This is a genomic window from Burkholderia sp. Bp8984 (genome assembly GCF_003853755.1).
Taxonomy (GTDB): Bacteria; Pseudomonadota; Gammaproteobacteria; order Burkholderiales; family Burkholderiaceae; genus Burkholderia.
Window position 1 is genome coordinate 1 of sequence record NZ_QTQN01000004.1, and the last position, 56,223, is coordinate 56,223.

The window sequence follows — 56,223 nt, forward strand, 5'->3', positions numbered from 1 at the left end:
CGGCGCGGCACGCCGTCGCGCCATTCGCCCCAGTGCGTGACGATGTCCTGAACGAGCGGATTGCCCGCGCGGTACAGGTTTTCGGTCGCCGGGGCGAAGCGTCGGCCACTACGGCATATTTGTGCCGTAGTCACTGCACCAGTGTAGCGACACAATTGGTGACGTTATCCAAGGTCAATCCAGCGACCAAGTCGCATCCATGCCCGATACAGCGATTGACACGAGCTGATTAGTCTGCCGGTCGCGCTTGCCATCGTAGTCGATGGTCGATCGGCTGTATATTGCATGTCCAGCGGGCTCAATCCAGATCATCACGCCGGTTGAGCCAGCGAAAGGTTGCTTGTTCGCCGCAAGAACCCGCCGTCTTTCCCACCTTCCATTCACACTTCCCAATACTCATTCGTTGCATCGACCGAAATCTGGTACACCTTCGGTCCTACTTCAGGCACTTAGCATCAGCACTCCAAATGATATCCATATGGAGAGTGCCTATGACAACATCGCCACTGCCTGGTGTATCTCTCGATGGACCACCCATCTGTCCGAACATGACGGACGCGGCGTTCAGGAAACGGATGCTCGAATTGCGGGACGAAGCAGTCGAGATCACACTGCGACGGCGCAGGGAACTGATGCTCTGGAACCCGGCCACGGAAGCACGAGTGATCGAGTGGTTCGGCTCGGCAAATAGCGATACAAGACGCAGACTTACTTCAGGGCTCGACGCCCTCGCCAGGGTGATGGCCACGCTCGGGCCAGAAAATTTCGTCCGCATCGGTTCCGATGCCGACCGCGCAACAGGATGTCTTCCAAACATGAAACATCTCGACGCCGAGGTCGCGCATGTCTGTCGCTCCGACACCGCAACTCATACAATCGCCATCAATCTCCCGTTCTGCTCGCTACCCGAGCGATCAGCCGGGAACCTCTCCTCGCAGCAATTGACCATCGTTCACGAATGCGCGCATTTTGCAGACACTTTCGACGCGGGCGACCATCCAGCGGCATACGGTCGACGGGCCAGCGCCCAGTTCGCGAAACGCTACCCGGGCATGGCGATCGGTAATGCAGACAACATCGCGTGGTTCATTCTGGCACGTTGAATCGGAGCAACTCATGCGACGTGCCCTCTCTGTCATATTCGGCGCCCTCCTGTCACTCCCGATACAGGCCAATGCGTGCAAGGTCCTGTTGACCGACAGCATGGAACTGCCGCTGAATTCGGCCGAAATCGCCAACAGCGACAGACTCTCCGTCGTCAGACACTACCTGACCGCCAGGGAATGGACGCGCGAAGGGGCGGCGGTCTCGATCGACGCGACGGCCTACGATTGGGAAAGCCGCCCTAATCAACTCGCGCGGCAACGCGGTGCGCAGATGAAATCGTTTCTCGTGCAACTCGGAATGTCGCCCGACGACATTTACATCGACGAGCGAATCGTGTCGCGCAGGAACGGCAAGCTCGATCCCGATGACAGGAAGCAGCTTTGGGTCCAGTTCGTCCCGAAATGCCCGCCTGCGGGCTGTCAGAGTCTTTGCAACTCGGCAGGTACGCCCGGTGTCGCCAGTCATGCACCGACACCCGAAATGCCGGGGCCCGAGCCCGACTCGAGCCGCTTTTCATGCGGCGACAGTCGTGAACCCACGTCGGCACGTTTCGTGACAACGGAGCGCTGGACCGCACGCACGCGCAACCAGACCTTGCTTTTGCGAAATCAAGACCACCGGCTGCTAACGCATACCTGCTACCGGATCAGCACCAGTGCCACGCAATACATCGGCATGACGGACGAGCACGGTGAGACTGCGCCCATGCAGCTATTGGGGCCGGAATATACGCGCATCGAACTCAAACTCGCGCGCCCCGGCCCGTGATCCTCCGCAGCCGGTCCCGCGGGCCCCAATCCGGTCGCTCCAGGCGATATCGACTCGCCCGGAGCCCGGCCACGCGTGAATGATCGAGTGACTCCAGCGCGGCGCTACCCCCTCACCGGCGCGGCACGCCGTCGCGCCATTCGCCCCAGTGCGTGACGATGTCCTGAACGAGCGGATTGCCCGCGCGGTACAGGTTTTCGGTCGCCGGGGCGAAACCACCCTGGTCCGCATAGTTCAGCAGATTGTCCGCGCTCGTCTGCCCTGCATACGGCCGGTCGAAATCGGAACCCGTGCGCAGCACCGCGACGCGCGACAGGTCGACCCGCTTCACGCTCGCCGCGCGCTTGAGCGCTTCATACGTCGCGTTGTCTTCCTGCGCGGTCATGCAGTAGGTGCCCTTGCCGTCGGTGAGGATCTTGGTCCACTGGCGCGCGCGCTCGCCGATCAGCGTGCCCGAGAACCACGTATTGCCCGATGACGTGTCGCACTGGATCACCGTCGGCGGCCGATTCGCCGGCGCATACGTGAACTTCGCGCGCGCGGCCTGGGCCTGCGCGCTGTCGGCGAGCACGACGTTGCGCGACAGCGCATACGCGGCATCGGTCAGCTGCGGGTTGAGCTGGAATACTTCGGTGCGGTAGTCGAGCGGCGGCTTGTCGTTCGGGCTCTTCGTATTGATGCCGAGAAAGCCGGTATTCCAGCCTGCTGGAATCTCGCGCGCATCGAGTTCCCACTGCAGGCTGAAGTCGACCAGGTATTTCGACCAGGCGGCGGAACCGACCGTGCCTTGCGCGGGGTCGACGCCCGCGATGCCCGACACGAGGAAGTACGTGCGGCGCAGGTCGAAACGCTGCGAGAACGTGAGCGCCATGATCGTCGCGGACGCGTTCGCGTAGCCCATGCCGGTCGTCACCACGCACACGTCCTGCTTGTTGCAGTGAACGGCCGGATAGTCGGGCGACAGGCCGGGCACGGTGATGTCGCGCCACGGGCCGAGCCGGTCGAGCCATGCCTGGCCTTCCGGACCGAACATCGTGATGATCATGACCTTGACCGGGCGGCCCTGTGCACCGGTCTCGGCGAATGCGGCGTTGCCCCCATCGTTGCCCTGGTTGTTCTGCGCAATCGACGGCGCGGTCGCACAGGCGGCAAGCGAGAATGCAGCTGCGGAAAGGATGGAGCGAGTCAGCATCGGCGTTCCTTGTTTCGGTGATGTTGGGTGAGAACGGCTCTCGGAGACTGCGCGAGGGAGTATAGAACGCGCGTGTGCGATGCGGAACCCGACTACGAAACGGCGGGCGGTGTGCGCGGCTCCAGGATTCGCATGAAACGCGGCCGGGATCGACATGCGCGCCGCGCAATAACATCAGGAATACTATCTGATCGACCGACGCACGAGTCGACGTCGATGCGAATGACTGGATGCAAACCACGACGAGCCTTGCGTGGCTCTCGATCCACGGCCCGAACAGGAAATCGTTCATCGGTCGTCGATGCCTTCGAGGGAAGGCATCGATTCTAGCGACCGACAGCGATCCAGCGTGAAAAAAACCGCGTCAGGCGACGTCGACGCGCGCGGGCCCGTCCACCATCTCGCCGATCACGGCCGCACGGTCGAAGCCGTCGGCGCGGAAGCACGCGAGCACGTCGTCGACGGCATCCGGCGCGCACGCGACCAGCAGGCCGCCGGACGTCTGCGGATCGGTCAGCAGCGCCTGCGCGACGGGCGGCAGCCCGTCGGCGAGCCGCACGTCGGCGCCATATGCGGCCCAGTTGCGGCCCGATGCGCCGGTGAACACGCCGTCGGCGACGAACGCCTCGACGCCCGCCAGCCACGGCAGCGATGCGTAATGCACGCGTGCGGTCAGCTTCGCGCCGCGCGCCAGTTCGAGCGTATGGCCGAGCAGCCCGAAGCCCGTGACGTCGGTCAGCGCATGCACGCCCGGCAGCGCGGCGAGTTCGGCGCCCGGCCGGTTCAGCTTGGTGGTCGTCGCCACCATCTGCGCATAGCCCGCGTCGTCGAGCTGGTTCTTCTTCAGCGCGGCCGACAGCACGCCGACGCCGAGCGGCTTGCCGAGCACGAGCACGTCACCCGCGCGCGCGGCCGCGTTGCGCTTCACGCGCGACGGATGCACGACGCCAATCGCCGCGAGCCCGTAGATCGGCTCGACCGAATCGATCGAATGGCCGCCCGCGACCGGAATGCCGGCATCCGCGCACACCGATTCGCCACCGCGCAGCACGGCCGCGATCGTCTCGTGCGGCAGCACGTTGATCGGCATCCCGACCAGCGCGAGCGCGAGAATCGGCTTGCCGCCCATCGCGTAGACGTCGGACAGCGCGTTGGTGGCAGCGATACGGCCGAAGTCGAACGGATCGTCGACGATCGGCATGAAGAAGTCGGTCGTCGCGACGATCGCCTGCTCGTCGTTCAGCCGGTAGACGGCCGCGTCGTCGGAGGTCTCGGTGCCGACCAGCAGGTCCGGGAACAGCGCGGGCGGCGTCGCCCGCTTCAGCAGTTCGGACAGCACGCCCGGCGCGATCTTGCAGCCGCAGCCGCCGCCATGCGACAGGCTCGTGAGGCGCGGAACGGCGGGCGGGGTGAGGGGGGCTTCGGTCATCGTCGGCATCCGGTGAATAACAATGTTCTATTATCGACAATTCCGCGCGAGCGCGCCCGGCACCCACATAATTGACGGCGCCCGCCCTCGTCCGCTCGCTCATTCATGGATCACCTGTTCATCGGCCTCGTGCTGTGCTCCGCCCTCTTGCACGCGATCTGGAATGCATTCCTCCACGTGAGCGAAGACCGTCTCGTCCAGCTCGGCACGATGTCGCTGCCGTATCTCGCGTTCGGCATCGCGGGCGTTGTACTGCTGCCCGCGCCAGCGCCCGCCGCGTGGCCGTATGTCGCGGCGTCGGCCGTGCTCGAGGTCGCGTACTGCTTCACGCTGGCGCGTGCATACCGCAACGGCGAATTCGGGCAGATCTACCCGATCGCGCGCGGGATCTCGCCGCTGCTCGTATCGGTGCTGGCGCTCGCGATGCTGCACGAGCGACCGACGCCGTTCGGCTTCGCGGGCATTGCGCTCGTGTCGTTCGGCATCATGTCGCTCGCGTTGCGGCGCGGCTTCCGGTTCTCCGGCGAAGGCGTGCCGTACGCACTGCTCACGGGCGTGTTCATCGCCGCGTATTCGATCTGCGACGGCATCGGCTCGCGTGTGTCGGGCAGCGCACTCGGCTATATCGCGTGGGTTTATCTGCTGTGGAGCGTGCCGCAGCTCGTGCTGGTGTGCGCGATGCGCGGCGGCCCGCGCGTGGTGTTCGGTTCGCGCGCGTCGCTGCGGCAAGGCGCGATCGCCGGCACGATCTCGCTCGCCGCCTATGGAATCGTGATTCTCGCGTACCGGCATCTGCCGGTCGCGACGGTATCGGCGCTGCGCGAGACAAGCTCGATCTTCGCGGTCGCGATCGGCTGGTTCGTGATGCGCGAGCGGCCCGGCGCGCAGCGGCTCGCCGCATGCGCGCTGGTGGTCGCGGGCGCGGCGTTGATCCGGCTTTGACGCGCGTGCGTACGCCCTCAGGAAGGACCGGCAGTCACGGCAGGTCCGGTGCACTCGGCAGTCGGGCCGTTGTGTGCTTGCAGCCGAGGTTTTTCCAGGCGAGGCAATTGTCTCCGCACCGCGGAGACAATTGCCCTGGACCTGCTTGAAAACGCTGATCCATATCGACTCCCTCTCATACGTGACTTTCGCATCGCGCTCTGCCGTCTCGAGCGTGGGTCGTCACCTCAACTGCCGCACACGTCAAGCCGCCGCAATCATCCCGTCGAACGCCCGCTCGTCGATCGCCTCGGCCAGCGTCGCGAACGCCGTCGCGATCTCGTCCTCCGGCACGCACGCATAGCCGAGCAGCAACCCCGACGCCGCGCGCTCGCGCTCCGCGTAGTAACCGGACAGCGGCCGCACGACGATGTTGCGTTCGAGCGCGGCCTGCGCGACCGCGCGATCGTCGACCCCGTCCGGCAGCCGCGTGACGAGATGCAGCCCCGCATCGCTGCCGAGTGCCTGCAGCGTGTCGCCGTAGCGGCGCGCGACCGCATCGAGCAGCACCTCGCGGCGCTGCCCGTACAGCGTGCGCATCTTGCGGATATGCGACACGAAGTGCCCTTCCGCGATGAACTCGGCGAGCACCGCCTGCTGCAGCAGCTGCCCTTCGCGATACAGCTCGGCGCTCGCGGTCGCGAAGCTCTCGGCGAGCGGCTCCGGCGCGACCAGATACCCGACCCGCAGCCCCGGGAACAGCGTCTTGCCGAAACTGCCGACGTAGATCACCTGCCCGGCCGTATCGAGCCCCTGCAGCGACGCGAGCGGCCGGCTGCCGTAGCGGAATTCGCTGTCGTAGTCGTCCTCGATGATCCAGCAGCCGTGCTGGCGCGCGTATTCGAGCAGCATGCGGCGCCGCGCGAGGCTCATCACCATCCCGAGCGGATACTGGTGCGACGGCGTGACGAGCATCAGCTTCGGCGGCTCGGCGAGATCGGCGGCCGACGGCGCGATCCCTTCGTCGTCGACCGGAATCGGCCGCGTGGTCAGCCCCGACACGTTCAGCACGCTGCGCACGCCCCAGTAGCACGGATCCTCGGTCCAGATCGCGTCGCCCGGATCGGTCAGGAGCCGCACCGCGAGGTCGATCGACTGGTGGATCCCGGTCGTGATCACGATCTGCTCGGGCGTGCAACGCACCGAACGCGACGTGCGCAGGTAGTCGGCCAGCGCCTCGCGCAGCAGCGCGAGCCCGCCGCCCGGCGCGTAGGTGAGCAAATCGGGGCGCAATCTCCGCCAGTACTTGTTGTGCAGCCGCGTCCACACGCGCGCCGGAAAGCGCGACACATCGGGCACGCCGGGCATGAACGCGCCACCCTGGCGCTTCGACACGCCCGCGCCCTCCACGAGCCGCGTGCCGCGCGCCGACAGCCGCCGCGCGGACGATGGTGCCACCGCCGCGCCGGCGGCCGGGTCGGGCGACGCGCCGACGATCTCGTCCGGCGCGCTGTCGGCGACGAACGTGCCGCGCCCCGTCGCCGAGTTCACATAACCTTCGAGCGCAAGCTGTTCGTAAACCTGCGTGACCGTGTTGCGGGCGATCCCGAGCTCAGCCGCCAGCAGCCGCGACGACGGCACGCGCGTGCCGGCCGGCAGTTCGCGCGACAGGATCGCCTGCTGCAGCAGCCGGTGCAGCTGCCGGTAGATCGGCTGTTCGCCGCCGCGCACGAGGCGCTGCGCCAGCCAGTCCGACAACACGCTTGCGCGCATGATTGGCTCCTGAATATTTATTGAAATGGCTCTGATTGCCAGAGCCAAATGTGATTATAGTCGCCTCCATGGGCTGCCAATGCGGCCGATTTTTATCCCACCGGACAGAACATCAAGGAGATGACCGTGAAGAATGCCGACCTGCAGGCCCGCAAGAACGCCGCCACCCCGCGCGGCGTCGGCGTGATGTGCGATTTCTACGCAGCCCGCGCCGAGAACGCGGAGCTGTGGGATGTCGAAGGCCGCCGCTTCATCGATTTCGCCGCCGGCATCGCGGTGCTGAACACGGGCCACCGCCACCCGAAGATCGTCAAGGCGATCGCGGATCAACTGAACAGCTTCACGCACACCGCTTACCAGATCGTCCCGTACGCGTCGTACGTCGAGCTGGCGGAAAAGATCAACGAACGCGCGCCGGGCGACTTCCCGAAGAAGACCGCGTTCTTCACGACCGGCGCCGAAGCCGTCGAAAACGCGATCAAGATCGCGCGCGCCGCGACCGGCCGTCCGGGCGTGATCGCGTTCTCGGGCGGCTTCCACGGCCGCACGATGATGGGCATGGCGCTGACCGGCAAGGTCGCCCCGTACAAGCTGAACTTCGGCCCGTTCCCGGGCGACGTGTTCCACGCGCCGTACCCGAACGCGCTGCACGGCGTGACGACGGCCGACTCGATCAAGGCGATCGAGATGCTGTTCAAGGCCGACATCGATCCGAAGCGCGTCGCCGCGATCATCTTCGAACCGGTCCAGGGCGAAGGCGGCTTCAACCCGGCGCCGGCCGAGTTCGTGCGCGCGCTGCGCAAGATCTGTAACGAGCACGGCATCCTGCTGATCGCCGACGAAGTGCAGACTGGCTTCGCGCGTACCGGCAAGCTGTTCGCGATGCAGCACTACGACGTGCTGGCCGACCTGATCACGATGGCGAAGAGCCTCGCGGGCGGCATGCCGCTGTCGGGCGTCGTCGGCCGTGCGGACGTGATGGACGCAGCGGCTCCCGGCGGCCTCGGCGGCACCTATGCGGGCAACCCGCTGGCCGTCGCGTCGGCGCACGCGGTGCTCGAGATCATCGACGAAGAGAAGCTGTGCGAACGTGCGACGCAACTCGGCGACGTGCTGAAGGCGAAGCTGAATTCGCTGCAGGCCGACGTGCCGCAGATCGCCGACGTGCGCGGCCCGGGCGCGATGATCGCGGTCGAGTTCCTGAAGCCGGGTTCGGGCGAGCCGGACGCGGAATTCACGAAGCGCGTGCAGACGCGCGCGCTCGAGCGCGGGCTGCTGCTGCTCGTGTGCGGCGTGTACTCGAACGTCGTGCGCTTCCTGTTCCCGCTGACGATCCCGCAGGCCGTGTTCGACGAAGCGCTCGTGATCCTCGAGGAAGTGCTGAAGGAAACGGTCGGCGTGCCGGCCTGAGTTCCGGTCCACGTCAACCGAATGCGCCGCCGCCGTCGTCAGGACGGCGGCGGCCTTTTTATCCGTCATTTTCAAGGCAGGCGATTCATATGAGCACCGTTCAGGAAACCCTGGCACTGAAAGATCCGTCGCTGTTCCGCCAGCAGGCGTATGTCAACGGCGAATGGCAAGGCGCGGCGAACGGCGAGTCGTTCGAGGTCCGCAATCCGGCAACCGGCGGCCTGCTCGGCACCGTGCCGGCGATGGGCACGGCCGAGACGCGCCACGCAATCGAGGCCGCGAACGCCGCATGGCCGGCATGGCGCAAGAAGACCGCGAAGGAGCGCGCGGCGATCCTGCGCAAGTGGCACGACCTGATGATGGAAAACGCCGACGACCTCGCGCTGATCCTGACCACCGAGCAGGGCAAGTCGCTCGCCGAGGCGAAGGGCGAGATCGGCTACGCCGCATCGTTCCTCGAGTGGTTCGCGGAGGAAGGCAAGCGCGTGTACGGCGACACGATCCCGACGCCGGCGAGCGACAAGCGCATCGTCGTGACGAAGGAAGCGATCGGCGTGTGCGCGGCGATCACGCCGTGGAACTTCCCGGCGGCGATGATCACCCGCAAGGTCGGCCCGGCGCTCGCGGCAGGCTGCCCGATCGTCGTGAAACCGGCCGAGGCGACGCCGTTCTCGGCCCTCGCGATGGCCGTGCTGGCCGAACGCGCGGGCGTGCCGGCCGGCGTGTTCAGCGTCGTCACCGGCGATCCGAAGGCGATCGGCGGCGAGCTGACGTCGAACCCGATCGTGCGCAAGCTGTCGTTCACCGGCTCGACGCCGGTCGGCCGCCTGCTGATGTCGCAATGCGCGGCGACGGTCAAGAAGGTGTCGCTGGAACTCGGCGGCAACGCACCGTTCATCGTGTTCGACGACGCCGATCTCGATGCCGCCGTGCAGGGCGCGATCGCATCGAAGTACCGCAACAGCGGCCAGACGTGCGTGTGCACGAACCGCTTCTACGTGCACGAAGCCGTGTACGACCAGTTCGCGCAGAAGCTCGCGGCAGCGGTCGGCCAGCTGAAGGTCGGCCGCGGCACGGAGCCGGGCGTCACGCAGGGTCCGCTGATCAACGAAGCGGCCGTGCTGAAGGTCGAGGCGCACATCGAGGACGCGCTCGCGAAGGGCGCGACCGTCGTGACGGGCGGCAAGCGCCACGCGCTCGGCCACGGTTTCTTCGAGCCGACCGTGCTGACGGGCGTCACGCCGGCGATGAAGGTCGCGAAGGAAGAGACGTTCGGGCCGCTCGCGCCGCTGTTCAAGTTCGGCAGCGACGACGAGGTGATCCGCCTCGCGAACGACACCGAGTTCGGTCTCGCCGCGTACTTCTACAGCCGCGACATCGGCCGCGTGTGGAAGGTCGCCGAAGCGCTCGAGTACGGGATGGTCGGCGTGAACACGGGCCTGATCTCGAACGAAGTCGCGCCGTTCGGCGGCGTCAAGCAGTCGGGCCTCGGCCGTGAAGGCTCGCACTACGGCATCGACGACTACGTCGTGATCAAGTACCTCTGCCTCGCCGTCTGACGTTTCGGGGCCTGGCGCTTCGGCGACAGGCCCTGACCGCCCGGCCGGAACCGGGCGGTCACGACGCGGGCCGGTACCTCCTCTCCGCCGTGCCCGCGTCACCTTGCCGTGCGCGATGTCGGCACGCGTTCCGTGCGCGACGTCGATGCCGCATCGGCCAAACGTCATGCCGTTCGGCAATTTCGTTCAAGTCTCATTTCTCGTCCCGCTGCCAGCCGCTAGATTGAGCGTTCCACCTCGATCCGGTTTGCCTGCGCATGAGCAGTTCTTCCGTCCGCCCGACCTGCGTATCCCCCGCGCACCGCGCCCTCGTCGCGCGTCCTCGCACCCGTCCCGGCATCGCGCCCCGCACGAAGGGAGTCCGCACATGAGCGTCGGGTCAGCCGATCGTCGTACGTACCCGCCCAAGGAAAAGCGCGGCGGGCCGAGCAATCACCAGCCGTTCAATGTCGTCTATGACGGGCCCGCGCTCGGCGAGCACCGGATGGACGTGCGTGACCTCGCACCGGTGCTGCTCGCGATCGCCGACCTGTTCTCGTCCGCCAACAAGGAACTCAATGGCGACCACTCCGAGGTTCGTCTCGAGGTCAGGGGCGGCTTCAAGGCCGGCTCATTCCATGCAGAGCTGATCTTCGTCCAGTCGCTCGCGAGCCAGATCCGCGACCTGTTCGCCGGGCCGAACGCCAATGCGTTCAGCAACGCACTGGCAATCCTCACCGCATTGGGGATCATCGGTGGCGGCGGGCTGATCGGCCTCATTCGCACGCTGCGCGGGCGCAAACCGCATCGCACCGAGCCGGACGGAGCGCATGTCAGGATCTGGATGTCGGAGCAGGAATGCTTCGTCGTCGATGAACCCATCGTCCGGCTGTATCGGAACCGGGCCGTTCGCGTCAACCTGCAGAAAATGCTCTCGCCGCTCGAACATGACGGCATCGACAGCTTCGGCATCGTCCGCGACGACATCGTCGAACTCTCGATCGAACGCGACGAACTCGGTACGTTCGCGAGTAGCGACGATCCCGGCGAAATCGTCACCGACACGATCGCACTCAAGATGCTGAAGCTCGAATCCGTCGTGTTCAAGGACGGCAACAAATGGCGCGTGCACGACGGCACGTCCGCGTTCTATGCGTCGCTGGACGACGAACGGTTCATCGCGAAGGTCGATGCCGGCGAGCGCTTCGGAAAGGGCGACGTGCTGGTCGTCGATCTGCGCCAGACGCAGATCGTCACCGACGAAGGGCTTCGCAACGAATACCGGATCGTCAAGGTTCGCGAGCACCGTGCACCGTTGCAACCGGCGCTGATTTGATCTGCGCCTCCCCGTGGAGGTGACGCGCGGGCCGCGCGTCTCCACCGTGCCCGCGTCACCTGCCTTCCCCACCGTCAACGAAACACGTTCACCGCATCCACAAGCCGCGTCGCCTGCTGCTTCAGGCTTTCCGACGCGGCCGCGCTCTGCTCGACCAGCGCCGCGTTCTGCTGCGTGATGTTGTCCAGATGCACGACCGCCTGATCAACCTGCGCGACCCCGGTGCTCTGCTCGGCCGTCGACGAGCTGATCTCCGCGATCAGGTCCGACACGCGCTTCACCTGCGTGACGATGTCCTCCATCGTCTTGCCCGCGCCGTCGACGATCCGGGCGCCCGATTCGACCCGCTCGACACTCGCGCCGATCAGTGTCTTGATTTCCTTCGCCGCGTTCGCGCTGCGTTGCGCGAGGGCCCGCACCTCGCCGGCGACCACCGCGAAGCCGCGCCCCTGATCGCCCGCGCGCGCCGCCTCGACCGCCGCGTTCAGCGCGAGGATGTTGGTCTGGAACGCGATGCCGTCGATCACGCCGATGATGTCGGAAATCTTGTGCGAACTCGCCGTGATGTCGCTCATCGTCGTGACGACTTCGCTCACCGCCCGTCCGCCGCGCTCGGCCGCCTCGCTCGCCGAAACCGACAGCTGGTTCGCCTGCAGCGCCGTCTCCGCGTTGCTCGATACGGTGGCCGTCATCTCGGCCATCGACGCGGCCGTCTGCTGCACGCTGGTCGACGCCTGTTCGGTGCGCGCGCTCAGGTCGTTGTTGCCTTGCGCGATCTCGTTACTCGCGCGCTGCACGTTGTGCACCTGCTCGCTGACGTCGTCGACGAGCCAGCGGAACATCAGCCCGAGCTGGTTGATCGTGCGCAGCGTCATGCCGATCTCGTCGACGCGGTTCATCGCCACGCCGGTGCGGCTCTCGCCGGTCGCGACGCGCAATGCCTGGTCGCGCAACTGAATCAGCGGACGCACGATCTGCGCGTCGAGCCACAGGCCGGCCGCCACCGCCACACCGACCGCCGCACCGGCAAACGCCGCGAGCCCGCCGCCGGTCAGCCCGCACGCCCACCCCGCGCCGACGACGGCCGGCGCCAGCACGCACAGGGTCGAATGAACGCGCGCGCGCACCGACATCGTCTGGAACAGCGACGCGACACGCATCAGCCCGGTACGGACGATCAGCCCCTTGTGGAAACGGCGATTGCCGGCCTTGCCTTCGCGGAACGCGCGATACAGCGCGTCGGCCGCCGCGATCTCGTCGCGCGACGCCTTGGTGCGCACCGACATGTAACCCGTCGGCTGCCCGTTGCGCATCACCGGCACCGTATTCGAACGGACCCAGTAATGATCGCCGTTCTTGCGACGGTTCTTCACGAGCGCGGTCCACGGTTCGCCGTTCTTCAGCGTCGCCCACATGTCGGCGAACGCCTCCTTCGGCATGTCCGGGTGCCGCACGACGTTGTGCGGCTGACCTTCGATCTCCTCGGGGGAAAATCCGCTGACCTGAATGAACGCGGCATTCGCGTACTTGATGTAACTGTCCGCGTCGGTGGTCGACATCAGCGTCGCGCCGTCGGGAAAATCGAATTCGCGTTGCGTGACAGGCTGGTTATTGCGCATGGTGTGGAGTTCCCAGGTTGCGGATCTTGGCGTCCGCTTGTGGATTGAACCGAGACCGTCCGCATCGCGGTCGTCCCGCATGCGTTCGATCAGACTCCTGCGCTTTCGGCAAATCCGGCGAAAACATTATGCCGGCTTCGGGTAAATATGCATGAATTTCGCATCATCTTGATCCAGCCGAACATTTTGTTTATATGTAAATAAAATCCAGCTTTATCAAATACTTGCGCCATCAATCATCTGACCATTCCGGCGCTTGTTCCAACGGGATTCACGAATCGATCTGGAATCGAGAATGCGAATCTCTCTCGTTTAATTCATGTAAATCGAAACGAAAATCGGGGATTTCGCCGCCTTGCCCCGATTTGCTTCGCGTTGCCTCGCAGTGGCGGGAGCGCGCCCCCGACGATCACCGAAACACGTTCACCGCGTCCACGAGCCGCGTCGCCTGCTGCTTCAGGCTTTCCGACGCCGCCGCGCTCTGCTCGACCAGCGCCGCGTTCTGCTGCGTGATGTTGTCCAGATGCACGACCGCCTGATCAACCTGCGCAACCCCGGTGCTCTGCTCGGCCGTCGACGAGCTGATTTCCGCGATCAGATCCGACACTCGCTTCACCTGCGTGACGATGTCCTCCATCGTCTTGCCCGCGCCGTCGACGATCCGGGCGCCCGATTCGACCCGCTCGACGCTCGCGCCGATCAGTGTCTTGATTTCCTTCGCCGCGTTCGCGCTGCGTTGCGCGAGCGCCCGCACCTCGCCGGCGACCACCGCGAAACCGCGCCCCTGTTCGCCCGCGCGCGCCGCCTCGACCGCCGCATTCAGCGCGAGGATGTTGGTCTGGAACGCGATGCCGTCGATCACGCCGATGATGTCGGCGATCCTGCGCGAGCTGTCGGTAATGTCGTTCATCGTCGTGACGACTTCGCTCACCGCCTGCCCGCCGCGCTCGGCCGCCTCGCTCGCGGACACGGCGAGCCGGTTCGCTTGCAGTGCGGTCTCCGCATTGCTGTCGACGGTGGCCGTCATCTCGGCCATCGACGCGGCGGTCTCCTGCACGCTCGACGCGGCCTGTTCGGTGCGCGCGCTCAGGTCGTTGTTGCCCTGGGCGATCTCGTTGCTCGCGCGTTGCACGTTGTGCACCTGCTCGCTGACGTCGTCGACGAGCCAGCGGAACATCAGCCCGAGCTGGTTGATCGTACGCAACGTCATGCCGATCTCGTCGACGCGGTTCATCCGCACGCCGCGGCGGCTTGCGCCGGTCGCGACGCGCAACGCCTGGTCGCGCAACTGAATCAGCGGACGCACGATCTGCGCGTCGAGCCACAGGCCGGCCGCCACCGCCACACCGACCGCCGCACCGGCAAACGCCGCGAGCCCGCCGCCGGTCAGCCCGCACGCCCACCCCGCGCCGACGACGGCCGGTGCCAGCACGCACAGGGTCGAATGAACGCGCGCGCGCACCGACATCGTCTGGAACAGCGACGCGACACGCATCAGCCCGGTACGGACGATCAGCCCCTTGTGGAAACGGCGATTGCCGGCCTTGCCTTCGCGGAACGCGCGGTACAGCGCGTCGGCCGCCGCGATCTCGTCGCGCGGCGCGCTGGTACGCACCGACATGTAACCCGTCGGCTGCCCGTCGCGCATCACCGGCACCGCGTTCGCGCGCACCCAGTAGTGATCGCCGTTCCTGCGGCGGTTCTTCACGAGCGCCGTCCACGGTTCGCCGTTCTTCAGCGTCGCCCACATGTCGGCGAACGCCTCTTTCGGCATGTCCGGGTGCCGCACGACGTTGTGCGGCTCGCCGACGAGTTCGTCGGTCGAGAAGCCGCTCACATACGCGAACGTCGTATTCGCGTATGTGATGATGCTGTCCGCATCGGTGGTCGACATCAGCGTGACGTCGTCGGGAAATTCGAATTCTTGTTGGGTGACAGGCTGGTTGTTGCGCATGCAGGGCTCCGAAAGGCGGATCCGGCTGCAGGATCCGCGCAGCGCGAAAATCACGCTCAGTAGCCGAAAAACGGTTTATCGCTTTACGACGGTCTCGTCCTTGCTGTCGGCACCCTCCGGAAAAACCTTAATCCGGAAGCGCATGAAAGATCGAATTCGGTCATCTGCATGATTTCGATCAAGTCATCCGGCGATAATCACATCCGACGCTTTGCGAAAGTGAACCGATGCTTTATGGAATAACCCAGCGCAACGAGCCAATCTGCGCAGCCGTTGCGCGCAGCGAAACGACTCTGCCTGATCTGCTCCATTCGACCGGCATTTGAACTCGATGAAAAAATCCCGGCTGCAATTGAATCGGCCGCCCCGGAATACGGCACGGCCTGCGCATGACGGCGATAGACACGATCAGGCCGCGCTTTTCCGCGATCGCGACACGATGCGTGTTCCGCAAACGCACGACATGCACAACATGCGCGGCGCCGCAGCAGGCACGCGGCCGCACCCACCCAACCACACGCAACGCGCTGCACACCGGACCACCGCATGACACGCCGCACCGCCACCGAACGCGACGCACTCTCGGCACGCCTGCTCACCCGCGACGAACTGCCGCTCGTCTGGACCATCGACCGGCGCGAGATCATCCATCATCTGTACGCGCTGCGCGACGGCGAACTGCAGCTCGTCCCCGACTTCTACGACGTGCGCGGCTGGCCCGACGGCGAAGCCGAGCATTACACGCCGATCCTGCTCGACTGTCACGATCGCGGCGGCTGGTGTCTCGGCATGTTCGACGGCGCACGGCTGGTCGCGGCGGTCATCGTGGACGCCGATCCGCTCGGCCCGCGACGCGACATGCTGCAGCTGAAGTTCCTGCACGTGAGTCAGGACTGGCGCGGTTGCGGGCTCGGCGAGCATCTCTATCGCGCGGCCCGCGCGCAGGCACGGACGATGGGCGCCGCACGGCTCTACGTGTCCGCGACGCCGTCGCAGCGCACGATCGACTTCTACCTGCGCCTCGGTTTCACCGTCAGCGCATCGCCCGACCCGGCGTTGTACGCGCTCGAGCCGGAGGACATCCACCTGGAAGCGCCGACGGCCTGACGCGCGCGAACGCCACCCGCGCGCAACATTTCCGCGCGCCCGACACCGCCCGCACGGAGAACGACATTGCAGAACCCGCCGCAGCCGCCGGTCGCGCCGAAGATCCTCGTCAGCATGTGCGTGCTCGGCCACCCCGTCCGCTACAACGGCTCGGCGAGGACCGCCGCGCATGACACGCTCGCACGATGGCGGCGCGAAGGGCGCCTGGTGCCCGTGTGTCCGGAACTGGCAGGCGGATTGAGCGTGCCGCGTCCGCCCGCCGAGATCGCGGCAGGCGAATCGGGGCAACGCGTGCTGTCGGGTGCCGCGCGCATCGTCGACGTGCACGGCACCGACGTGACGGCCCCGTTCGTCGACGGCGCGCACACCGCGCTCGCGCTGGCACGCGCGCACGACTGCCGCTTCGCGATCCTGGCGGACGGAAGTCCGTCGTGCGGAAGCAGCTTCATTTACGACGGGAGTTTTGCGGGCCGGCGGCATGCCGGCGCCGGTGTGACGGCGGCGTTGCTGCGCCAGCATGGCATCGAGGTGTTCGCGGATACCGAGATCGACGCGCTCGCGGCGCGCATCGCGCGGCTATCACGAGGCTGAATGACGATGTGGCCGACACGACGATCTTCTCGTGCCGGCCACATCGTCCGGAAAGGCAGGGCTAAGCGGCGCGCATTCCGCGCGCTTCGCCGCATCGCGCGATCAGACGCGCTCGATCGCGATCGCGATACCCTGGCCGACGCCGATGCACATCGTGCACAGTGCGAAGCGGCCGTTGGTGCGATGCAGCTGGTACATCGCGGTCGTCACGAGACGCGCACCCGACGCGCCGAGCGGATGGCCGAGCGCGATCGCGCCGCCGTTCGGGTTCACGCGCGGATCGTCGTCGGCGACGCCGAGCATGCGCAGCACCGCGAGACCCTGCGACGCGAATGCCTCGTTCAGCTCGATCACGTCGAACTGATCGATCGTCATCCCGAGCCGCGCGAGCAGCTTCTGCGTGGCCGGCGCCGGGCCGATGCCCATCACGCGCGGCGCGACGCCGGCCGTCGCGATACCGAGCACGCGCGCACGCGGCGTCAGGCCGAAGCGCTTCGCGGCTTCCGCGTTCGCGAGCAGCAGCGCGGCGGCGCCGTCGTTGACGCCCGACGCGTTGCCGGCCGTCACCGAGCCGTCCGGGCGCACGACGCCCTTCAGCTTCGCGAGTGTCTCGAGCGACGTTTCGCGCGGATGCTCGTCACGCGCAAAGACGACCGGGTCGCCCTTCTTCTGCGGAATCGTGACCGGTACGATTTCCTCGGCGAGCGTGCCGTCCTGCTGCGCACGCGCGGCCTTTTGCTGGCTGCGCAGCGCGAACAGGTCCTGATCGGCGCGGCTGACGTTGTAGTCGACAGCGACGTTTTCGGCCGTCTCCGGCATCGAATCGACGCCATGCAGCTGTTTCATCAGCGGATTGACGAAGCGCCAGCCGATCGTCGTGTCGTAGATGTCGGCCTGGCGCGCGAACGCGCTGGCGGCCTTGCCCATCACGAACGGCGCGCGCGTCATGCTTTCGACGCCGCCGGCCACCATCAGCGCGGCCTCGCCCGACTTGATCGCGCGCGCGGCCACGCCGACCGCGTCCATCCCGGAACCGCACAGGCGGTTGATCGTCGAACCCGGCACGCCCTCCGGCAAACCCGCGAGCAGCGCAGACATGCGCGCGACGTTGCGGTTGTCCTCGCCGGCCTGGTTCGCGCAGCCGTAGATCACGTCGTCGATCGCCGTCCAGTCGACGTCGCGGTTGCGCTCGACGAGCGCCTTGAGCGGCACCGCGCCGAGGTCGTCGGCGCGCACGCCGGAGAGCGCGCCGCCGTAGCGGCCGATCGGGGTACGAATCGCATCACACAGAAAAGCTTCGGTCATCAGTGTCTCCGGTCTCATGCAAGCTGGGAAGTGAGTGAAACGCGCCCCTTGCTTTGCCCGCCGGGATGCGCTTAAATGTTCTATATACGAACATAAGATCGTGTATCGAACGTTCAACGCATCATAGGGAGTGCGGGGACGACCTGTCAAGCGCCCGGTCCGCGGTGCGGTTGGCGTGTCAGGCCCCATGCGCTATCTTCTCGGCTGCACGACAATCCGACCGTTCATGACAACCGAAGACATCCAGACGAAACCGGGCGACTCCTATGTGCAGTCGTTCGCGCGCGGCCTCGCGGTGATCCGCGCATTCGACGCCCAGCGCCCGGAGCAGACGCTCACCGAGGTCGCCTCGGCCACCGGGCTCACGCGCGCCGGCGCACGCCGGATCCTGCTGACGCTGCAGACGCTCGGCTACGTCGAGGCGGACGGCCGGCTGTTCCGCCTCACGCCGAAGATCCTCGAGCTCGGCTTCGCGTATCTCACGTCGATGCCGTTCTGGAATCTCGCCGATCCGGTGATGGAGCAGTTGTCCGCGCAGATCCACGAAAGCTGCTCGGCCGCCGTGCTCGACCGCACCGAGATCGTCTATGTGCTGCGCGTGCCGACCCGCAAGATCATGACGATCAACCTGTCGATCGGCAGCCGCCTGCCCGCGTACTGCACGTCGATGGGCCGCGTGCTGCTGTCCGCGCTCGACGACGCGGCGCTCGACGAAACGCTCGCGCAGAGCGGCATCCGCGCGCATACGCCGCGCACGATCACCGACATCGGCGAACTGAAGGCGACGATCGCACAGGTGCGCCAGCAAGGCTGGGCCGTGGTCGACCAGGAACTCGAAGTGGGCTTGATGTCGATCTCCGCGCCGATCCGCAACCGGCGCGGACAGGTGATCGCCGCGATGAACATCAGCGGCAACGCGCAGCGGCACACCGCGAAGCAGATGGTGAGGGAGTTTCTCGGGCCGCTGCAGCAGGCCGCGCAGACGGTGTCGGAACTGGTCGCGCGGCGCGGGTGAGCGGTGACTTCGCCCGCCGGATCGGCAACACGGTCATTCGCGCATATAAACGCGGATAGCGCAGATATAAAGACGGGCGGCATAAGCCGCCCGCTCAACCCTCAGACTCTGCTTGCAACGTCCTTCTCTCGGAACGCGGAGCTCCCTCCGCATCGCCCAATTTAAGGATGCGGCACAGCCCCGTCAATTTGACGAGAACGAAATTGCACCGCGTCGCTTCGGACAGCGGCATCCCGCATCAGTCCATCGACTCGCGCGCCGTCTCGCGCAGCATCGCGACCGCGATCAGCGACAGCACCACGCACGCGGCCACATAGCCGGCCGGCGCGAGCTTGCTGCCCGTCGTCTTCACCAGCCAGGTCGCGATCAGCTGCGCGGTGCCGCCGAAGATCGTCACCGCGAGCGCATATGCGATCGAAATGCCCGTCGCGCGTACGTGGCGCGGCAGCGATTCGCACATCAGCGCCATTTCGGAAGCCGACCCGAGCGAATAGAACAGCAGCATCAGCGCGGTCAGCGGCAGGATCACCGACAGCGTCGGATGATGGTTCATCAGCCAGAACGCCGGGAACAGCAGCAGCACCAGCACGCCGCGCCCGACGAAGATCGGCAGGCGCCGGCTGCCGAGGCGGTCCGACAGCCAGCCGAACAGCGGACACGTCACCAGCATCACGCAGCCCGACGCGACGCCGACGAACATCGACAGCTTCATCGGCAGCCCGAGCGTGTGGATCGCATAGGTCGGCATGTAGAAGGTCAGGATGTAGGTCGACACCGTGCCGCCCATCACCGTCAGCATCAGCAGCAGCACCGTGCGCGTGTGCTGCGAGAACAGTTCGCGCAGCACGCCGCGTTCGATCCCGTGGTGGTTGTCGCCGGGCGCATCGTCCGCGAGCCGGCGGCGCAAGTACATGCCCACCGGCGCGATCAGCACGCCCACGAGGAACGGCAGGCGCCAGCCCCAGCCCTCGAGCGCGTCCTTCGTCAGCGTGTTCGACAGCAGCGCCGCGAAGCCCGAACCCATCAGCGCCGCACCGCCCTGCGTCGCGAGCTGCCAGCTCGCGCGGAACGCGCGGTGCGACGTGCCGCCCTGCTCGATCAGCGTGGACGTCGCCGCGCCGAATTCGCCGCCTTGCGAGAAGCCCTGCATCAGCCGCGCGCCGACGACCAGCAGCGGCGCGGCCACGCCGACCTGCGCGTAGGTCGGCGCGATCGCGATCAGGCCGGTGCCGAGCGCCATCAGCATGATGGTCAGGTTCAGCGCGGCCTTGCGGCCCTTGCGGTCCGCATAGACGCCGAGCACGACGCTGCCGAGCGGCCGCGTGAAGAAACCGGCGGCGAACGTCGCGACCGACAGCAGCAGCGACGTGGTCGGATCGCTCGACGGGAAGAACAGCTTGCCGATCAGCACCGCGAAAAAGCCGTACACGGTGAAATCGAAGAACTCCAGCCAGTTGCCGATCACGGCCGCCGCGATCGCGCCGCGCTTCGTGACGGCCGGCGCGCCATGCGCATCGGTTGCGGCGGCGCCCGTCGACGCGGGGTGCAGCGCGAGATGGTCTTTCTGCATCGTTCGTCTCTCCTCTCAATGCGGCCGGAAGCGCCGGCCGCTCGTCGCGTGTCGCCGCCGGGGTTACTGCCCGAGGTAACGCTCCACGAGGCGCGTCCAGAACGCCGCGCCGATCGGCAGGTTGCGATCGTTGAAGTCGTACTTCGGGTTGTGCACCATGCAGCCGTCCTCGCCTTCGCCGTTGCCGAGCCGCACGAACGAGCCGGGCCGCTGCTGCAGCATGAACGCGAAATCCTCGCTGCCCATCAGCAGGTCGGCCTGCTCGACCACATGCGCGTCGCCGACCAGTTCGCGCGCGACCTGCGCGGCGAAATCCGTTTCGGCATCCGTATTGACGACGACCGGATAGCCTTCGATGTACTCGACGTGCGCGGTCGCGCCATAGCTCGCGGCCTGCGACTCGGCGAGCTCGACGATGCGGCGCTTGAGCAGCGCGCGCACGTCGGGGCTGAACGAACGCACGCTGAGTTCGAGACGCGCGCCGTTCGGGATCACGTTGTTCGCGGTGCCCGCGTGCATCGAGCCGACCGTGACGACCGCCGGCTGCGACGGGTCGACGTTGCGCGCGACGATCGTCTGCAGCGCCATCACGATGCTGGCCGCGACGACCACCGGATCGACCGTCAGGTGCGGCCGCGCCGCGTGGCCGCCGACGCCCTCGATCGAGATGATCGCCTTGTCGCCGGCCGACATGAACGGGCCGCGCCGCGTGAGGAACACGCCGGGTGCCGCGCCCGGATGGTTGTGCATGCCGAACACCGCATCGCACGGAAAGCGCTCGAACAGGCCGTCGTCGATCATCTTCTTCGCGCCGCTGTCGACGCCGTGCTCTTCCGCCGGCTGGAAATACAGGTGCACGGTGCCGGAGAAATTGCGCGTCTTCGCGAGGTGCTGCGCGGCACCGAGCAGCATCGTCGTGTGGCCGTCGTGGCCGCACGCGTGCATCTTGCCGTGCGTGCCGCTTGCATACGGCAGGCCGGTCGCCTCGAGGATCGGCAGCGCGTCCATGTCGGCGCGGATGCCGATGCTGCGCGTGCCGTCGCCCGCGCGCAGCGTGCCGACCACGCCCGTCTTGCCGACCCCGCGCGTCACCTGCCAGCCCCACTGCTCGAGCTTGTCCGCGACGAGCGCCGCCGTTTCGTGCTCCTCGTACGCGAGTTCCGGGTGGCGGTGAATGTGATGGCGGATCTCGCGCAACCCGCCGGCGGCGGGCATCAGATCCTCGATTTCGGTGAATCGGGCGTCGGTGGTCATCAAGCGGCTCCTGCTGATCGTCAGCGTGTCAGCCGCACGCAAACGGTGCGTGCGGGAAAGCGAGCCACTATAGCGAGCCGATATCGGTTCAATAAGATGCGGAATTTTTCACCGCGATAAGCTTTATTAATCAGGGTTAACGCGGGCAAAGGTCGTCGGCACGCGTTCGCCCGGCGCGATCGACACGCCCGCTATTGATTTTTGAGACGAACGGTCTATTATTCGGCCATGGATGTTCGAACCGATCCGCCGCGCCGCCGCGGCAGGCCACCGAAGCAGCACGAAGACCTCGTCGCGACACGTGACATGCTGTTGCGCACCGGGCTGGAGGTGCTCACCGAAAAGGGCTTTTCCGCCACCGGGCTCGACGAGATCCTCGGGCGCGCCGGCGTGCCGAAAGGCTCGTTCTATCACTACTTCGACAGCAAGGAGGCGTTCGGCCTCGAGCTGATCGATCGCTACGCCGAGTTCTTCGCGCGCAAGCTGGACCGTCATTTCAGCGAGACTGAAGCAACGCCGCTGGCGCGCGTGCGCGCGTTCGTCGACGATGCGCGCGACGGCATGGCCCGCTACGAATACAGCCGAGGCTGCCTGATCGGCAACCTCGGCCAGGAAATGGGCGCGCTGCCCGAGCGTTTCCGCGCGCGCCTGCGTGAGACGTTCGAGGATTGGCAGCGCCGTCTGGCCGACTGCCTGATCGCGGCACAGCAAGCCGGCGAACTGGCGGCCTCGGCCGATCCCGCCGAGCTGGCCGCGTTCTTCTGGATCGGCTGGGAAGGCGCCGTGCTGCGCGCGAAACTCGAACGCAGCGACGTGCCGCTCGCGCTGTTCGCACAGTTTTTCTTCAATGGATTGCCTCGCCGCTGAGTTTTTTTGCCATTAACTAGACGATCGGTCTAGAAAGGAGGACGGATGTTCCAGGGCATCGTGATCGACAAGGACGAGACCGGCCAGCACGCGCGGCTGCAGACGCTGGACGACGCGCAGCTGCCTGCGGGCAACGTGACGATCCGGGTCGGCTATTCGACGTTGAACTACAAGGACGGGCTCGCGATCACCGGCAAGAGCCCGGTGGTCCGCAAATTTCCGATGGTGCCGGGCATCGACCTCGTCGGCGAGGTCGAACACAGCACGCACCCGGACTACCGGGCAGGCGACCGCGTCGTGCTGAACGGCTGGGGCGTCGGCGAAACGCATTGGGGCGGCCTCGCGCAGAAGGCACGCGTCGACGGCGACTGGCTGGTGCCGCTGCCGTCCGCGTTTTCGCCGCAACAGGCGATGGCCATCGGCACGGCCGGCTACACCGCGATGCTGTGCGTGATGGCGCTGGAACGGCATGGCGTGCGCCCGGACGATGGCGAGATCGTGGTGACCGGCGCGGCCGGCGGCGTCGGCAGCGTCGCCACCGCCCTCCTCGCGCGGCTCGGGTATCGCGTCGTCGCCGTGACCGGCCGCCCGGCCGATGCCGACTATCTGCGCCAGCTCGGCGCGGTTGAGATCCTCGACCGTTCGCAGTTCGGCGCACCCGGCAAGCCGCTCGGCAAGGAACGCTGGGCCGGCGCGGTCGACGTCGCCGGCAGCCATGTGCTCGCCAACGTGTGCGCGACCACGCGCTACCGTGGCGTGGTGACGGCCTGCGGCCTGGCCGCCGGCATGGACTTCCCCGCGACCGTTGCGCCGTTCATCCTGCGCGGCGTGACGCTCGTCGGCATCGACAGCGTGATGTGCCCGCGCGCCGAGCGTCTGGAAGCATGGCGCAGGCTCGCGTCCGATCTCGACGTCGAGAAACTGGGCACCATCAGCCATCAGGTCGGCCTCGCAAATGTCATCCCGCTCGCCGAGGACCTGATCGGCGGCAAGGTGCGCGGCCGCATCGTCGTGGACGTCAACGCATGACGCCGGCGACGGCGACGGCGACGGCGACGGCGACGGCGACGGCGACGGCGACGGCGACGGCGACGGCGACGGCGACGGCGACGCATCGTTTCATACCCGGCCGGTGGCGCGCGCATCGCGTTCGCCCGTGCCGCTTTATCCAGGAGACCTCATGACCGCTGCAGACCACGCGCCCGTCAGCCGCTTTCCGGTGCCCGCGCTCGAAGACCTGCCCGACGACATTCGCGAACGCATCGCGGCCGTCCAGGAAAAGTCGGGCTTCATCCCGAACGTGTTCCTCACGCTCGCGCATCGCCCGGACGAGTTTCGCGCGTTCATCGCGTATCACGACGCGCTGATGGACAAGCCGGGCAACCTCACCAAGGCCGAACGCGAAATGATCGTCGTGGCCACCAGCAGCGTGAACCAGTGCCAGTACTGCGTGATCGCGCACGGCGCGATCCTGCGCATCCGCGCGAAGGATCCGCTGATCGCCGACCAGGTCGCGACCAACTACCGCAAGGCCGACATCACCGCTCGACAGAAGGCGATGCTCGACTTCGCGATGAAGGTTTCGCAGACTGCACACCAGGTGGGCGAAGCGGACTTCGACACGCTGAAGTCGCATGGCTTCACCGAAGAGGACGCGTGGGACATCGCGGCGATTTCGGCGTTCTTCGGGATGTCGAACCGCATCGCGAACGTGACGAACATGCGGCCGAACGCGGAGTTCTACGCGCTGGGGCGCTGAGGACCGCCGGCAACGGCGATCGCCGTCGAAGACCGGGGCGTGCATGCGCCCGGTCTTCCTCGGGTCGCCGCGCGCAATTGGCGTCGGCGTCGGCGTCGGCGTCGGCGTCGGCGTCGGCGTCGGCGTCGGCATCTGCATCTGCAATCGGCAATCGGCAATCGACGACACGGCGCGACGCTCGCGCGAACCCGCGCCGCCCCGGCTCCCGCGCTTACCCGACCTGCTTCAACGCCTGCAGCCCATCCGGCAGCTTCGCGTCCGGGAACATCGTCGACAGCGTCGTATCGCGCCACCGCGCCGCCTCCTCTGCGCGCTGCGCTTCCGCCTGCTCGCACACGAACAGCGCATCGCCGCCGAGCAGCAAGCGCATCGGCACGTCGTCGCGACGCGACAGCTCGACGATCAGCGCCGCGATCCGCGCGGGATCGCCGACCTCGTGACCGCCGTACGCGCCGAGCAATTCGAGCATTTTCCCGACTGACGGCTGATAGTCGGGCAGCAGGCCGTCGACCGCACGCTTCGCCTCCGAGGCCCATTCGGTGCGCATCCCGCCCGGCTCCAGCGTGCAGACGCGCACGCCGAACGGCGCGACTTCCTTCGACAGCACGTCGCTGAACCCGCCGACCGCCCACTTCGCGGCCTGATACGCGGACAGGCCAACCGTCGCCGTGCGCCCGCCGACCGACGAAACCTGGAAGATGTGGCCCGCGCGCTGCGCGCGCATCGTCGGCAGCACCGCGCGCGTCAGGTTGACCACGCCGAACAGGTTCGTTTCGATCTGGTCGCGGAAGTCGTCGGCACCCATCTGCTCGAACGGTGCCGTATGACCGTAGCCCGCGTTGTTCACCAGCACGTCGATGCGGCCGAACGCGTCGCGGGCCGCCGCCACCGCATGCTCCGCCGCCGCCGCGTCGGTCACGTCGAGTTCCATCGGCAGCAGCCGGTCGCCGTACCGTGCTTCCAGATCCGCGAGCCGCGCGGGATCGCGCGCGCCGGCCACCAGACGATCGCCCGCCGCCAGCACCGCTTCCGCGATCGAGCGCCCCAGGCCGCGTGCGGCCCCCGTTACCAGCCAGACTTTCGACATTTTTCCACTCCTCGACAAAGTTGAAACCAAAAATGAATGATTACTCACTCATTAATATGGGCGACGAGACGATCGTTTTCGCCGCGCGTCGCCCTGCCTGAAACCGCCTTCCGTCGGTGCGGCAGCGCCCGAACCCAAGGCGCCGCCGATCACCCGTCTTCAGATTTCCGTCACGCCGATCGCCACTCACACCGCGTGCAACACGGCCCACAGCGCACGAAACCCGGCCTCGCGGTACGCATCGGCCAACGCCGGGTCGCGCGCGATCGACTCCATCGCCGTTTCCGCGATCGACGTGAACAGCGCCGCGCAGAACGCGTGCGCGTCGTCGGTCTTCAGCCCGCCCGCCGCGGCGACTTGCGCACGCAGCAACGCGCTGATCGCGCCGAAGCCTTCGGTACCGGCCGCGCGATGCGTGTCGTCGATACGGCCGCTCACGCCGAGCTGCTGCAGCGCGCGCCGCCCGTCCGGGTTCGCGACGCCCCACGACACATAGCCGTTCCACGCATGCCGCATCGCCTGTTCGGCCGGCGCGTGCTCCGGAAACCCGGTCATCATCGCGTCGCGCAGGCCGGCCTTCAGGCTCAGGTACAGCGCGTTCAGCAGCGCATCCTTGGTCTCGAAATAGGTGAACACCGTGCCTTCCGCCACGCCGGCGAGCCGCGCGATGCGCGCGGTGGTCGCGCCCGCGCCGTCCTCCGCGAGCGCGCGGGCGGCAGCGGCGAGGATGGCGTCGTGCTTGTCGGGACTGCGCGGTCGGGCCACGTTCGATTCCTTTAATGAGTGAGCGCTCAATCATAATCGCGCCAACGCAGGTCATGCAAGCCCTGTTACATACGCGGGAACCGATCCGCAATCGATCAAAAGCGTGCACTATTAGTGTTTTCACGTACTGGCGCGCCAACCCACCGGCGCCCGGCGCTCGCCGTTCGTTCCACGCTCACACCGCTTCAGACCGCGAACCACTCATGACGAATAAGCCCAACCAGACCGAAGCCGACCAACCCGTCGACATGATCATCTTCGGCGGCGGCGGCGACCTGGCCGCCCGCAAGCTGTTGCCCGCGCTGTACATGGCGCACCTGCACTGCAACCTGCCGCCGGAGACGCGCATCATCGCGGTCGGCCGCCGCGACTGGGGCATCGACGGCTACCGCAAGTTCATGGACGAGCAATCGCGCCCGTTCATCGACGACAAGGCCTTCGACGCCGACGCGTGGAGTCGTTTCCTCGACCTGTTCCAGTACGTGCTGATCGACGTGAGCGCGCCGGAAGACTACGCGCGCCTCGCCGAAGCGGCGCGCAGCGACGCGATCCGCGTGTTCTATCTGTCGACGTCGCCCGAGCTGTTCACGACGATCTGCGACAACCTGTCGGCCGCGCAGCTCGTCGATGCGCGCTCGCGCGTCGTCCTCGAAAAGCCGCTCGGCCACGATCTCGCGTCGGCGAAGGCGATCAACGATGCGGTCGGCAAGCATTTCGCGGAATCGCAGATCTACCGGATCGACCATTACCTCGGCAAGGAAACCGTGCAGAACCTGATGGTGCTGCGCTTCGGCAACCCGATCTTCGGGCCGCTGTGGCAGGCGCCGAGCATCCGCAGCGTGCAGATCACGGTGGCGGAAACGGTCGGCGTCGGCAGCCGCGCGGGCTTCTACGATCACACCGGCGCGCTGCGCGACATGGTGCAGAACCACCTGCTGCAGCTGCTGTGCATCGTCGCGATGGAGCCGCCGGTGTCGCTCGACCCGGACGCGGTGCGCGACGAGAAGCTGAAGGTGCTGCGCTCGCTGCGGCCGATGGCGCTGTCGGACGTCGCACGCGACACGGTGCGCGGCCAGTACACGGCCGGCGCGGTCGACGGCCAGCCGGTCAAGGGCTATCTCGACGAGGAGAACGTGCCGGCGGACAGCCACGCGGAGACCTTCGTCGCGCTGCGTGCGCACATCAACAACTGGCGCTGGGCGAACGTGCCGTTCTTCCTGCGCACCGGCAAGCGGCTGCAGCGCCGCCAGTCGGAAATCGTGATCGAGTTCGCCGACATGCCGTTCTCGATCATCCCGACCGGCCCGCGCCACTACAGCAACCGCCTCGTGATCCAGCTGCAGCCGGAAGAGTCGATCCAGCTGCAGATGCTCGCGAAGGAGCCGGGCAGCGGGATGAAGATGGTGCCCGTGAGCCTGAACCTCGACCTGCAGCAGGCGATTCCGGAACGGCGCGCGGAAGCGTACGAACGGCTGCTGATCGACGTGATCCGCGGGCGCCTCACGCACTTCATGCGCCGCGACGAACTCGAGGCCGCCTGGTCGTGGGTCGAGCCGATACTCAACGGCTGGAAGCAACTCGGCGACCGTCCGCGCCTGTACACCGCAGGCACGTTCGGGCCGGCGGCATCGTCGGCGCTGCTGGCGCGCGACAACATGTCGTGGTCCGAAGAGGCGTAAGAAGCTTAAGAAGCGCAGCACACGATGGCATGCCGGCGACGCGAGCGCCGTTGGCATGCCGGGTCACATCAGGGGCGCCCGCCGCACACCGCCCGCCTCCCGGCCGTAACCTTCGGCCAGAGAAAATCCGCTGAGCCGTCCTGCGCGGGAACGGCACCCGGCGGCGACGACGCAGCCGTCCCGGCTACACCGTCCCCATCCACGCCGCCTTGCGCCGCGTCGGCGCATCGCTGCCGCCGCTCCCGCCGCCCAGCACCTCGATCATGTAATCGACGAACGACGCGATCCGCGACGAAATCGCGGTATTCCGGTAATACACCGCGTTGATCGGCTGCTCGACGTCGAGCGTCTGCCGCGCGAGCACCTGCACGAGCCGCCCGGCCTCGCGATCCTGCGCGGTCATGAAATCCGACAGGCACACGACGCCCGCGCCCTCCAGCGCGAGCTGCCGCAGCGTCTCGCCGCTCGACGACCAGATAGCGGGCTCGATGCGGCTCGGCTCGCCGTCCGCGCCGAGGATCGGCCACACGTTCAGCGATTCGGGCTGGGTGAAGCCGAGCAGCGTGTGCTTGCCGAGATCCTCGACCTTGCGCGGCTGGCCGTGCGCTTCGATATAGGCGGGGCTCGCGAGGATGCGCAGCCGGCTGTTGCCGATCCGCCGGCTGTGCAAGGTCGAATCCTTGAGCCGGCCGATCCGGATCGCGACGTCGGTGCGCCGCTCGAGCAGGTCGATGATGCCTTCGTTGCTGTTCAGCTCCAGGTCGACCTTCGGGAAGCGTTCGCGGTAGCCGCGCACGAGCGGCACGATCACGTGCAGCATGAACGGCGTCGCGGCATCGACGCGCAACCGCCCCGACGGCATTTCGCGCCGCGCGAGCATCTGCTCCTCGGCGTTCTCGACCGATTCGATGATCGCGCGCGCCTCCTGCAGGAACGCGCGCCCCTCTTCGGTCAGTTCGAGCCGGCGCGTGGTCCGGCGCAGCAGCGTGGTCTTCAGCTTCTCCTCGAGCCGCGCGAGCGTGCGGCTCGTGGCCGACACGGTGAGGTCGAGCTGCTGGGCGGCGGCGGTGATCGAACCGGTGTCGACCACGGCGGCAAAGGCCTGGAGTTCGTCGAGGGTGATCTTCATTGTTGATCTGAAATCAAAACAATTTGGTTTATAGACCAGTTTTTCCGCAAAAGTAAAGGCGGCACACTGCGCTCCATCCTCACTGGAACCAGGATCCCGCCATGCCACTCGCCCTGCTTGCGCTGACCATCAGCGCCTTTGCCATCGGCACGACCGAATTCGTGATCGTCGGGCTGATCCCGACGATCGGCGCCGATCTCGGCGTCAGCCTGCCGTCGGCCGGCCTGCTCGTCAGCCTCTACGCGCTGAGCGTCGCGATCGGCGCGCCGCTCCTCACCGCGCTCACCGGCCGCGTGCCGCGCAAGATGCTGCTCGCCGCGCTGATGGCGCTCTTCACCGTCGGCAACCTCGTCGCCTGGCAGGCGCCGGGCTACGAATCGCTGATCGTCGCGCGCGTGCTCACCGGCCTCGCACACGGCGTGTTCTTCTCGGTCGGCTCGATCATCGCGACCACGCTCGTGCCGAAGGACAAGGCCGCCAGCGCGATCGCGACGATGTTCAGCGGGATGACCGTCGCGTTCGTCGCCGGCATTCCGCTCGGCACCTTCATCGGCCAGCACTTCGGCTGGCGCGCGACGTTCCTGATCGTCGCGCTGTTCGGCCTCGTCGCGTTCCTCGGCGCGGTGGCGTTCGTGCCGCGCGGTCTTCCGCAAACGCCGCCGGCGCCGCTCGCCCGCCAGTTCCGCGTGCTCGCCCAGCCGCGCCTGCTGCTCGTCTACGCGATGACGGCGGTCGGCTACGGCGGCTCGCTGATCGCGTTCACCTACATGGCACCGCTGCTCGAACAGATCGCCGGCTTCACGCCATCGCAGGTCAGCCTCGTGCTCGTCGGCTACGGCGTGTCGGTCGCGGTCGGCAACGTGTGGGGCGGCAAGCTCGCCGACAGCGTCGGCCCGGTCAAGGCGCTCAAGCGGATCTTCCTGCTGCTCGCGATCGTGCTGCTCGCGCTGACCTTCACGGTGCACGTGAAATGGCTCGCGGTGCTGACGATGCTCGCGTGGGGCGCGGTCGCGTTCGGCAACGTGCCGGGCCTGCAGGTGTACGTCGTCAAGCAGGCGCGCCACTTCGCGCCGGACGCCACCGACGTCGCATCGGGCTTCAACATCGCCGCGTTCAACCTCGGCGTCGCGGGCGGCTCGTCGCTCGGCGGCCTGATCGTCGCGAACGTCGGCCTCGGCCACACGCCGTGGATCGCCGCCGCCGTCACGCTCGGCGCATTCGCGCTGACCGCGCTGAGCGGCCGTCTCGACCGCGGCCAGGGGCTGCCCGAACGCACGGCCGAACCCGTCGAACTCGCCCATTGAACGTCAACCTTTTGCAGGAGCTGCTCAGCATGAACGCATCGACCCAACGCCCGCCGTTCGCCGGCAAGACGTTCGAAGTCCGTTACGAGGGCCTCACCGCGCTCAACGCCTATGACGAAGACGGCCTCCGCATGCGCTACGAAATCACCGAAGGCGCATACGCCGGCGCGAAGGGCGAAGTCGCCTGCACGTGGCAGCACGTCGCCGGCGAGACCTATGCGATCTCGTGGCAGGAAGCCGACCGCGCCACCGTGGTGCACATCGACGACTTCGCGGCCGGCACATCGCGCTCGTTCTTCACCGCGGCGTCGCTCGATTTCTACCGGCTCGAAGGCAGCCTGCGCGCGATCTGAACGGAGACGCCCGATCATGTCCACCTCACTCGACAAGCTCACCGCCGGCGGCTTCAGCATCGGCATCGAACTGCCGCTCGACAACGACTGGTCGCCGGCCGGCGACGCGAAGCGCCAGCATGACGGCCGCCGCCCCGGCGTGCCCGACCTGGAAATGCACGCGGAACTCGCGCAACTGGCCGACACGCTCGGCTTCCGCGCGCTCTGGGTGCGCGACGTGCCGGTGTACGACCCGTCGTTCGGCGACGCCGCGCAGGTGTTCGAGACCTTCTCGTATCTCGGCTACCTCGCCGGCATCACGCGCGACATCCTGCTCGGCACGGCGGCCGTCGTGCTGCCGCTGCGCGAACCGCTGCTGACGCTGAAATCCGCCGCGACGATCCAGGAACTGAGCCGCTCACGCCTGCTGCTCGGCGTCGCGAGCGGCGACCGGCCGGTCGAATATCCGCTGTTCGGCCGCGACTTCGCATCGCGCGGCGCGAATTTCCGCGACCAGATCGCGCTGCTGCGCGACGGCGCGCGCGCTCACCTGCCGCCGGGCCTCGACGTGCTGCCGGCCGCGCGCTCGCCGGTGCCGCTGCTCGTCGCGGGTCTCGCGCAGCAGACGCCCGCCTGGATCGGCGAACACATGGACGGCTGCCTCGCGTATCCGGGCACGCCGGACGATCACCTGAAACGGGTCGCGAACTGGCGCGCGGTGGCCGGCAACAAGCCGTACGTGAGCTTCATCCACCTCGACCTCGCGGATGATCCGCACGAGCCGCTGCAGCGGCACCGCTTCGGCGCGCGCGCCGGGCGCATCGCGCTGACGGAGGAACTCGCGGCGATGCGCGACGCGGGCGTGCAGCACATCGGCCTGCATTTCCGCCGCAACCGCCGTCCGCTCGACGAGACGATGGCCGAGATCGCGTCGGACGTGCTGCCGGCATTCCATGCGAATGCGAACGACGCTGCCGACACGAGCGCGCACACGGCCACGGCCTGACGAAGGCACGCCGGCAGCCGGCTCGACCCACGACAGATATTTGACTTTAAATCAAATATTTTTGACCTCTAAAGGCGTTTATCTCATCAGTATCAAACGCCAGAATGACTTCCATACCGCAATCGGTCCACCTATCCCAGGAGCACAAGATGAGCAACATTCCCGCATTCGGCCTCGGTACGTTCCGCCTGCAAGGCCAGGTTGTGATCGACTCGGTCCGTAACGGCCTCGAAGTCGGCTATCGCGCGATCGACACCGCGCAGATCTACGGCAACGAAGCCGAAGTCGGCGAAGCGATCGCCGCGTCGGGCGTGCGCCGCGAAGACGTGTTCCTCACGACGAAGATCTGGGTCGACAACTACGCACCGGAAAAGCTGGTGGCGAGCCTCGAGGAGAGCCTGCGCAAGCTGCGCACCGACTATGTCGACCTGACGCTGATCCACTGGCCGGCCCCGGACAACGGCGTGTCGCTCGAGGCATTCATGACTGCGCTCGCCGAAGCCAAGGCGAAGGGCCTCACGCGCCAGATCGGCATCTCGAACTTCAACATCGAACTGACGAAGCAAGCGATCGCGGTGGTCGGCAAGGATGCGATCGCGACGAACCAGATCGAACTCAGCCCGTACCTGCAGAACCGCAAGCTGGTCGAGTTCCTGAACGCCGAAGGCATCCACGTGACGTCGTACATGACGCTCGCGTACGGCAAGGTGCTCGGCGACCCGGTGATCGGCGCGATCGCGCGGCGTCACGACGCGACGCCGGCGCAAGTCGCGCTGGCCTGGGCACTGCAACTCGGCTACTCGGTGATCCCGTCGTCGACCAAGCGCGAGAACCTCGCGAGCAACCTGCTCGCGCAGACGCTGCGCCTCACCGACGAAGACATGGCGCAGATCGCCGCGCTCGAGCGCAACGGCCGCGAAGTCGATCCGGCCGGCCTCGCGCCGACGTGGGACTAAGCGCGCCGCACCCTCAATCGACCCGTCCGCGGCCAGCCGGCCGCGGCACCGACAGGAATCCATCATGACCCAGGACCCGCTGTTCCAACCGCTGCAATTCGGCGCGCTGACGCTGCCGAACCGCATCGTGATGCCGCCGATGACGCGCTCGCGCGCGAGCCAGCCCGGCGACGAAGCCAACGAACTGATGGCCGCGTATTACGCGCAGCGCGCGAGTGCGGGCCTGATCGTCAGCGAAGGCACCTACATCGCGCCGCTCGGCAAGGGCTACGCATGGACGCCCGGCATCCACACGCCGTCGCAGGTCGCCGGCTGGCGCAAGGTGACGGACGCCGTCCACGCCACGCACGGCCGCATCTTCGCGCAGCTGTGGCACGTCGGCCGGCTGAGCCACACGAGCCTGCTCGGCGGCCGGCAACCCGTGTCGTCGTCGCCGCTCCAGGCGAAGGGCGTGAACGTGTTCATCGCCGGTGAAGACGGCAGCACGCCGGGCTTCGTGCAGGCCTCCGAGCCGCGCGCGCTGTCCGTCGACGAAATCCGCGAGATCGTCGATCAGTACCGCGCCGCCGCGCGCAACGCGATCGAGGCAGGCTTCGACGGCGTCGAGCTGCATGGCGCGAACGGCTATCTCGTGAACCAGTTCATCGACTCGAACGCGAACACGCGCACCGACGCGTACGGCGGCTCGCTCGAAAACCGGCTGCGCTTCCTGCGCGAAGTCACGCAGGCGCTGATCGAAGGCACCGGCGACGCATCGCGCGTCGGCATCCGCCTCGCGCCGTTGACCACGCTGAACGGCTGCGTCGACGACGATCCGGAAACGACCTACCTCGCCGCCGCGAAGCTGCTCGGCGAACTCGGCGTCGGCTACCTGCACATCGCGGAAGCCGACTGGGACGATGCGCCGCTGATGCCGGTCGAATTCAAGCAGCAGCTGCGTGCCGCGTACCCGGGCGTGCTGATCTACGCCGGCGCGTACACAGCAGAGCGCGCCCGCGAAGCGATCGCCGCCGGCTGGGCCGACCTCGTCGCCTTCGGCCGCCCGTTCGTCGCGAACCCCGACCTGCCCGAGCGCCTGCGCACCGGCGCCGCGCTCACGCCGCACGACCGCAATACGCTGTTCGGCGGCGGCGCACAGGGCCTGACCGACTATCCGACGCTCGCGCAAGCCGCGGCGTAAACGATCCGAAGGAATCCTGCATGAAAGCAACGCTCGCCCGGCTCGCGCTCGCCGCGAGCCTGCCGTTCACGGCGGCCCAGGCGGCGCGCGCCGCGCGGCCAGCATGCTTGCAACGTCTCGCCGCTCAGCCGATCCGCATCGACAGCTCGACATCGCCGCCGAACGGCACCGACAGGTAGCCGTTCTCCGGCGCACGCACGTAGGCGAGGTAGTCGGGGCTGTATTCCGCGTTGTCGGCGACGACGAACGCGCCGGGCCGCAGCCGCGGCTCGACCCGCGCGAGGATCTCCGGATACAGCGCCTTCGCGCCGTCGAGCAACACGAGATCGACGGTCTCCGGCAGATCGGCCGCCAGCGTGCGCAGCGCATCGCCCACGCGGATTTCCACCAGATCGGCCAGCCCGGCCGCCGTCAGATTCGCGCGCGCCCGTTCGACCTTCGACGCTTCGAACTCGCTCGTGATCACCCGGCCGCCGCCGTTGTCGCGCAGCGCGGCCGCGAGGTGCAGCGTCGAGATGCCGAACGACGTGCCGAATTCGACGATCGAGCGCGCACCGCAGCCGCGCGCGAGCATGTACAGCAGCGTGCCCGTCTCGCGCGACACCGCGAGCGGATAGTCCTTCAGGCGTGCATAGAAATCGGCGTAACCGGTCTTGCTGCGCATCAGCCGCGCGTGCTCGTCGTGCGACAGGTCGGCGAAGTCCGGGCTCGACGCGGGCGACGATGCCTCGGCTTCGTCGAACAGGCGCGCGAGCAGCGCCGCCAGCGGGTCGTGAATCAGGGTGGTCATGCGAATCTCCGGTGTCAGGTTGAGTGCGTCAGGGCGCCCGACTAGAATATGACGAACTATTCATGTTTTACTATTCGCATTGGCAGACCCGTCATGACCGACCGCCGCAACACCCCGATCGCCTCGCGCAGACTGCCTCGGCAGGCCCGCTCGACCCAGCTCGTCGACGCCGTGCTGCAGGCCGCTATTCAGGTTCTGGCGACCGAAGGCGCGCAGCGCTTCACGATGGCGCGCGTCGCCGAGCGCGCCGGCGTGAGCGTCGGCTCGCTGTACCAGTACTTCCCGAACAAGGCGGCCGTGCTGTTCCGGCTCCAGCACGACGAGTGGCGGCAGACGTCCGGGATGCTCTGCGCGATTCTGCAGGACCCGCAGCAGACGCCGCCCGAGCGCCTGCGCACCGCCGTCCACGCGTTCATCCGTTCTGAATGCGACGAAGCGCCCATGCGCATCGCACTCGATGATGCCGCGCCGCTCTATCGCGACGCCCCCGAGGCGCAGGAAGTGAAGGCCGCGTGCAACCGGATCTTCAGCGCGTTCATGCGCGAAGCGCTGCCCGACGTGCCCGACGCCACGCATGCGCTCGCGTGCGAATTGATCATGACGACGCTCACGACGGGCGGCAAGGCATTCTCCGAAACCGCGCGCACGCCTGCGGAAATCGACGCATATGCGACCGCGATGGCCGACATGTTCTGCACGTACCTCGCGCATCTCGCGCGTGTCTGATGCAGTGGCAGGCCAGGACGAGCGCGGGCGCGGCCCGCGCGCGGCACCGGCATCATCCGGATGCGGGTTGCGCACGGCCGCGTTTTCACATCCGGCGCGGCTGTTTCCGCGCGCCCGCGCAGCCTCTCCGAAAGTCCTTCGTAAGAGTCGATGCATCACCCGCTCCCGCCCCGCCCGCCGACCCTGCATTCAAATAGTCGCCTTAACGGATTCGAACTAGGCGTATACACGCGTTCCGCGACCACGAAGCCCCGTTGCACGCCGATATAAGCGCTGCGACATGCGCTGCATGCTCATCCCCCAATGGGACGTGACGGGCCGTTCGCCTAACCTTCGCTACGGCAAAGCACACGTGACAGGATCGACCGCACCACGCGTCGCACGACGCGGCATACGCGCCCCCTTCGACGCGCGTACGACGACACGACTCACGCGTGAAGCGTCCCCACGACGCCGCCGAACATTCCAACCAGATTCGAGACACCCTGACGACGGTCCGCCACGGGCCGTTTCAGCATGCTGATAAAGGAGCAAGCTCATGAGTGATACCCCGGTGCAGCCGACGGTCGGCGTCGGCGCGGAAGAAACGGACTTCGGCACCAAGGGAGTCATCGACCGGTACTTCGGCATTTCGTCGCGCGGCAGCACGCAGCGTCGCGAAATCGTCGCGGGCGTGACCACTTTCCTCGCGATGGTCTACTCCGTGTTCGTCGTGCCCGGCATGTTCGGCAAGGCCGGCTTCGACACGAGCGCGGTATTCGTCGCGGTCTGCCTCACCACCGCGTTCGGTTCGCTGCTGATGGGCCTGTGGGCGAAGCTGCCGATCGCGATCGGCTGCGCGATTTCGCTGACGGCGTTCACCGCGTTCGGGCTCGTGCTCGGCAAGGGCCTGCCGCCGGCCGTCGCGCTCGGCGCCGTGTTCCTGATGGGTCTCGTGTTCACGGGCATCTCGGTCACCGGCGTGCGTTCGTGGATCCTGCGCAACCTGCCCGCGGGCGTCGCGCACGGCACCGGGATCGGCATCGGCCTGTTCCTGCTGCTGATCGCGTCGAACGACGTCGGCCTCGTGATCAAGAATCCGGGCGCCGGCCTGCCGGTCTCGCTCGGCCAGATCACCGCGTTCCCGGTCATCATGTCGGTCGTCGGCCTCGCCGCGATCTTCGGGCTCGAGAAGCGTCGCGTGCCGGGCGGCATCCTGCTCGTCGTGGTCGCGATTTCGCTGATCGGCCTCGCGTTCGATCCGGCCGTGAAGTACCGCGGCATCTTCGCGCTGCCGTCGCTGAGCGCACCGGGCCACGCGTCGCTGATCGGCGCGATGGACATCAAGGGCGCATTGTCGATGGCCGTGCTGCCGAGCGTGCTGGCGCTCGTGATGACCGCCGTGTTCGACGCGACCGGCACGATCCGCGCGGTCGCGGGCCAGGCCGGCCAGCTCGACGAGAACGGCCGCATCATCAACGGCGGCCGCGCGCTGACCGCCGATTCGGTCAGCTCGATCTTCTCCGGCTTCCTCGGCGGCGCGCCGGCGGCGGCCTACATCGAGTCGAGCGTCGGCGTGGCGGCCGGTGCGAAGACGGGCCTCGCGGCCGCGGTGGTCGGCGTGCTGTTCCTGGTCGTGATGTTCTTCTCGCCGCTCGCGGGCCTCGTGCCGTCGTACGCCACGGCCCCCGCGCTGATGTACGTCGGCCTGCTGATGCTCGGCAGCGTGAGCAAGCTGCACATGGACGACATGGTCGACGCGATGTCGGGCCTCGTGTGCGCGGTGTTCATCGTGCTGACCGCGAACATCGTGACGGGCATCATGCTCGGCTTCTCGACGCTCGTGATCGGCCGCGTCGCCAGCGGCGAATTCCGCAAGCTCAACGTCGGCACCGTGCTCATCGCGGCCGTGCTCGTCACGTTCTATCTCGGCGGCTGGGCGATCTGACCGCGGATCATGCGCGACGTCGCCTGCCGAAGGGCGGCGCGCATCGGGACGGCATCGTCTCCTCCACCATCGTCGTTGATGGTCTCCAGGCTCGGGAACGTACGTTTCCGGGCTTTTTTTCGTCGGTGCGACGGGGGTTCCGGCGGGCCCTCCGGCCGGGACGGGAAACCGCGGCAGCGTGCCGCGCATCGCGAATCCGCACGCGGTGCTACGATCGCGTTTTATCCTCCGGAACGCTCATGAATCCGTTCGGCATCGTCTCCGAATCAGACACGCGGACCGCGGCGCGCAAGCCACCGTTCATCCCGTCGTTCGGTTTCGTCGAAGTTCATGAATCGCGGCCGATCGACGCGCCGCCGTCGCGCATCATCGATGCGGTGGCCACGCTCGACATGCGCGCCGATCCCGTCATCGACGCGCTGCTTGCCGTGCGCGAAGCGCCGGCGGCCATCGCCCGCGCGCTGGGCCAGCGTCCGGCCGGCGCCGCCCGCGAGCGCTTCGGCTTCGATTCGTTCACGCTGCTGCATCGCGACGACACGTCGCTGTCGCTCGGGCTCGTCGGACGCTTCTGGCGTCCGACGCCCGACGTGCGCACGATCGACGACGCCGCGGCGTTCGTGCGGCACGACGATCCGGATGACGCGAAGCTGGTGTTGCGCTTCGAGGTCGTCGGGCTGTCGTCAGGCGCGCGGCTGCTGCGCACCGAAACCTTCGTGCACTGTCCGAGCGCGCGCACGCGCCTGCTGTTCCTGCCGTACTGGCTCGCGATCCGGCTCGGGAGCGGCTGGATCCGCCGCCGCACGCTCGCGGCCGTCGAACTGGCGCTCGCCTGACACGCCGGGACGCCGTCGAACGGAAACGCGATGATGTCGTATCGCGGCATACATCGACGGCATCTCGAACACGCACGCAACATCATCTGCAATCCTGATCGGTTTGCCGCCGGACACGGCGAAACTGTGCCGCGCACCGCCGCGCGATTTTTGTTCCGCCCCGCGCCCGCCGTCACCTCGCGCTACCCTATCGATCTTCGCGCCGGCGCCCCGGCCCGCCGCCAGATCCGAACCGATCGATGACCCGCATCCGCAACCACCTGAACATCGCGCAGCTCCAGGCCTTCGTCTCCGCCGCGCATCACAAGAGCCTGCGCGCCGCCGCGCGCGAGCTCGGCGTCACCCAGCCCGCGATCACGCACACGATCCGCGAACTCGAAACGGCGCTGAACGCGGAACTGCTCGTGCGCAGCGTGCGCGGCGTCGAGCTGACCGCGTGCGGCCACGCGCTGCTGCCGCGCGCCGAGCAGCTGCTCGGCGACATGCGCCGCACCGTCGAGGCCGTCGAGCAGGTGAAAGGGGAAATGTCGGGGCGCGTCGCGGTCGGCACGATGCCGTCGATCGCGCTGACCGCGCTGCCGCACGCGGTCACCGCCTTCCGCCGGTCGATGCCGAACGTGAACCTGCATCTGGAGGAAGTGACGGTGCCCGACGCGCTCGCGCAGCTGCGCAACGGCACGCTCGACATCGCTGCGATGCACCATGTGCCCGCGCTCGACCGCGATTTCACGCAGGTCCCGCTGCTGTCGACCGAGTTCACCGTCGTGATGCGCGAAGGCCACCCGCTCGCGCACGCGCGCCGATTAGAGGAATTGCTCGACGCGGAATGGATCGTCACGGTCGGCGCCGAGCAGTTTCCGCACAGCGTGATGGTCGGGATGTTCGAGGCGCGCGGGCTGCCGCTGCCGAAGCGCCTGCTGCGCTCGCCGATGTCGTTCGCGGTGACGCTCGGGCTCGTCGCGCGCTCCGACGTGATCGGCTGCTTCACGCGCCCGCTGGCCGCGATGGTGGCGCCGCTCGGGATCCGCACGGCCGATCTCGACGAAAGCATGCCGCGCTTCGACCTGTCGATCATCGCGCGCCGCGACCTGCTGCCGACGCCGGCGGTATCGCAATTCGTCACCTGCCTGCAGCGCGCGGTCAACGAAACGCTAGGTTGAATCGTTCCTTCCTCTGAAACGGTCGCGCGCCGCATGCGCAGCCGTCGGGTCCGGTATCGGGGCTTGTCCTAGGCGCCCTGCCGGTATTTTGTCTTGATAATCTTGCGCACGTCGCGCGCCCGCATCGGGCAGCGAAACGGACAGTCCGACGCGAAGCCGCGCCGGGCCGAAGGCTTACGGCGCGGCACAACCGCGCACCCATCGAACAAAACGAGGAGTCACCGAGTGAAAAAGATTCTTGCGGCTGTGACCGTGGCCCTGCTCGCCGTATCGGCCGGCACTGCATACGCGAAGGACTGGACGACCGTACGCTTCGGCGTCGACGCAAGCTACCCGCCTTTCGAATCGAAAGGGGCTGACGGCAAGGTGGTCGGCTTCGACGTCGATCTCGGCAACGAAATCTGCCGCCGCATCAACGCGAAGTGCGTGTGGATCGAGAACGACTTCGACGGGATGATCCCCGCACTGAAGGCTCGCAAGTTCGACGGCGTCCTGTCGTCGATGTCGATGACGCCGGCACGCGAGGAACAGATCGCGTTCTCGTCGAAGCTGTTCAACACGCCGACGCGCCTCGTCGCGAAGAAGGGCGCCGGCCTGATGCCGACGGCCGAATCGCTGAAGGGCAAGTCGGTCGGCGTCGAGCAGGGCACGATCCAGGAAACCTACGCGAAGACGTACTGGGCCTCGAAGGGCGTGAACGTCGTGCCTTACCAGAACCAGGACCAGGTCTACGCCGACCTGATCTCGGGCCGTCTGGACGGCGCGCTGCAGGACGCGGTGCAGGCTGAAATCGGCTTCCTGAAGACGCCGCGCGGCGCGAACTTCGATTTCGCCGGCAAGGACATCGACGATCCGAAGACGCTCGGCAACGGCGCCGGCATCGGCCTGCGCAAGGAAGACACCGACCTGAAGGCGAAGATCGACGGCGCGATCGCCGGCATGCGCAAGGACGGCACGTACGACAAGATCGCGAAGAAGTACTTCGATTTCGACGTGTACGGCAAGTAACACCGCGCAACGCGCGCCTCGCGACCGCGCAGACGGGCTCCGCAAGGAGCCCGTTTTTTTTGCTCGCGCTCGGCGAAAGGCCGCTCGACACGCGTGGACGAAGGGCTGCGGCGCAGTTATTTTTTACGCACCAACCCGATGATTCGTAAAGGAAATCGACATGGCCGGCGCGCGGTTTGATAGGTTCGCGGAAGGCAACGTACAATCGATCTTCCACGCATACCGGATCACTCGCGGCTGCGCCGCCCTCCCCTCATCATGCAAACGCAGACCCATCCGCTGATTTCCCCCGCCGTCGGCACCGAACGCCAGATCACGAGCTTCCACTACGGCCCGCGCGGCGGCAGGAAGGTCTACATCCAGTCGTCGCTGCACGCGGACGAACTGCCCGGCATGCTGGTCGCCGCGCTGCTGCGCCGCAAGATCGCCGCGCTCGAGACGGCCGGCAAGCTGCGCGGCGAAGTGGTCATCGTCCCCGTGCCGAACCCGATCGGCCTGTCGCAGCACGTGTTCGGCGATCACCTCGGCCGCTTCGAGCTCGGCTCGATGCAGAACTTCAACCGCAATTTCTACGATCTCGCGGCGCTCGTGCTGCCGCGCATCGAAGGCCGCCTGACGAACGACGCGCAGCGCAACCTCGCCGCCGTACGCGCCGCGATGCGCGAGGCGCTCGACGAACAGAAGCCGCGCACCGAGCTCGAATCGCAGCGCCTCGCGCTGCAGAAGCTGTCGTTCGACGCCGACATCGTGCTCGACCTGCATTGCGACAGCGACGCGGTGATGCACCTGTATACGAACCCCGATCTGTGGGAAGACGTCGAGCCGCTGTCGCGCTACCTGGACGCGCAGGCGTCGCTGCTCGCGCTGAATTCGGTCGGCAACCCGTTCGACGAGATCCACAGTTTCTGCTGGTCGGATCTGCGCAGCCGGTTCGGCGATCGCTTCCCGATCCCGAACGGCGCGATTTCCGTCACGGTCGAATTGCGCAGCGAGCGCGACGTGTCGTACGAACTCGCGGAGAAGGACTCACAAGCGATCGTCGAATACCTGACCGAGCGCGGCGTCATCGACGGCACGCCCGCGCCGCTGCCGCCGCTCGCGCATCCGGCCACGCCGCTCGCGGGCACCGATCCGCTCGTCGCGCCGGTGTCCGGCGTGATCGTGTTCCGCACGCCGGTCGGCGCATGGATCGAGGCCGGCCAGGATGTGGCCGACATCGTCGATCCGCTGACCGATCGCGTGATCACGCTGAAGAGCAGCGTATCGGGCGTGCTGTACGCGCGCCAGATCGTGCGCTTCGCGACCGCCGGGATGGAAGTCGCGCGGATTGCCGGCGCGAACCCGATCCGCACCGGGTCGCTGCTGTCGGCCTGAGTCGCCTCCGGTCCGGGCCGCCTGAACGGCCGGCCCGCGCGCCGCATCGCGACGCGCACCAACGAAATCGCCCGCTTGCGCGGGCGATTTGCTTTTCGGTCCGGCGGCATGCCCGGCGACGTGGCCGGGGGGCAGCCGGGCGCAGCGTTCAGAACGCCGGCACGATCGCGCCGCCGAACTTCTGGTCGATGAACTTGCGCACGTCGTCCGATTCATAGGCCGCGACGAGCTTCTTCACCCACGGCTTGTCCTTGTCCTGCGCGCGCACCGCGATCAGGTTCGCGTACGGCCCGCGCAGGTCCTCGATCGCGATCGCATCCTTCACCGGCGTGAGCCCGGCCTTCACCGCGTAGTCGGTGTTGATCGATGCGGCGTCGACATCGGGCAGCGCGCGCGGCAACTGCGCGGAGTCGAGTTCGACGATCTTGATCTTCTTCGGGTTCTCGGCGATGTCGAGCGGCGTCGCGTTCACGCCGTTGCTGCCGACGCCCGGCTTCAGCTTGATCACGCCGTACTTCTGCAGCAGCAGCAGCGCGCGGTTGCCGTTGGACGGATCGTTCTGGATCCCGACCTTCGCGCCGGCCGGCAAGTCCTTCAGCGACTTGAGCTTCTTCGAATAGAAGCCCATCGGCGCCGTGTAGGTCAGCCCGACGTTGACGATCTTGTAGCCGCGCTGCTTGATCTGGCTGTCGAGGAACGGCTGGTGCTGGAAGCCGTTCGCATCGAGGTCGCCCGCATCGAGCGCCGCGTTCGGCTGCACGTAGTCGTTGAATTCGATGACCTTGATCGCGAGCCCTTCGCGTGCGGCGACTTTCGTCACCTCGGTCCAGATCTGCGCGTCGGGGCCGCTCATCGTGCCGATCTTCAGCGTCTGGGAATCGGCGTGCGCGCCGGGCGCGGCAAAGGCCAGCGCCGCGGCAAGCGCGCCGAGGCCGGTCAGGATCGAACGTCGCATGGTGTCCTCTTGTCCCGTGTCGTTGTTGAAGCGCGCATCGTGGCACGGGGCCGGACCGGCACCAACCAAGCTTATTTCATGTGCATATTCCTCACTCCGATCGAATCTCAGGCGGAATCGGTATAACTCCCTGCTGTACAACCGGGCAGAATCCAATGTCGCATCGGCACCACAGATTTGTCATATGACAAAGGCTGTCACATTCATTACGTGGCCCGCCGATAAAGTTGCGACCGGTCCGTGAAAGCGCCCATAGAGAGCGCCGGAACCGCAACTGGACACGCCATTTACTCGCTCGGAGAATCCTTTGAACAAGAAACTGTTGACCATCGCCATCCTCGCAGCAACGGCTGGCACGGCGCACGCACAAAGCAGCGTGACCCTGTACGGTGTCATCGATGCCGGTATCAGCTACGTGAACCACAGCAAGACCGCGAACGGCGGCAGCGGCAAGCTGTTCAAGTACGACGACGGCGTGGCCCAGGGCAGCCGTTGGGGCCTGCGCGGCACCGAAGACCTCGGTGGCGGCCTGAAGGCGATCTTCGTGCTCGAAAACGGCTTCAACAGCGGCAACGGCACGATCGGCCAGGGCGGCGCGATCTTCGGCCGTCAAGCATACGTCGGCCTGAGCCAGGCGCAATACGGCACGGTCACGTTCGGCCGTCAGTACTCGTTCTCGACCGACATCCTCGGCTCGAACTACTCGACGGGCGGCAACACGGTCGCGGGTAACTACGCGTACCACGTGAACGACGTCGACCAGCTCACGTCGAGCCGCATCAACAACTCGGTGAAGTTCCAGAGCGCGAACTACGCCGGCTTCACGTTCGGCGCGTTGTACGGCTTCTCGAACTCGACCGACTTCGCAGGCGCACCGTCGACCACGACGGGCACCACGACGACGGCCGGTTCGTCGCGCGCATACAGCTTCGGCCTGAACTACGCGAACGGCCCGTTCGCGCTCGGCGCCGCCTACACGGACATCCGCTTCCCGAGCCAGTCGACGCCGGCATTCTCGACGTCGATCGCGAACATCGCGCTGACGAACATCCGCGACCTGCGCACGTACGGCGTCGGTGGCCGCTACCTCTTCGGGCCGGCAACGGCATGGCTGCTCTGGACGCGCACGCAGTTCACCCCGATCGCGGCTGGCGCATCGGGCACGTTCTACAACGCGTATGAAGCGGGCGTGAAGTACGCGATCACGCCGGCCCTGTCGGCAGCAGTCGGCTACACGTACACGAACGCCACGCAAAGCGGCAACTCGGCACACTGGAACCAGGGCAACATCGGCCTCGACTACGCACTCAGCAAGCGTACGGACGTGTACGCGCTGGTCATCGGCCAGAAGGCGTCGGGCAACAACGTGCAGGCGCAGATCGGCTCGAGCACGAGCTACTTCAGCACGTCGGGCAACGGTGCGACGAACCAGATCGCCGCGCGCGTCGGTATCCGCCACAAGTTCTAAAGCATCCGCTTAACTCGTCCGCTCATCGCGCGGATGACGACGGCACGAAGCGCCCCGCTCCATGCGGGGCGCTTTTTTATGGGCTTTTAAGTTTCGCTTAATTCTGGGCTGAGAGGATGCTCTCACCCCCCCTGTTGGCCGCCTGAGCATCGGCGGCTTCTTTTTTTTGAGACCCACTACGGCACCGCCATCAACTGCCCGCAAGACAGGATCGGAGGCCAAGATGATCGAAGATACCGTTTTCAGCCATCTGCACGCGATTCTGACGCGTCAGCATTCGCTACCGGTCCAGAGCTGCCGCGTGTCGGTGGCGATGCAGCGCCCATGGGGCCGCCCGTACCGGCTCGTCGAATGGACGATGCATCTCGACGCGCCCGCGCGGCGCCAGATCGTGCCGGCCGAATCGACCGACGAAGAGATCGCCGAGGTCGTCGCGTCGCACGTGCCGGGCCGCCTGTACGGCGACGGCCAGCTGCAGTTCTGACTTCCCCCTCGTTACGCCTCGTTACCCGTCCCTGCCCGCAGCGCGGCCGGCCCGCACGCATCGTGCGGCACTCGGTCTCGTTTGACGCGGCAACGAAGTCTGCTACGCTGCGCGTTTTCGTCCACGCACCATACGATGGAAAACGCATTCAACGAACGCGGCGTGATGGTCACGCGCAACGGCCTGTCGGCCGCCGGGCAGGTCTTCCCGCTGCGTGACATCCGCAACGTCGACGTCGTCAAGATCCCGAAGAATCGCCTCGTGCCGTCGCTGATCTCGCTGATCGGCGTGGTCGCCGCCATTGCCGGCGGCATCGGCGGATCGAGCGCCGCGCTGGTCGTCGGCGTGATGCTCGCCGTCGTCGGCTATCTCGCCTGGACCACGCAGGACATCACGTACCGGCTGATGGTCGAGATGCCCGACGGCAAGCGCGAAGCGCTGTCGAGCGTCGACCCCGAATTCGTCGAACGCGTCGCGCAGGTCGTGCGCGATGCACGGACGGCGACGGCCGCCGGCTGATTTCCGCTGCGCGCGCCGACCACCTACTATGAAATGAGCGGCACGCCGCCGCGTCGTTCGAGGAGGTCGGCATGAACCCCCAATCGCTGTCCGGCATGCTGCGCGCGCAGGAACTGCTGCTCGTCACGATGATCCGCGCGCTTCCGCCCGACGCACGCAGCGCGCTCGTCGACCTCTACGCCGAACAGCTCGCGTTCGCCGAACAGGCCGGCTTCGAAGGTCACGGCGATCGCGCGACACACGACGCGTTCATCGCGCATGCGCGCAACCTGCTGATTCGCATCGAATCGCTCGCATAGGGCCTCTGCTCACGCCGATAACGGACCCGCGCCGGCCCGCTTCTCCCGAATTTGCCCCTGCGCGGCGCGTCCGGTCCGCGCCGGCGGCGCACGTCCTCAGACGCCGCTTTCCGTTCTTGTATTGATAATAGTTCTCATTTACACTGAACGAATCATCAATTCCCTTTCAATTCGCCGTTCGCCGCCTGCCGCGCGCGAATGGGCCAGCCAGGTGAACGCGTCACCCAGCCAGCCTTCGGGCTAGTCATCGTCAATGGGAGACCACCTGTGCATTGCTATCCGCTGGCGCGGCGGCCGATCTGTGCCGCGCTGTTCGGCGCGTTCGGCCTGTCCGCCGCCCCGGCTTACGCCGATTCGTCGCCGCAAGGCGCCAACCCTTCATCTGCCGTGCTGACCACCGCCGCCGCATCCACGCGCGGCAATGCGGCGCTGCTCGACCCCGTCACCGTCACGGCCACCCGCACCGCCACCGCCGCGAGCCGCACGGCCGCGTCCGTGTCGGTCATCAGCGACGACGATCTCGACGAGCAGCAGGCGACCAACATCAAGGACGCGCTGCGCTACGAGCCGGGCGTCACGGTGCGCCGCACCGCGTACCGCCCCGGCAGCGCCGCGCTCGGCGGCGGCCGCGACGGCGATTCGAGCATCAACGTCCGCGGCCTCGAAGGCAATCGCGTGCTGCTGATGGAAGACGGCATCCGCCTGCCGAACGCGTTCTCGTTCGGGCCGCTCGAAGCCGGCCGCGGCGACTACGCGGATCTCGACATGCTCAAGCGCATCGAGATCCTGCGCGGGCCGGCATCGGCGCTGTACGGCAGCGACGGGCTGACCGGCGCGGTGAACTTCATCACGAAGGATCCGCGCGACCTGCTGTCGATCTACGGCAAACCCACCTACTTCTCGCTCCGGCCGGGTTACGACTCGGCCGACCGCAGCGTCGGCGCGACGGTGTCGGCCGCGGGCGGCAACGACCGCGTGCAGGGGATGATCATCGCCGACGGCCGGCGCGGCCATGAGGTCGACACGCGCGGCAGCGACAATTCCGCGAGCACGCTGCGCACGACGTCGAACCCGCAGGACGTCTATTCGGAATCGCTGCTCGGCAAGCTCGTGCTGACACCCACCGCGGGCGACACGATCAAATTCACCGCGGAAACCGTGCAGCGCCGCGTGAGCACCGACGTGCTGTCGGCGATCAACCCGCCCGGCACGCTCGGGCTCACGACGCACGACCGGCTCGAGCGCAACCGCTTCAGCATCGACTACGACTTCCGCGACGATGCGTTGCGCTGGTTTCAGAACGCACACGTTCAGTTCTACTACCAGGATGCGATGCAGGATCAATACGCGTTCGAGACGCGCGGCGCGCCGCTGAAATCGCGCTCGCGCGACAACCAGTACAAGGAGCGCACGTTCGGTGGCGCCGCGTTCGCCGAAAGCGGCTTCTCGACGGGCCCGCTCGCGCACAAGCTGCTGTATGGCGTCGACGGCAGCCTGTCGCGCGTGACGAACCTGCGCGACGGCACGGTGCCGGGCGTCGGCGAGGCGTTCCCGAACAAGGCGTTTCCCGATACCGACTACACGCTGTTCGGCGCGTTCGTGCAGGACCAGGTCGGCTATGGCCGCCTGCTCGTCACGCCGGGGCTGCGCTTCGACACGTACCGGTTGAGCCCGACGCGCAACGATCCGCTGTTCACCGGCACCGCGGTGTCGACGAGCGCGAACGAAGTGTCGCCGCGCGTCGCGGTGCTCTACGAGATCACGCCCGCGCTGATTCCGTATGCACAGTACGCGCACGGCTTCCGCGCGCCGACGCCCGACCAGGTGAACAGCAGCTTCTCGAACCCGGTGTACGGCTACACGTCGATCGGCAATCCGAACCTGAAGCCCGAAACCAGCGACACGTTCGAAGCCGGCCTGCGCGGCAAGGCCGGCACCGGCTACGGCGTGGTGCGCTACAGCGCGGCCGCGTTCACGGGCCGCTACCGCAACTTCATCGCGCGCACGACGATCGCGGGCGGCGGCCGGCCAACCGACCCGTTCGTGTTCCAGTACGTGAACTTCGCCGACGCGCGCATCCACGGCCTCGAAGGTCGTGCCGAATGGATCATGCCGAACGGCGTCACGCTGAAGACCGCGATGGCGTTCACCAGGGGCTCGACGCGGAACGACGGCGCGGCGAGCCAGCCGCTGAACACGATCAATCCGTTCTCGGCGGTGTTCGGCGTGCGCTACGAACCCGGCGAACGCTGGTTCGTGCAGACCGACCTGCTGTTCCAGGCCGCGAAACGCGACAAGGACATCGACAAGTCCGACTGCTCGAACAAGGCGTGCTTCGCGCCGCCGTCGTCGTTCGTCGTCGACCTGCGCGGCGGCTACCGCTTCAACAAGCATGTGAGCGCGACGATCGGCATCCGCAACCTGTTCGACCGCAAATACTGGAACTGGTCGGACGTGCGCGGCATCGCCGCCGATTCGCAGGTGCTCGACGCGTATACGTCGTCCGGACGCACCGTCGCCGTCAGCATGAAAGTGGATTTCTGATGCGCGCGATCGCGCGTTCCTGCCCAACCGTTACTTGAAGGAGTCCGACATGATGCATTCCGCCCTTCCCGGCCAGCCGGCCACGCCGGCCCGCGCGCCCGCCGCGTTGCGCGACGCATTCGTCAAGCTCAAGGCCGAGCGCCAGCTGCGCAACCGCGACGTCGCGCAGGCGCTCGGCGTCAGCGAAGGCGAGGCGCTCGCCGCGTTCGTCGGCGAGCACGTGGTGCGGCTCGACGCGCGCTTTCCGGCGATGTTCGAGGAAATGCCGCGCCTCGGCCGCGTGATGGCGCTCACGCGCAACGACACGGCCGTCCACGAGAAGGACGGCGAATATGCGCAGATGAGCCACGACGGCCCGGTCGGCCTCGCGCTCGGCGACATCGACCTGCGCATCTTCTACCGTCACTGGGCGTCCGCGTTCGCGGTGCGCGACGAAACCTCACACGGTCCGCTAAAGAGTTTGCAGTTCTTCGACGCGCAGGGTCATGCGATCCACAAGGTCTACCTGCGCGCGCACAGCGATCACGCGGCGTACGACGCGTTCGTCGAACGCTGGCGCGCGGCGTCGCAGGAGCCGGGGCTCGACGTCGTGCCCGCCGCACCGAAAACGCCCGAGCGGGCCGATACCGGGATCGACGTCGCAGGCTTTCGCGCCGCATGGGACGCGATGACCGACACGCATCAGTTCTTCGGCATCACGCAGCGCTTCGGCGTGAGCCGCATGCAGGCGCTGCGCCTCGCCGAGCCGCGGTACGCGTATCCGGTCGAGGCGACGCGCGCGCTGCGTCACGTGCTCGAACGGGCCGCGGGCAGCGGCCAGCCGATCATGGTGTTCGTCGGCAATGCAGGGATGATCCAGATCCACACGGGCCCCGTCGCGAACGTGCGCGAGGTCGGCGCATGGATCAACGTGCTCGACCCGGGCTTCAACCTGCACGTGCGCGAGGACCTGATCGCCGCCGCGTGGGTCGTGAAGAAGCCGACGAGCGACGGCATCGTCACGTCGCTGGAGTTGTTCGACCGGCAGGGCGACCATGTCGCGCTGCTGTTCGGCGAACGCAAGCCCGGCCGCGTCGAACGCGACGACTGGCGCGCGCTCGTCGCGACGCTGCCGTCGGCGGCGCGCGGAGACGCGCGGTGAGCGCGCGATCGTTCCAGCCGCGACGCCGCGTCGTGCTCGCGGGCGCGATCGCCAGCGCACTCGCGGGCGCGCTGCCCGGCCGAGCGCTCGCGCAAGCCGCGCCGAAGCGCGTGGTCGTGATCGGCGGTGCGCTTGCGGAAACCGCGTTCGCGCTCGGCGGCGCCGACGCGCGCGGTTACCGGCTCGTCGGCACCGACACGACCTGCACGTACCCGGACGCCGCGAAGCGCCTGCCGAAGGTCGGCTACCAGCGCGCGCTGTCGGCCGAGGGGCTGCTGTCGCTACGGCCCGATCTCGTGCTCGCGTCGGCGGAGGCCGGCCCGCCCGCCGCGATCGCGCAGGTGAGAAGCGCGGGCGTCGCGGTCACGACGTTCGACGAGCGGCACGACGTCGATTCGGTGCGCGCGAAGATCACCGGCGTCGCGCAAGCGCTCGACGTACGCGACGCGGGCACCGCGCTGCTGCAACGCTTCGATCGCGACTGGCAGGCCGCGCGCGACGCGGTCGCCGCGCGCGTGCCCGGCGGCGCGCAGCCGCCGCGCGTGCTGTTCGTGCTGAACCATACCGGCAACCAGGCGCTCGTCGCCGGCCAGCGCACGGCCGCCGACGCGATGCTCCGCTACGCGGGCGCGCGCAACGCGATGCAGGGTTTCGATCACTACAAGCCGCTGACGACCGAGGCGCTGGCCGCCGCCGCCCCCGACATCGTGCTGATCTCCGACGAAGGACTCGCGGCGGTCGGCGGGCGCGCCGCGCTGCTCGCCGCGCCCGGCTTCGGCGCGACGCCGGCCGGCCGCGCACGGCGCGTCGTGTCGCTCGATGCGCTGTTCCTGCTCGGCTTCGGTCCGCGCCTGCCGCTCGCCGTCACGACCCTGCACCGGCGCCTGTCGGATGCGCTCGCCTGATTCCGGAGCGTCCCGATGCCTGTTCATGCTTCGCCTTTCCCCGCGCGGTCGCACGTATCGCATGCCAGCGCCGCGCGCGTCGGCGCGTCGCGCCGCCTCGTACCGTTCGCGCTGGCCGCGCTGGCCGCGCTCGTGTGTGTCATGTCCGTCATCGCGCTGTGCGTGGGCGCGTACCGCATTCCGTTGGCGGAGGCCTGGGCCGCGCTGAGCGGCGACCCGGCCGCCCGGCAGGCAGGCGCGGTGCTGTTCGACATCCGCGCGCCGCGCGTCGTGCTCGCGCTGCTGGTCGGCGGCGGCTTCGGCGCGGCCGGCGCCGCGATGCAGGCACTGTTCCGCAATCCGCTCGCCGACCCGGGGCTCGTCGGCGTGTCGAGCGGCGCGGCGCTCGGCGCAACGACGACGATCGTGCTCGGCCCCGCGTTGTTCTCCGCGCACGCGAGCGCGGCCGTGCTGCCCGTCGCCGCGTTCGCCGGCGCGCTCGCGGTCGCGGCGCTCGTCTACCGGCTCGCCGCGTCGCGCGGCCGGCTCGCGCTGCCGCTGCTGCTGCTCGCCGGCATCGCGATCAACGCGCTGGTCGGCGCGGCGATCGGCCTGCTCACGTTCGTCGCCGACGACGCGCAGTTGCGTTCGCTGACGTTCTGGAGCCTCGGCAGCCTCGGCGGCGCGCAATGGTCCGCGCTGGCGGCCGTCGCGCCGTGCGTCGCGATCGGCTGCGTGCTGCTCGCGCGCGACCGTGACGCGCTCAACGCATTGCAGCTCGGCGAAACCGAGGCGCTGCACCTCGGCGTGCCCGTGCAGCGGCTCAAGCGGCGCGTGCTCGTCGCGGTCGCGCTCGCGGTCGGCGCGCTCGTGTCGTGCGCGGGCATCATCGGTTTCATCGGCCTCGTCGCGCCGCACTGCGTGCGCCTCGCGTGCGGCCCCGACCAGCGCGTCGTGCTGCCCGGCGCCGCATTGCTCGGCGCGCTGCTGACGCTCGCCGCCGATCTCGCCGCGCGCACCGTCGCCGCGCCCGCCGAGATTCCGCTCGGCGTGCTCACCGCATTGCTCGGCGCACCGTTCTTTCTCGCGCTGCTGTGGAAAAGCCGCGGCGCGCTCGGCGGCTGATCCTTCATGCACCCATCATGCTGACTGCCCATCATCTCGGCGTCGCCCGCCGGCACCGCACCGTTCTGCACGACCTGTCGCTGTCGATCGAACCCGGCCGCGTGACCGCGCTGCTCGGTCGCAACGGCGCGGGCAAGAGCACGCTGCTGAAGACCCTGGCGGGTGAACTGACCGGCAGCGTCGCGCCGAACGGCGTGCGCGTGACCGGCGACATCACGCTGAACGGCGAACCGCTCGCGCACATCGACGCGGCGCGGCTCGCGTGCCTGCGCGCCGTGCTGCCGCAGGCCGCGCAACCGGCGTTTCCGTTCAGCGTCGACGAAATCGTGCTGCTCGGCCGCTATCCGCATGCGCGGCGCGGCGGCCCGCGGCACGTGATCGCGCATTGCGATCGCGACATCGCATGGCAGGCGCTCGAACGCGCGGGCGCCGACGCGCTCGTCGGCCGCGACGTGACGACGCTGTCGGGCGGCGAGCTCGCACGCGTGCAGTTCGCGCGCGTGCTCGCGCAGTTGTGGCCGGACGACGACGCGCAGCCGAGCCCGCGCTACCTGCTGCTCGACGAGCCGACCGCCGCGCTCGATCTCGCGCACCAGCACCGGCTGCTCGATACCGTGCGCACGGTAGCGCGCGAGTGGCGGCTCGGCGTGCTCGCGATCGTCCACGATCCGAACCTCGCCGCGCGGCACGCGGATACGATCGCGATGCTCGCGGACGGCACGATCGTCGCGCAGGGTGCGCCGCGCGACGTGATGACGCCCGGCCATATCGCGCAGTGCTACGGATTCGCCGTGAGGATGGTGGAAACGGGCGACGGGGCGCCGCCGCTCATGGTGCCGGCGTAGAACACGCGTATCGTCGCGTCCGTGCGGCACCCTCGCTCAACGCTCGACGTCCGCGACACCGAACGTGCGCATCTTCCACCCGAGCCGTACGGCCAGCATCCGCATCGTGAAGCCGGCCGCCAGCGCAACCGCCGTCGCGAACCCGGCATCGACGCCGAGATGCTGGATCCCGACATACAGCGTGCCCGTGAAGAACGCGACGCTCGCATACAGTTCGTCGCGCAGGATCAGCGGCATCTCGTTGCACAGCAGATCGCGCAGCATCCCGCCGCACACGCCGGTGATCGCACCGGCCAGCACGACGATGATCGGCGCGGTGCCCGTCGACGCGCCGATGTCGCAGCCGATGATCGTGAACGCCGCGAGGCCGATCGCGTCGACGGTGACGAACAGCGTCTTCATGCGCGCGACGTGCCGCGCGGCCCACGACGCGACGGTCGCCGCGGCGAGCGTGATCACGAGGTACTCGGGATGCGCGATCCAGCCGAGCGGATAGTGGCCGAGCAGCACGTCGCGCACGGTGCCGCCGCCAAGCGCCGTGACCGCGCCGACGAGCGCGAGCCCGAAGCGGTCCATCCCGCGCCGCATGCCCATCAGCGCGCCCGACATCGCCTCCGCGACGATCGCGATCAGATAAAGCGTATGCATCGCGCGCCTCAGTCTTCGGTACGGAACAGGTCGAGCACGCGTTCGCGTTCGGCCGCGTCGACGGCGGCCGGCATCGGCTCGCCGGACATGCCGCGCCCGTCCGGCGCATCGGACGCCGGCGCACCGCCACAGGCAAAACGGCTGCGGATGAACGGCGGCATGTCGGCGGTGCAAGTGCCGCGCATGTATTCGGCGTACACGAAATCGCCGTCGACGAGCGCGACGTCCTGCGGCGGCGTCGCATCGACCGGCGTACGTCCGTCGACGGCCGTCTTCATGTAGTCGAGCCAGACCGGCAGCGCGAGCGTCGCGCCGGTCGCGCGCCCCATCGGGCGCGGCGTGTCGTAGCCGAGCCACGCGACCGCGACGATGCCCGACGAATAGCCGGCGAACCACGCGTCCTTCGAGCCGTTCGACGTGCCCGTCTTGCCGGCCGTGTCGTCGCGGCGCAGCGCGAGCGCGCCGCGCGCGGTGCCGGCCCGCACGACGTCGCGCAGCATGCTGTCCATCACGAACGCATTGCGCACCGACACGACGCGCGTGCCTTCAGGCGTCGTCGCCTCGTACATCGCGCTGCCATGACGCTGCTTCACCGACAGGATCAGCCGCGGCACCATCCGTATCCCGCCGTTCGCGAACACGCCGTACGCGCTCGCGAGTTCGAGCGGCGTCACGGCGCCCGCGCCGAGCGCGAGCGGCAGCGACGCCGGATTGCGCCGCGCGTCGAAACCGAAGCCCACCGCATGCTGCTGCACGTAGCGCGCGTCGGCCGCCTGCATCAGGTTGACCGCGACGAGGTTCTTCGAGCGCACGAGCCCGCGCCGCACCGGGATGAAGCCCTCGTATCGGTTGCCGAAATTGCGCGGACGCCACGGCCGCGCGCCGGTTTCCGCATGCGTGAGCGTGCGCTGCGTATCGTCGACCAGCACGCCCGGGAAGTAGCCCTTCTCCAGCGCCGCCGAATAGACGAACGGCTTGAAACTCGACCCCGGCTGGCGATACGCCTGCAATGCATGGTCGAACACGTTGCGGCCGAAATCCGCGCCGCCGACGAGCGCGAGCATGTCGCCCGTCGCCGCATCCAGCGACACGAGCGCGCCTTCGAGCCCGTTGCGCACATCGCGCTTGCCGGGCTGGCGGCGCAGCGTACGCCCGAGCGCGGCCTCGGCCGCGCGCTGGTCGCGCATCGAGATCGTCGTCGTCACGTCGAGGCCGAGCGTATAGGCGTCGTCGTGAAAGCGCTCGACCATCATCCGGCGCGCGCGCTCCGCGACGTACGGCGCCGCGACGATGCCGGGCGGCGGCGTGGTCGCCAGCACGATCGGCAGGTCGACCGCCTCGCGATAGGTCGCCTCGTCGAGTTCGCCGAGCGCGTGCATGCGGCCGAGCACGTAGTTGCGCCGCGCGGTCGCGCGCGCCGGATTGACGACCGGGTTGAACGCGGACGGCGCCTTCGGCAATCCGGCGAGCACGGCCGCCTCGCCCGCGCTCAGCGCGTCGAGCGGCTTGCCGAAATACACGTTCGCGGCCGCCGCGAAACCGTACGCGCGCTCGCCGAGATAGATCTGGTTCATGTACAGCTCGAGCAGCTTGTCCTTGCCGTATTCGCGCTCCAGCTTGATGGCCATCAGGATCTCGGCGAGCTTGCGGCTCAGCACCTTGTCGCGTGTCAGGTAGAAATTGCGCGCGACCTGCATCGTGATCGTGCTGCCGCCCTGCCCCGGCTGCCCGGTCACGACGTTCGCGAAGGTCGCGCGCGCGAGGCCGCCGACGTCGATCGCGCCGTGCTGGTAGAACTTCGCGTCCTCGGCCGCGAGCAGCGCGTGGCGCATCAGCGGCGGAATGCGTTCGAGCGGCACGAACTCGCGGCGCTCGACGCCGTACTCGGCCAACAGGTCGCCGTCGCGCGAAAAAATCCGCAGCGGCAGCGCGGGACGGTAGGCGGCCAGATGTTCGACGGACGGCAGTTGCGTCCAGATGCGGTGAATCGTCCATGCGCCGATGCCCGCGCACGCGAGCGTCAGGCCGAGCAGCGCGCCCGCGAGCATGCGCCATGCGCGGCGGCGGCGTGACGGTGCGGACGGTGGCGCGGGGGGCGGCGATGGGTTGGCGGTGGGGTCGGTCATGTCGGGCTCCTTCTTCAGTGCCGCGACGGCCGGCGCGCGAGTGGCGCCGATCGTCGCGAAAGGCGCGCATTGTCGAAGGGATGGCGCGAAACCGGAACATTCTTCAGCCAAAGTTTGGCTGGCTAAATTTTATTTAGGAAAGCCCGGCGGGGGCCGCTCGCGCGGTGCACGCAGGCCTATGGCATGTCGTCACGGCCGAGCGCACCGGGCGCGCGAGCCGGTTCGCTTGTACCATCGTCGGATGTTCGATCGATACCTCGACCTGTGGGGCCTCGTTCCCGACGGCGGCCCGATCCTGACCGCGAGCGGCGGCCTGTTGCCGGTCGTCTGGCGCACACGGCCGGCAATGCTGAAAGTCGCGACCTGCGACGAAGAGCGTCGCGGCAATGCGCTGATGACCTGGTGGAACGGGGATGGCGCCGCGCGCGTGTGGTTGCACGACAGCGACGCGGTACTGCTCGAACGCGCGCAGCCGGCGCCGACGCTCGCCGGCTTGTCCGCCGCGGGACACGATGACGACGCGATCCGGATCGCATGTCGCGTGGTCGCGCGGCTGCATGCGAATCGCGCACCGGCACCGCCCGCGGCCGTGCCGCTGCCCGACTGGTTCCACGCGCTGCTGTCGCACGACACGGACGACGACGTGCTGCGGCGTTCTGCCGAGACGGCGCACCGGCTGCTGGCCGTGCCGCCCGTCGATGACGTCGTGCTGCACGGCGACATCCATCACGGCAACCTGCTGTATTTCGGCGATCGCGGCTGGCTGGCGATCGACCCGAAGGGGCTTCGTGGCGACCGCACGTTCGACTACGCGAACCTGTTCTGCAATCCCGCGCACGACATCGCTGTGGCTCCCGCGCGCTTCGAGCGTCGCGTCGTGCTCGTTGCGGATGCCGCACAGCTCGACCGGCGGTGGTTGCTGCAATGGATTCTCGCGTGGTCGGGGCTGTCGGCCCTGTGGTTGATGGAAGACGGCCTGCCGCCCGATACGCGGCTGCAGGTTGCGCAACTCGCGGCAATCGCGCTCGGTCCGTAGCGGATTTCCGAGGGAAAGCGGCGAAGACCACCGTATCCGGCCAGAAGCGGTCGCTCACGCAAGTTGGCCGAGTGACCGCTTCGCTCCGCTTAACCGCCAAACCGCTTCGTGCACAGGCATGCGACGTGAACAAGCGTCACTTCAGATGTTTTCGGTCATCGTCAGAATGATCTTTCCCACGTTCAGGGCCGACTCCATCCGTCGATGGGCAGCCGCGGCATTGGCGAGAGGAAACACGCTGTCGACGACCGGCTCCAGGCCCGCTCCTCCCGCAAAGCGGTCCAGCCAATGTTCGCGAAACCGCCGAACCATCGCGTGCTTCTCGCGCTGGTCGCGCGACTTCATCACCGTGCCGATGATTTGCAGATGACGGTACAG

At 67.6% G+C, this 56,223-nt stretch carries 52 protein-coding genes (1 of these 52 only partly in view); 35 read left to right on the plus strand and 17 right to left on the minus strand.

Features of this window, described 5'->3' with window-relative positions; genetic code table 11:
• On the minus strand, window positions 1-155 hold a 155-nt coding region (locus DID98_RS36605; protein ID WP_185702671.1), incomplete at its 3' end, for a hypothetical protein.
• A gap of 336 nt (window positions 156-491) precedes the next feature.
• Here DID98_RS36605 and DID98_RS05625 point away from each other — a divergent pair.
• Both DID98_RS05625 and DID98_RS05630 read left to right on the plus strand, forming a co-directional pair.
• Window positions 492-1,103, plus strand: a complete 612-nt coding sequence (locus DID98_RS05625; RefSeq protein WP_260426217.1) for a M35 family metallo-endopeptidase — start codon at window positions 492-494, stop codon at window positions 1,101-1,103.
• A gap of 13 nt (window positions 1,104-1,116) precedes the next feature.
• Window positions 1,117-1,875, plus strand: a complete 759-nt coding sequence (locus DID98_RS05630; protein ID WP_124486157.1) for a hypothetical protein — start codon at window positions 1,117-1,119, stop codon at window positions 1,873-1,875.
• A gap of 112 nt (window positions 1,876-1,987) precedes the next feature.
• Here the strand turns inward: DID98_RS05630 and DID98_RS05635 are convergent, their stop codons facing one another.
• Window positions 1,988-3,067 (minus strand): purine nucleoside permease, encoded by a 1,080-nt coding sequence (locus tag DID98_RS05635; RefSeq protein ID WP_124486156.1) that lies wholly within the window; start codon window positions 3,065-3,067, stop codon window positions 1,988-1,990.
• Between the two features lie 364 nt (window positions 3,068-3,431).
• The gene (gene selD, locus DID98_RS05640) at window positions 3,432-4,496 is read right to left on the minus strand and encodes a selenide, water dikinase SelD (RefSeq protein WP_124520046.1); all 1,065 of its coding nucleotides are present in this window, start codon (window positions 4,494-4,496) and stop codon (window positions 3,432-3,434) included.
• Between the two features lie 105 nt (window positions 4,497-4,601).
• Between selD and DID98_RS05645 the strand changes: the two genes are divergently transcribed.
• Window positions 4,602-5,438: a DMT family transporter gene (locus DID98_RS05645; RefSeq protein ID WP_124486154.1), complete on the plus strand. Its 837-nt coding sequence runs from the start codon at window positions 4,602-4,604 to the stop codon at window positions 5,436-5,438.
• Window positions 5,439-5,681: 243 nt separating this feature from the next.
• Here the strand turns inward: DID98_RS05645 and DID98_RS05650 are convergent, their stop codons facing one another.
• Entirely contained in the window at window positions 5,682-7,190 is a 1,509-nt protein-coding gene (locus tag DID98_RS05650) for a PLP-dependent aminotransferase family protein (protein ID WP_124520048.1), read from the minus strand.
• A gap of 126 nt (window positions 7,191-7,316) precedes the next feature.
• On the opposite strand from DID98_RS05650, the gene DID98_RS05655 reads away from it, so the two are divergent.
• From DID98_RS05655 to DID98_RS05665, 3 genes are all read left to right on the plus strand, one after another.
• Window positions 7,317-8,600 carry a 4-aminobutyrate--2-oxoglutarate transaminase gene (locus tag DID98_RS05655; RefSeq protein ID WP_124486152.1) on the plus strand — a complete coding sequence of 428 codons (1,284 nt, stop codon included), beginning with the start codon at window positions 7,317-7,319 and terminating at the stop codon, window positions 8,598-8,600.
• Between the two features lie 89 nt (window positions 8,601-8,689).
• Window positions 8,690-10,159 carry an NADP-dependent succinate-semialdehyde dehydrogenase gene (gene gabD / locus DID98_RS05660; protein WP_044845770.1) on the plus strand — a complete coding sequence of 490 codons (1,470 nt, stop codon included), beginning with the start codon at window positions 8,690-8,692 and terminating at the stop codon, window positions 10,157-10,159.
• A gap of 166 nt (window positions 10,160-10,325) precedes the next feature.
• Window positions 10,326-11,474, plus strand: a complete 1,149-nt coding sequence (locus tag DID98_RS05665; protein ID WP_260426216.1) for a hypothetical protein — start codon at window positions 10,326-10,328, stop codon at window positions 11,472-11,474.
• Between the two features lie 74 nt (window positions 11,475-11,548).
• On the opposite strand, the gene DID98_RS05670 is transcribed toward DID98_RS05665, so the two are convergent.
• Window positions 11,549-13,093 (minus strand): PAS domain-containing methyl-accepting chemotaxis protein, encoded by a 1,545-nt coding sequence (locus DID98_RS05670; RefSeq protein WP_044845772.1) that lies wholly within the window; start codon window positions 13,091-13,093, stop codon window positions 11,549-11,551.
• Between the two features lie 409 nt (window positions 13,094-13,502).
• Window positions 13,503-15,047 carry a PAS domain-containing methyl-accepting chemotaxis protein gene (locus DID98_RS05675; protein ID WP_124520050.1) on the minus strand — a complete coding sequence of 515 codons (1,545 nt, stop codon included), beginning with the start codon at window positions 15,045-15,047 and terminating at the stop codon, window positions 13,503-13,505.
• A gap of 546 nt (window positions 15,048-15,593) precedes the next feature.
• On the opposite strand from DID98_RS05675, the gene DID98_RS05680 reads away from it, so the two are divergent.
• Together DID98_RS05680 and DID98_RS05685 are read left to right on the plus strand one after the other, a co-directional pair.
• Window positions 15,594-16,154 carry a GNAT family N-acetyltransferase gene (locus DID98_RS05680; protein ID WP_124520052.1) on the plus strand — a complete coding sequence of 187 codons (561 nt, stop codon included), beginning with the start codon at window positions 15,594-15,596 and terminating at the stop codon, window positions 16,152-16,154.
• A gap of 114 nt (window positions 16,155-16,268) precedes the next feature.
• Complete coding sequence (locus DID98_RS05685) at window positions 16,269-16,745, plus strand: DUF523 domain-containing protein (protein WP_409333439.1); 477 nt, start codon at window positions 16,269-16,271, stop codon at window positions 16,743-16,745.
• 102 nt (window positions 16,746-16,847) lie between these two features.
• Here DID98_RS05685 and pcaF read toward each other — a convergent pair whose 3' ends face one another.
• Window positions 16,848-18,050, minus strand: a complete 1,203-nt coding sequence (gene pcaF, locus DID98_RS05690) for a 3-oxoadipyl-CoA thiolase (RefSeq protein WP_044845776.1) — start codon at window positions 18,048-18,050, stop codon at window positions 16,848-16,850.
• A gap of 226 nt (window positions 18,051-18,276) precedes the next feature.
• Here pcaF and DID98_RS05695 point away from each other — a divergent pair, with 226 nt between their 5' ends.
• Entirely contained in the window at window positions 18,277-19,065 is a 789-nt protein-coding gene (locus DID98_RS05695; protein WP_185500311.1) for an IclR family transcriptional regulator, read from the plus strand.
• Between the two features lie 238 nt (window positions 19,066-19,303).
• Here DID98_RS05695 and DID98_RS05700 read toward each other — a convergent pair whose 3' ends face one another.
• Window positions 19,304-20,635, minus strand: coding sequence for an MFS transporter (locus DID98_RS05700; protein WP_124520056.1), 1,332 nt, complete (start codon window positions 20,633-20,635; stop codon window positions 19,304-19,306).
• Window positions 20,636-20,698: 63 nt separating this feature from the next.
• Window positions 20,699-21,889 carry a M20 aminoacylase family protein gene (locus tag DID98_RS05705; protein ID WP_044845779.1) on the minus strand — a complete coding sequence of 397 codons (1,191 nt, stop codon included), beginning with the start codon at window positions 21,887-21,889 and terminating at the stop codon, window positions 20,699-20,701.
• A gap of 228 nt (window positions 21,890-22,117) precedes the next feature.
• Here DID98_RS05705 and DID98_RS05710 point away from each other — a divergent pair, with 228 nt between their 5' ends.
• From DID98_RS05710 to DID98_RS05720, 3 genes are all read left to right on the plus strand, one after another.
• Window positions 22,118-22,756 carry a TetR/AcrR family transcriptional regulator gene (locus DID98_RS05710; RefSeq protein ID WP_124520058.1) on the plus strand — a complete coding sequence of 213 codons (639 nt, stop codon included), beginning with the start codon at window positions 22,118-22,120 and terminating at the stop codon, window positions 22,754-22,756.
• Between the two features lie 45 nt (window positions 22,757-22,801).
• Window positions 22,802-23,785 (plus strand): MDR family oxidoreductase, encoded by a 984-nt coding sequence (locus DID98_RS05715; RefSeq protein WP_124486143.1) that lies wholly within the window; start codon window positions 22,802-22,804, stop codon window positions 23,783-23,785.
• 151 nt (window positions 23,786-23,936) lie between these two features.
• The gene (locus DID98_RS05720) at window positions 23,937-24,515 is read left to right on the plus strand and encodes a peroxidase-related enzyme (protein WP_044845836.1); all 579 of its coding nucleotides are present in this window, start codon (window positions 23,937-23,939) and stop codon (window positions 24,513-24,515) included.
• A 211-nt stretch (window positions 24,516-24,726) separates the two neighbouring features.
• Here the strand turns inward: DID98_RS05720 and DID98_RS05730 are convergent, their stop codons facing one another.
• Together DID98_RS05730 and DID98_RS05735 are read right to left on the minus strand one after the other, a co-directional pair.
• Window positions 24,727-25,602: an SDR family NAD(P)-dependent oxidoreductase gene (locus tag DID98_RS05730; RefSeq protein ID WP_124486141.1), complete on the minus strand. Its 876-nt coding sequence runs from the start codon at window positions 25,600-25,602 to the stop codon at window positions 24,727-24,729.
• A gap of 186 nt (window positions 25,603-25,788) precedes the next feature.
• Window positions 25,789-26,367 carry a TetR/AcrR family transcriptional regulator gene (locus DID98_RS05735; RefSeq protein WP_124486140.1) on the minus strand — a complete coding sequence of 193 codons (579 nt, stop codon included), beginning with the start codon at window positions 26,365-26,367 and terminating at the stop codon, window positions 25,789-25,791.
• A gap of 203 nt (window positions 26,368-26,570) precedes the next feature.
• Between DID98_RS05735 and zwf the strand changes: the two genes are divergently transcribed.
• Window positions 26,571-28,046: a glucose-6-phosphate dehydrogenase gene (zwf, locus tag DID98_RS05740; RefSeq protein WP_124486139.1), complete on the plus strand. Its 1,476-nt coding sequence runs from the start codon at window positions 26,571-26,573 to the stop codon at window positions 28,044-28,046.
• A gap of 184 nt (window positions 28,047-28,230) precedes the next feature.
• Here the strand turns inward: zwf and DID98_RS05745 are convergent, their stop codons facing one another.
• Window positions 28,231-29,175, minus strand: coding sequence for a LysR family transcriptional regulator (locus DID98_RS05745; protein ID WP_124486138.1), 945 nt, complete (start codon window positions 29,173-29,175; stop codon window positions 28,231-28,233).
• A 101-nt stretch (window positions 29,176-29,276) separates the two neighbouring features.
• Here DID98_RS05745 and DID98_RS05750 point away from each other — a divergent pair, with 101 nt between their 5' ends.
• The 5 genes from DID98_RS05750 (at window position 29,277) to DID98_RS05770 (ending at window position 33,953) form a co-directional block, all read left to right on the plus strand.
• A complete protein-coding gene (locus DID98_RS05750) occupies window positions 29,277-30,479 on the plus strand; it encodes an MFS transporter (RefSeq protein ID WP_124486137.1) in 1,203 nt (400 codons plus the stop codon).
• A gap of 29 nt (window positions 30,480-30,508) precedes the next feature.
• Window positions 30,509-30,832 (plus strand): MoaF-related domain-containing protein, encoded by a 324-nt coding sequence (locus DID98_RS05755; protein ID WP_124486136.1) that lies wholly within the window; start codon window positions 30,509-30,511, stop codon window positions 30,830-30,832.
• Window positions 30,833-30,848: 16 nt separating this feature from the next.
• Entirely contained in the window at window positions 30,849-31,817 is a 969-nt protein-coding gene (locus tag DID98_RS05760; protein ID WP_124486135.1) for an LLM class oxidoreductase, read from the plus strand.
• A gap of 149 nt (window positions 31,818-31,966) precedes the next feature.
• Complete coding sequence (dkgB, locus tag DID98_RS05765; protein ID WP_124520063.1) at window positions 31,967-32,773, plus strand: 2,5-didehydrogluconate reductase DkgB; 807 nt, start codon at window positions 31,967-31,969, stop codon at window positions 32,771-32,773.
• A gap of 64 nt (window positions 32,774-32,837) precedes the next feature.
• The gene (locus tag DID98_RS05770; protein WP_124486133.1) at window positions 32,838-33,953 is read left to right on the plus strand and encodes an alkene reductase; all 1,116 of its coding nucleotides are present in this window, start codon (window positions 32,838-32,840) and stop codon (window positions 33,951-33,953) included.
• A 124-nt stretch (window positions 33,954-34,077) separates the two neighbouring features.
• On the opposite strand, the gene DID98_RS05775 is transcribed toward DID98_RS05770, so the two are convergent.
• The gene (locus DID98_RS05775) at window positions 34,078-34,743 is read right to left on the minus strand and encodes an O-methyltransferase (RefSeq protein ID WP_124486132.1); all 666 of its coding nucleotides are present in this window, start codon (window positions 34,741-34,743) and stop codon (window positions 34,078-34,080) included.
• Window positions 34,744-34,791: 48 nt separating this feature from the next.
• On the opposite strand from DID98_RS05775, the gene DID98_RS05780 reads away from it, so the two are divergent.
• The 7 genes from DID98_RS05780 to DID98_RS05810 all read left to right on the plus strand — a co-directional run bounded on the left by DID98_RS05780 (window position 34,792) and on the right by DID98_RS05810 (window position 41,771).
• Window positions 34,792-35,469 carry a TetR family transcriptional regulator gene (locus tag DID98_RS05780; RefSeq protein WP_124486131.1) on the plus strand — a complete coding sequence of 226 codons (678 nt, stop codon included), beginning with the start codon at window positions 34,792-34,794 and terminating at the stop codon, window positions 35,467-35,469.
• 538 nt (window positions 35,470-36,007) lie between these two features.
• Window positions 36,008-37,396, plus strand: coding sequence for an NCS2 family permease (locus DID98_RS05785; RefSeq protein ID WP_124486130.1), 1,389 nt, complete (start codon window positions 36,008-36,010; stop codon window positions 37,394-37,396).
• Window positions 37,397-37,635: 239 nt separating this feature from the next.
• Window positions 37,636-38,229, plus strand: coding sequence for a hypothetical protein (locus DID98_RS05790; RefSeq protein WP_124486129.1), 594 nt, complete (start codon window positions 37,636-37,638; stop codon window positions 38,227-38,229).
• Window positions 38,230-38,259: 30 nt separating this feature from the next.
• Complete coding sequence (locus DID98_RS05795) at window positions 38,260-38,472, plus strand: hypothetical protein (protein ID WP_124486128.1); 213 nt, start codon at window positions 38,260-38,262, stop codon at window positions 38,470-38,472.
• Window positions 38,469-39,389, plus strand: a complete 921-nt coding sequence (locus tag DID98_RS05800) for a LysR substrate-binding domain-containing protein (protein WP_044845852.1) — start codon at window positions 38,469-38,471, stop codon at window positions 39,387-39,389. The genes DID98_RS05795 and DID98_RS05800 overlap by 4 nt, the downstream gene beginning before the upstream one ends.
• 225 nt (window positions 39,390-39,614) lie before the next feature.
• Entirely contained in the window at window positions 39,615-40,397 is a 783-nt protein-coding gene (locus DID98_RS05805; RefSeq protein WP_044845853.1) for an ABC transporter substrate-binding protein, read from the plus strand.
• Between the two features lie 258 nt (window positions 40,398-40,655).
• Window positions 40,656-41,771: a succinylglutamate desuccinylase/aspartoacylase family protein gene (locus DID98_RS05810; protein ID WP_124486127.1), complete on the plus strand. Its 1,116-nt coding sequence runs from the start codon at window positions 40,656-40,658 to the stop codon at window positions 41,769-41,771.
• Between the two features lie 148 nt (window positions 41,772-41,919).
• On the opposite strand, the gene DID98_RS05815 is transcribed toward DID98_RS05810, so the two are convergent.
• Window positions 41,920-42,726, minus strand: coding sequence for a MetQ/NlpA family ABC transporter substrate-binding protein (locus DID98_RS05815; RefSeq protein ID WP_044849040.1), 807 nt, complete (start codon window positions 42,724-42,726; stop codon window positions 41,920-41,922).
• A 307-nt stretch (window positions 42,727-43,033) separates the two neighbouring features.
• On the opposite strand from DID98_RS05815, the gene DID98_RS05820 reads away from it, so the two are divergent.
• The 9 genes from DID98_RS05820 to DID98_RS05860 all read left to right on the plus strand — a co-directional run bounded on the left by DID98_RS05820 (window position 43,034) and on the right by DID98_RS05860 (window position 52,035).
• Window positions 43,034-44,194 (plus strand): porin, encoded by a 1,161-nt coding sequence (locus DID98_RS05820; RefSeq protein WP_124486126.1) that lies wholly within the window; start codon window positions 43,034-43,036, stop codon window positions 44,192-44,194.
• Between the two features lie 223 nt (window positions 44,195-44,417).
• Window positions 44,418-44,678 (plus strand): DUF2866 domain-containing protein, encoded by a 261-nt coding sequence (locus tag DID98_RS05825; RefSeq protein ID WP_044849042.1) that lies wholly within the window; start codon window positions 44,418-44,420, stop codon window positions 44,676-44,678.
• Window positions 44,679-44,813: 135 nt separating this feature from the next.
• On the plus strand, window positions 44,814-45,197 hold the full coding sequence (locus tag DID98_RS05830; RefSeq protein ID WP_124486125.1) for a DUF6232 family protein: 384 nt from the start codon (window positions 44,814-44,816) through the stop codon (window positions 45,195-45,197).
• A gap of 71 nt (window positions 45,198-45,268) precedes the next feature.
• Complete coding sequence (locus tag DID98_RS05835; protein ID WP_124486124.1) at window positions 45,269-45,496, plus strand: hypothetical protein; 228 nt, start codon at window positions 45,269-45,271, stop codon at window positions 45,494-45,496.
• A gap of 267 nt (window positions 45,497-45,763) precedes the next feature.
• A complete protein-coding gene (locus DID98_RS05840) occupies window positions 45,764-48,040 on the plus strand; it encodes a TonB-dependent hemoglobin/transferrin/lactoferrin family receptor (protein WP_124486123.1) in 2,277 nt (758 codons plus the stop codon).
• 49 nt (window positions 48,041-48,089) lie between these two features.
• On the plus strand, window positions 48,090-49,181 hold the full coding sequence (locus tag DID98_RS05845) for a hemin-degrading factor (protein WP_124486122.1): 1,092 nt from the start codon (window positions 48,090-48,092) through the stop codon (window positions 49,179-49,181).
• Complete coding sequence (locus tag DID98_RS05850) at window positions 49,178-50,086, plus strand: hemin ABC transporter substrate-binding protein (RefSeq protein WP_124486121.1); 909 nt, start codon at window positions 49,178-49,180, stop codon at window positions 50,084-50,086. Before DID98_RS05845 ends, DID98_RS05850 begins: the two co-directional genes overlap by 4 nt.
• Before the next feature lie 15 nt (window positions 50,087-50,101).
• Entirely contained in the window at window positions 50,102-51,190 is a 1,089-nt protein-coding gene (locus tag DID98_RS05855; RefSeq protein WP_124486120.1) for an iron ABC transporter permease, read from the plus strand.
• Window positions 51,191-51,207: 17 nt separating this feature from the next.
• Window positions 51,208-52,035, plus strand: coding sequence for a heme ABC transporter ATP-binding protein (locus DID98_RS05860; protein WP_124486119.1), 828 nt, complete (start codon window positions 51,208-51,210; stop codon window positions 52,033-52,035).
• 36 nt (window positions 52,036-52,071) lie between these two features.
• Here DID98_RS05860 and DID98_RS05865 read toward each other — a convergent pair whose 3' ends face one another.
• Window positions 52,072-52,683 (minus strand): trimeric intracellular cation channel family protein, encoded by a 612-nt coding sequence (locus DID98_RS05865; RefSeq protein ID WP_124486118.1) that lies wholly within the window; start codon window positions 52,681-52,683, stop codon window positions 52,072-52,074.
• Window positions 52,684-52,691: 8 nt separating this feature from the next.
• Window positions 52,692-54,809, minus strand: a complete 2,118-nt coding sequence (locus tag DID98_RS05870; protein ID WP_124486117.1) for a penicillin-binding protein 1A — start codon at window positions 54,807-54,809, stop codon at window positions 52,692-52,694.
• 241 nt (window positions 54,810-55,050) lie between these two features.
• Between DID98_RS05870 and DID98_RS05875 the strand changes: the two genes are divergently transcribed.
• On the plus strand, window positions 55,051-55,845 hold the full coding sequence (locus tag DID98_RS05875) for an aminoglycoside phosphotransferase family protein (protein ID WP_124486116.1): 795 nt from the start codon (window positions 55,051-55,053) through the stop codon (window positions 55,843-55,845).
• A gap of 141 nt (window positions 55,846-55,986) precedes the next feature.
• On the opposite strand, the gene DID98_RS05880 is transcribed toward DID98_RS05875, so the two are convergent.
• On the minus strand, window positions 55,987-56,223 hold the 3' end of the coding sequence (locus DID98_RS05880; RefSeq protein ID WP_124486115.1) for an NAD(P)H-quinone oxidoreductase. It continues 759 nt past the right edge of the window; only the last 237 of its 996 coding nucleotides appear in the window; its start codon lies off the right edge, out of view; it ends in the stop codon at window positions 55,987-55,989.

What these genes read in the sequence shown, in the direction of transcription:
- DID98_RS05795 (WP_124486128.1), top strand. Translation starts at nt 38,260, where the DNA reads ATGATGTCGTATCGCGGCATACATCGACGGCATCTCGAACACGCACGC.
- DID98_RS05715 (WP_124486143.1), top strand. Translation starts at nt 22,802, where the DNA reads ATGTTCCAGGGCATCGTGATCGACAAGGACGAGACCGGCCAGCACGCG.
- zwf (WP_124486139.1), top strand. Translation starts at nt 26,571, where the DNA reads ATGACGAATAAGCCCAACCAGACCGAAGCCGACCAACCCGTCGACATG.
- DID98_RS05625 (WP_260426217.1), top strand. Translation starts at nt 492, where the DNA reads ATGACAACATCGCCACTGCCTGGTGTATCTCTCGATGGACCACCCATC.
- DID98_RS05665 (WP_260426216.1), top strand. Translation starts at nt 10,326, where the DNA reads ATGCCGTTCGGCAATTTCGTTCAAGTCTCATTTCTCGTCCCGCTGCCA.
- gabD (WP_044845770.1), top strand. Translation starts at nt 8,690, where the DNA reads ATGAGCACCGTTCAGGAAACCCTGGCACTGAAAGATCCGTCGCTGTTC.
- DID98_RS05860 (WP_124486119.1), top strand. Translation starts at nt 51,208, where the DNA reads ATGCTGACTGCCCATCATCTCGGCGTCGCCCGCCGGCACCGCACCGTT.
- DID98_RS05730 (WP_124486141.1), bottom strand. Translation starts at nt 25,602, where the DNA reads ATGTCGAAAGTCTGGCTGGTAACGGGGGCCGCACGCGGCCTGGGGCGC.
- DID98_RS05800 (WP_044845852.1), top strand. Translation starts at nt 38,469, where the DNA reads ATGACCCGCATCCGCAACCACCTGAACATCGCGCAGCTCCAGGCCTTC.
- selD (WP_124520046.1), bottom strand. Translation starts at nt 4,496, where the DNA reads ATGACCGAAGCCCCCCTCACCCCGCCCGCCGTTCCGCGCCTCACGAGC.
- DID98_RS05770 (WP_124486133.1), top strand. Translation starts at nt 32,838, where the DNA reads ATGACCCAGGACCCGCTGTTCCAACCGCTGCAATTCGGCGCGCTGACG.
- DID98_RS05780 (WP_124486131.1), top strand. Translation starts at nt 34,792, where the DNA reads ATGACGAACTATTCATGTTTTACTATTCGCATTGGCAGACCCGTCATG.
- dkgB (WP_124520063.1), top strand. Translation starts at nt 31,967, where the DNA reads ATGAGCAACATTCCCGCATTCGGCCTCGGTACGTTCCGCCTGCAAGGC.
- DID98_RS05845 (WP_124486122.1), top strand. Translation starts at nt 48,090, where the DNA reads ATGATGCATTCCGCCCTTCCCGGCCAGCCGGCCACGCCGGCCCGCGCG.
- DID98_RS05745 (WP_124486138.1), bottom strand. Translation starts at nt 29,175, where the DNA reads ATGAAGATCACCCTCGACGAACTCCAGGCCTTTGCCGCCGTGGTCGAC.
- DID98_RS05830 (WP_124486125.1), top strand. Translation starts at nt 44,814, where the DNA reads ATGGAAAACGCATTCAACGAACGCGGCGTGATGGTCACGCGCAACGGC.
- DID98_RS05750 (WP_124486137.1), top strand. Translation starts at nt 29,277, where the DNA reads ATGCCACTCGCCCTGCTTGCGCTGACCATCAGCGCCTTTGCCATCGGC.
- DID98_RS05810 (WP_124486127.1), top strand. Translation starts at nt 40,656, where the DNA reads ATGCAAACGCAGACCCATCCGCTGATTTCCCCCGCCGTCGGCACCGAA.
- pcaF (WP_044845776.1), bottom strand. Translation starts at nt 18,050, where the DNA reads ATGACCGAAGCTTTTCTGTGTGATGCGATTCGTACCCCGATCGGCCGC.
- DID98_RS05755 (WP_124486136.1), top strand. Translation starts at nt 30,509, where the DNA reads ATGAACGCATCGACCCAACGCCCGCCGTTCGCCGGCAAGACGTTCGAA.
- DID98_RS05760 (WP_124486135.1), top strand. Translation starts at nt 30,849, where the DNA reads ATGTCCACCTCACTCGACAAGCTCACCGCCGGCGGCTTCAGCATCGGC.
- DID98_RS05835 (WP_124486124.1), top strand. Translation starts at nt 45,269, where the DNA reads ATGAACCCCCAATCGCTGTCCGGCATGCTGCGCGCGCAGGAACTGCTG.
- DID98_RS05710 (WP_124520058.1), top strand. Translation starts at nt 22,118, where the DNA reads ATGGATGTTCGAACCGATCCGCCGCGCCGCCGCGGCAGGCCACCGAAG.
- DID98_RS05685 (WP_409333439.1), top strand. Translation starts at nt 16,269, where the DNA reads ATGTGCGTGCTCGGCCACCCCGTCCGCTACAACGGCTCGGCGAGGACC.
- DID98_RS05705 (WP_044845779.1), bottom strand. Translation starts at nt 21,889, where the DNA reads ATGACCACCGACGCCCGATTCACCGAAATCGAGGATCTGATGCCCGCC.
- DID98_RS05870 (WP_124486117.1), bottom strand. Translation starts at nt 54,809, where the DNA reads ATGACCGACCCCACCGCCAACCCATCGCCGCCCCCCGCGCCACCGTCC.
- DID98_RS05670 (WP_044845772.1), bottom strand. Translation starts at nt 13,093, where the DNA reads ATGCGCAATAACCAGCCTGTCACGCAACGCGAATTCGATTTTCCCGAC.
- DID98_RS05635 (WP_124486156.1), bottom strand. Translation starts at nt 3,067, where the DNA reads ATGCTGACTCGCTCCATCCTTTCCGCAGCTGCATTCTCGCTTGCCGCC.
- DID98_RS05785 (WP_124486130.1), top strand. Translation starts at nt 36,008, where the DNA reads ATGAGTGATACCCCGGTGCAGCCGACGGTCGGCGTCGGCGCGGAAGAA.
- DID98_RS05650 (WP_124520048.1), bottom strand. Translation starts at nt 7,190, where the DNA reads ATGCGCGCAAGCGTGTTGTCGGACTGGCTGGCGCAGCGCCTCGTGCGC.
- DID98_RS05855 (WP_124486120.1), top strand. Translation starts at nt 50,102, where the DNA reads ATGCCTGTTCATGCTTCGCCTTTCCCCGCGCGGTCGCACGTATCGCAT.
- DID98_RS05875 (WP_124486116.1), top strand. Translation starts at nt 55,051, where the DNA reads ATGTTCGATCGATACCTCGACCTGTGGGGCCTCGTTCCCGACGGCGGC.
- DID98_RS05630 (WP_124486157.1), top strand. Translation starts at nt 1,117, where the DNA reads ATGCGACGTGCCCTCTCTGTCATATTCGGCGCCCTCCTGTCACTCCCG.
- DID98_RS05645 (WP_124486154.1), top strand. Translation starts at nt 4,602, where the DNA reads ATGGATCACCTGTTCATCGGCCTCGTGCTGTGCTCCGCCCTCTTGCAC.
- DID98_RS05790 (WP_124486129.1), top strand. Translation starts at nt 37,636, where the DNA reads ATGAATCCGTTCGGCATCGTCTCCGAATCAGACACGCGGACCGCGGCG.
- DID98_RS05865 (WP_124486118.1), bottom strand. Translation starts at nt 52,683, where the DNA reads ATGCATACGCTTTATCTGATCGCGATCGTCGCGGAGGCGATGTCGGGC.
- DID98_RS05815 (WP_044849040.1), bottom strand. Translation starts at nt 42,726, where the DNA reads ATGCGACGTTCGATCCTGACCGGCCTCGGCGCGCTTGCCGCGGCGCTG.
- DID98_RS05825 (WP_044849042.1), top strand. Translation starts at nt 44,418, where the DNA reads ATGATCGAAGATACCGTTTTCAGCCATCTGCACGCGATTCTGACGCGT.
- DID98_RS05720 (WP_044845836.1), top strand. Translation starts at nt 23,937, where the DNA reads ATGACCGCTGCAGACCACGCGCCCGTCAGCCGCTTTCCGGTGCCCGCG.
- DID98_RS05695 (WP_185500311.1), top strand. Translation starts at nt 18,277, where the DNA reads ATGACAACCGAAGACATCCAGACGAAACCGGGCGACTCCTATGTGCAG.
- DID98_RS05775 (WP_124486132.1), bottom strand. Translation starts at nt 34,743, where the DNA reads ATGACCACCCTGATTCACGACCCGCTGGCGGCGCTGCTCGCGCGCCTG.
- DID98_RS05680 (WP_124520052.1), top strand. Translation starts at nt 15,594, where the DNA reads ATGACACGCCGCACCGCCACCGAACGCGACGCACTCTCGGCACGCCTG.
- DID98_RS05675 (WP_124520050.1), bottom strand. Translation starts at nt 15,047, where the DNA reads ATGCGCAACAACCAGCCTGTCACCCAACAAGAATTCGAATTTCCCGAC.
- DID98_RS05700 (WP_124520056.1), bottom strand. Translation starts at nt 20,635, where the DNA reads ATGCAGAAAGACCATCTCGCGCTGCACCCCGCGTCGACGGGCGCCGCC.